The sequence below is a fragment of the Dactylosporangium sp. CA-092794 genome, from assembly GCF_050948465.1.
In the GTDB taxonomy this organism is placed as follows: domain Bacteria; phylum Actinomycetota; class Actinomycetes; order Mycobacteriales; family Micromonosporaceae; genus Dactylosporangium.
In genome coordinates, this window is record NZ_CP192044.1 from 4810366 (window position 1) to 4866804 (window position 56439).

Consider the following 56439-nt stretch of genomic DNA (forward strand, 5'->3'; position numbering starts at 1 on the left):
CGGTGACCGCGGCGCCGCCGGCCCGCGGCTGGGCCGAACCGCTGTGGCGGCGGGGACTGTCCGGCGCCGGCCAGGTGATCGGCCTGATCGACAGCCCGATCGACCTGGGCCACCGGTTCTTCGCCGGCGGCAAGGTGGTCGGCGTCCGCAACGCCACCGGGGCGCCGCCGCGCCCGCACGGCACGTTCGTCGCGGGCATCGCGGCCGGCGACGATCCGGCCGCGCCGGGCGCGCACCCCGACCGCGGCGTCGCCTGGGCCGCCCGGCTCACCTGCGGCAACATCGACGACCTCGATCAATTGGGGGTACTGGCCTATCTCGCCGCCGCCGCGGCCGACGGCGCGCGCGTGCACACCAACAGCTGGCACGACGAGCCGGAGCCGCAGTACAACCAGCTCGCCGCCGACCTCGACGCCTTCGCCTGGGCCAACGAGGACCACGTGATCCTCGGGTCGGCCGGCAACACCGGCGAGCGCATGGGGCCGCCCGGCACGGCGAAGAACGTCCTGTCCGTCGCGGCCGCGCGCGGGCCGGCGCCGGCCGGATTCGGCGACGGCGCCACCGGACCGGCCGCCGACGGGCGGCAGAAACCCGAGGTGATGGCGCCCGGCTGCGCGATCCGCTCGGCGGTGGCCGGCACGGCGGCGGGCGTCGAGCTCGACCGGGTCGTCTTCGGCGGACCGGGGCCGCGCTGCGCGAGCAGCTGGGCCACGCCCGCGGTGGCCGCCCTCGCCGCGCTGGTGCGGCAGTACTACGCCGGCGGCCACCATCCCGCCGGCGCGCTGGTGCCGTCCGGCGCCCTGGTGCGCGCCACGCTCATCGCCGGGTGCCTGCCCGACGGCGCCGGGGTGTACCCGGGCGACACCACCGGCTGGGGCGTCGTCCGCGTCGACGAGACGCTCGCCGGCCCGCCGCTGGTCCGCGACGTGCGCCACGCCGGCGGGCTCGCCACCGGGGAGAGCGCCGTCTTCGAGCTCGAGGTGGGCGGCGCGGACCGCCCGCTGACCGTGACGCTGGTCTGGACCGACCCGCCGGGGCTGGCCGGATCCGACGCGCCGGCGGTCAACACCCTCGACCTCGTCGTCACACCGCCCGGCGGCGGGCCGGCGCTGCGCGGCGACCCGTCCGGCACCGTCCGGCGCGTCGTGGTGCCGCGGCCGGCCGCCGGCCGGTGGACCGTCCGCGTCAGCGCGACCGCCGTGCACGTCGGAAACCCCGGCCAGGGGTACGCGCTCGCCGTCCTCGGCGACCTGGCCGCCAACCAGACGCAGCTGACCACGAAGGAGGAGCAGTCATGAAGCAGGTGAGCGGCGTGCGGGCCGTGGTCGAGGGAGACCTGCCCGCCGACGTCATGGAGCGGATCGCCGCGAGCGTGCGCCGGGCGGTCCTGCACGAACTGGCCGAGCTGGACCTCGCCCCGCGCCCGGCGCCCACGCCGGCGGCGAACAAGGACCTGCCCGACCTGGAGACCACCGACATCGGTCTGCCCACGGTCATCCCGTTTCCGCTGGGCATCTGGTTCAAGCCGGACGAGCCGCTGCTCGTCGCCGAGCCCGACGGTACCCCCGGAGCATGACAACCCCGCAGAGCCCGGCGCGCACCTGCCCGAGCAGCATGTGCGCGCCGGGAAATCTCCTGATCGGCGTCGTCCGGCCGGACGGGACGCTCGCCCCGGTCCGCCCGCCGCTCGAGCTCGACGCCGTGTTCGTGGACCGGGCCACGGCGGGCGAACGGCCGGCGGAGGCCCGCATGCGCTTCGCCGGCCCGTGCGTGACCTCGCAGTGCCGGCACTGGCGCGACCAGCGCTGCGGCGTGGCCGACCTGGCCGCCGACGCCGCCGCGGCAGGGGTACCGGCCGAGCTGCCGGCGTGCCCGATCCGCGCGACCTGCCGGTGGTGGGCGCAGCGGGGCGCCGCCGCCTGCCGGGTCTGCCAGACGATCGTCCATACCCGGTACCCCGACTCCAACGGCTGATCCGTCCGTTCGACCCTTCCGGTCCGGCGCGCCACCGGGGGACACTGCGGAGTAACCGTCCGTGGAGGATCGTGTGCCCGCATTGCCCCGGCCCGCGCTGCCCCCGGGGCCGCTGGCCGACCTGTTCGACGACCTGCACCGGCTGCACCACCAGGCGGGCTGGCCGAGCCTGCGGCGGATGGCGGCCGAGGTCGGCTGCAGCCACACGACGATCGCCGCCGCGTTCAGCGGCCCCCGGCCGCCCCGCTGGGGGCTGCTGGAGCTCATCGTCGAGGCGCTCGGCGGCGACCCGGAGCGGTTCCGGGAAGGCTGGCTGGCGGCCACCCAGGCCGACACCGACGAGGCCCCGGCGAGCGCGCCCGCCGCCGACAGCGCCTACGTCGCGCCGCGCGACCTGCCCGCCCCGCCGGCGCCGTTCGTCGGCCGGGCCGCGGAGTTCGCGGTGCTGGACGAGGCGCTGCGGGCGGCCCGCGCAGGCGAGGGCTCCAACGTGGCGCTCATCGCCGGGCCGGCCGGCGTCGGCAAGACCACCCTCGCGCTGGCCTGGAGCCACACCGTGGCCGACCGGCACCCCGACGGGCAGCTGCACCTCGACCTGCGCGGCTACGACGTGAGCCGCCCCCGCACGCCGTCGGCCGCCGCCGACGCGGTGCTGCGCCGGCTGGGTGTCGCCGCTTCGGCGGTACCCCGTGAGCTGAGTGAGAAATCGGCACTCCTGCGCTCCCAGCTGGCCGGCCGGCGGCTGCTCCTCGTGCTCGACAACGCCCACTCCGCGGACCAGGTGTGGCCGCTGCTGCCCGGCACCCCGTCGGCCTTCGTGGTGATCACCAGCCGGGACAGCATCCCGGGGCTCGTCGCCCGCACCGGCGCCCGCCGGATCCCGCTGGACCGCCTCGACGAGCCGACCGCGGCCGAGCTGCTCACCAGGCTGCTCGGCGAGCCGGCCCGGGCCGACCCGGCCGCCGTGCACGCGCTCGCCGCCCGCTGCGCGCGCCTGCCCCTCGCCCTGCGCGTCGCCGCCGAGGCGGTCACCCAGGACCGGCACCTGTCCCTGGCCGAGCAGGTGGCCCGCTTCGACCGCCGCCCGGCCCGGCTCGACCTGCTCGACGCGGGCGGCGACGAGCGCACCGCCGTGCGCAGCGTCTTCTCCTGGTCCCTGCGCCGGCTCAGCCCGGCCGCCCGGTCGCTGTTCGAGCGGCTCGGCCTGAGCCCCGCCCGGCAGCTCGACGACGAGGCCGCGGCCGCCCTGCTCGGGGCCGGCCCGGCGGCCGGCACCGCCGCGGTCGGCGAGCTGCTGCGCGCCCACCTGATCGAGCGGCAGGCCGACGGCTTCGGCCTGCACGACCTGCTCCGCGACTACGTGGTCGAGCTCGCCGCCCAGCGGCCCGAGGCCGAGCGCCGCCAGGCCCGCCTGCGGCTCTTCGAGCACTACGCCGCGGCCGGCCGGCTCGCCGCCGAGAAGCACCGCGTCGACCCGGACTCGGCCGAGGCCGCCTGGCTGCGCCGGCACACCGCCTCGCTGGTCGCGGTGACCCGCTCCGCCGCCGCGGACAGCCCGGCGCACTGCCTGGAGCTGGCCGCGCTGCTGCACCCCTACCTGGAAGGCTCCGGCCACTATGCCGAGGCGATCGCGGTACAGCGGGCCGCGATCGCGGTGGCCCGCCGGAGCGACGAGACCGGGGTCGTCGCCGTGGCCCTCTGCCGGCTCGCCGACGTCCTGCGCCGGGCCGGCGCCCTCGCCGACTCGCTGGCCGCGGCGAGCGAGGCCCTCGCGATCGCCGAGGGGCTCGGCGACCGGGCGGGCATCGCCGGCGCGTTGCAGGCGATGGCGGCGGTACACGTCCGGCAGGGCCACAACGAGCAGGGCAGCGCCGAGCTCGGCCGGGCCGCCGGCATCTTCCGCGAGCTCGGCGACCGCTCGGGCGAGGCCGCCGCCGCCAACCGCCGCGGCATCGCACTCATGCAGCTGGGCCGGCTCCCCGACGCGCTGGCCGAGCACGAGCGGGCGTACCACATCTATCGCGACCTCGACCAGCGGCTGCCGATGGGCCGGGCCGCCAACAACGTGGGGGTGCTGCGGGTCCGGCTCGGCCGCTACGACAGCGCGGCCGCGGTGCTCACCGAGGCCCTCGACCTGGCCCGGGCCACCGGCAACCGGGCCGGCGTCGGGGTGGCCCTGGCCAACCTCGGCGACCTCGCCGCCCGCCGGCAGCGCTGGTCCGACGCCGCCGACCGGTTCCGCGCCGCCGTCGATGCCTGCGAGCGGGTGCGGTACCTCGGCGGGCTGGCCGACTCCCGGCGCGGCCTCGGGCTGGCGCTGGCGCACCTCGGCTCGCCCGGCGAGGGCCTGGCGCTGCTCGACGAGGCGCTACGGCTCGGCCGGCGCATCGGCGACGCCGACATCGAGGCGGCGACCCTCATCGACATCGGGCAGCTGCGGCGGCTGGCCGGCGAGGACGGGTCGGCGAGCTACCGGGCCGCCCTCGCCAAGACCGACCTCACCGGGGACCTCTACCAGCGGGCCCGCGCCCTGGACGGGCAGGGGCACTGCGCCTGGGCGGCCGGGCGCGCGGACGAGGCCCGGACGCACTGGCGGGCGGCGCTGGAGCTGTTCGCCCGCCTCGAGGTGCCGGAGGCCGACGCGGTCCGCGCCGCCCTGGCGCTCGGCTAGGCGCTCCTGGCTGTCGCTTGGCCTAGGCCTCGGTTCCGTGCTGGATGGCGTTGAGCATCCCGCTCAGGCCGAAGTTGACGTCCCCGGCTCGCCCCGGATCATCCACATGCCCGGCCACACGCCCGGCAGCGTGGCCGTGCACGTCCCGGCGGTCGACGCCCTCTTCCTCGGCGACAGCATGACGACCCGCAACGTGCTGACCGGCGTGAAGGGCCCCAAGCCCGCGCCGTTCACGCTGGAACCGCGGCAGGCCCTGGGGTCGCTCGCCCGCATCGAAGGGGTGGACGCGACCTGGGTCCTGCCCGGCCACGGCCCGGCCTGGGACGGCGGCGTGCCCGAGGCGGTCCGGCTCATCCGGCAGGCCGCCGACCGCTAGATCCTCGGGTTTGAGAATCTGACGTGCGGGTCGTCGTTGCCAGATTCCGGCAATGACGGCTCAGCGTGGGGAAACAGGACGCGCGGCCGGGTTGAGGGGGCCGCCGGTGGCGGAGATCGCGGCGCGGACGAACGCGGCGACCTGGCGGGATGTGGATGCCCGGGGCCAGGCGATCACGAGGGTGGCTGGCTCGGCGTCCGGGACCGGGCGGCTGACCGTACCCGGTGGCAGACGGTCACGGACCGATTCCGGGAGCACCGCGACCATTCGGCCGAGCAGGATGAGCTGCAGCAGTTGGTCGGTGTCGGCGACGGGGTGGCCGGTCACGCCGGGGCGGGCCTCCGGCCAGCGGGGCTGGGGTTCGCCACGGAGGTCGGCCATCGACACCGTGGTGCGGGTGGCCAGGGGGTGGCCGTCCGGGAGCACCACGACCTGGCCCTCGGCGTGCAGGTCGTCGCTGTCCAGGCCGGTCAAGTCGTTCTGCGGCCGGTGCAGCAGGGCGAGGTCGGCGCGACCGTCGCGGACCATCGCGGCGCGTTCGCCGGCGCTGAAGGCGAGGTCGACCGGGACGGCGCCAGGGGTGGCGGCATAGCGGTCCAGGATGGGCCGCAACAGGTCGGCGTCGCCGCCGGGTTTGAGCGCCAGGACCAGGCGCGGGGTGGCTGCGGCCGCCCTTCGGGTCCGGCGTACCGCCGCGGCCACCGCGCCCAGCGCGCCGCGCCCCTCGGCCAGGAGCACCTCGCCGGCCGCCGTGAGGCGGACCTCGCGGCTGGTGCGTTCCAGCAGGGTGACGCCCATCCGGCGTTCGAGCAGGCGGATCGCCCTGGACAGCGGTGGCTGGGCGATGCCGAGCCGGTGGGCGGCCCGCCCGAAGTGCAGTTCCTCGGCGACCGCGACGAAGTAGCGCAGTTCCCGGGTCTCGACGTCCATACCATGAGGGTATCGATCGAGACCGGGTCGGTCCTGGTCGGTGGAGCCGGGCAGTGGTCGTCTGGACACATGAGTGATGATGCGACGATCGCGCTGGTGACCGGGGCGAACAAGGGGATCGGGCGGGCCGTCGCGGGCCGGTTCGCGGAACTCGGGATGACGGTGCTGGTCGGCGCCCGAGACCTGGAGAAGGGCGCCGAGGCGGCGGCCGAGCTACGCGCGGCGGGCGGTACGGCGTACCCGATCGGCCTCGATGTGACCGACCAACCCGGCGTGACGGCGGCGGCCGAGGAGATCAGCGGCCGGTTCGGCCGCCTGGACATTCTGGTCAACAACGCCGGCATCTCCGGCGAGCTCGGGGCGCAGTCGCCGGGCTCGGCGCGGCTCGACGGGGTGCGGGCGGTGTTCGAGACGAACCTGTTCGGTGTCGTCACCGTGACCGAGGCGATGCTGCCGCTGCTGCGCCGTTCGCCCGGGGCGCGGATCGTGAACGTCTCCAGCGGCACCTCGTCGATGACCTGGATGACCGATGCCACCCACTACCTGAGCCGGATGCCGGGTTCGGTGGGCTATCCGGTGTCGAAAGCCGCGCTGAACATGCTCACGGTGCAGTACGCGAAGGCGCTGGCACGCGACGGGATCCTGGTGAACGCGGTCGCGCCCGGCGCGTGCGACACGGATTTCGCCAAGGGCCTGCCGTTCCAGCTGACCCGGACCGCAGCCGACGGCGCCGCGATCGTGGTGCGGCTGGCCACGCTGGGGCGAGAGTGCCCGACGGGCGGCTTCTTCGACGACAACGGCAAGGTGCCCTGGTGAGGAGCTCGGCGGGGTAGCCCACGGCGTCTTGCGCCCCGTTGACGCCGTGGCGACACCACCGGCCCGCCGTCAGGCCGTCGCCACCCAGCCCGGCCAGGCGACCAGCACGTGGTGCGCGGCGACGTCGGCGCCGGTGGAGTCGGTGACGGTCGCCGCGAGCACCGCGGCGGTGGCGACGATCGCGGTCAGCAGCACGTTCCACGACGTGGCCAGGCTCGTGTCGGGCAGCGTCGAGGACAGCGCCTCGAACAGCGTGTCCGGCAGCGCGTCGGTCACCAGCATGGCGAACTCCGCCGGCGCCGCCAGCACCGCCAGCGCCTGGATCCGGCCCTGCAGCTCGGCGCTCTGGTCGGGCGAGAGGATCTCGGCGTCCGCCAGCGCCACCACCGCGCGCGTGGCCAGCCCGACCAGCGCGGCCGGCGGCGTCTCCCGCAGCGCCGGCACCTCCACCTGCCCCCACGCCGACACGAGGTCGCGGACCAGCGCCGCACGCTGAGTGTCGGTCAGGTCCTTGCTGTGGCTCGCGGCGATGTCCTTGCTGTGGCCCATGATGGCCTCCCGTCTGTTTCCGACCCGGACTGCCACCATTTTGGGGCTGCCGGGACCGGGGTTGACGAAACTGGCCAGCCGCTTCCGCCCGCGGTGGCCAGTTCCGTCCAGAGTCGTCAACGCCGCGCGCCGCCCCCGAACACTGTTGCCAGCGGCCGGCCGGTGGGGCCGGTGACGAAGAGGGGGACGAACCACCATGGCAGAGCAAGCACGAACCCGTGTCAGCACCGACGGCGTGTTCCTGTCCACGCCGGGCGTCTTCGACGGCACCGCCGACGGCCTGCGGCACGCCTTCAAGATGCAGTTCAGCCCGACCGCGTCGCAGCGGCGGGAGGACGGCGGCCCGAGCCGCACGACCGTCGGGACGGCCTTCGCCCTGGACCGCGTGCTGCTCGACTTCGGCGCCGTCCACCCGCCGGCGGTGGACTTCGCGCGGGCCGGGCGGGACTGCGAGCTGATCGCGGAGGCCATCCAGAAGCACCCCGAGGTGCTGACCCAGGCCCTGGAACTGGTCACCGGCGGCCACCCCGACGTCGAGCGCATCCGCGCCGCGTCCCGTTCGCTGCAGGGCATCGGCCTCACCGAGACCCAGGCCCTGGACAACGGCGGCGGCATCGTCGCGCTCGTGCTCCTCGCGGCCGCGGCCTTGCTGGTCGCCGGCTGCGACGCGTGCGTGACGGTCGTCGAGACCAGCCCGACGGTGCAGCCGCAGTTCCCGTCCAGCCCGGGCCCGATGGACGCCGGCGCCGACGGCTGACCACACCTCCGCACCGCCCCGGACCGAGTCGCGGCGGTCCGGGGCGCCTCCGCGGTTGCCGGTGAGCCGCGGGCGCCGGGTAATTCGCGTCACCTCGGTCACCTCTCGTTGAGGCGGTGGCAACGCGCGCGGGGCAGGATAGGGGCAGCCGTGCCTCCATTCCGCCGTGGAGTGTCGGTCCCGTAGCAGGGGCGGCGACGCCACGACGAGCGGAGGCACCACCGTGAGCACCACCGAGGTTCAGGCCGCGGCCCGGGAGGGTGCGGCCGGAGGACGGCGGCCGGCCGGGGCGGCGCTGTTCGCGCTGGCGATCGGCGGGTTCGGCATCGGCACCACCGAGTTCGCCACCATGGGCCTGCTGCCGCAGATGGCCGACGACCTGCGCGTCTCGATTCCCACCATGGGGCACGGCATCACCGCGTACGCGCTCGGCGTCGTCGTCGGCGCGCCGCTCATCGCCGCGCTGGCGGCCCGGGCGCCGCGGCGCGGGCTGCTGCTCGTGCTCATGGTCGCGTTCGTGGCCGGCAACGCGCTGACCGCCGCCGCGCCGGGGATCTGGACGCTGGTCGGGGCGCGGTTCCTGACCGGGCTGCCGCACGGGGCCTACTTCGGCATCGCCTCCGTGGTCGCGGCCGGGCTCGTCCCGCCGGACCGCAAGGGGCGGGCGGTGTCGCGGGTCATGGTCGGGCTGTCCGTGGCCAACATCGTCGGCGTGCCGCTGGTGACCCTCGCCGGGCAGCTGTTCGGCTGGCGCGCCTCCTACGCGCTCGTGGCCGGCATCGGCGTGGTGACCATCCTCGCCGTCCGGCAGTGGGTGCCGCCGGTGGCCGCCGCCGACGGGGCCAGCATCGCCCGGGAGCTGGGCGCGTTCCGGCGGGTGCACGTGTGGGTCGCATTGCTCACCGGCACCGTCGGATTCGGCGGCATGTTCGCCGTCTACAGCTACGTCGCGCCGACCCTCACCGACGTCGCCGGGCTACCGACCGGGGCGGTGCCGTGGGTCCTCGCCGCGTTCGGCCTGGGCATGACGATCGGCGCCCTGCTCGGCGGGCGGCTGGCCGACCGCTCGGCGCTCGGCACGCTCATCGGCGCGCTGGTCGCGATGACCGCGGTCCTGGCCCTCTACGCGCTCACCGCGTCCTCGCCGGTCGCCGCCGTGCTGCTCGTCTTCGCGGTCGGGCTGGTCTGCCAGGTGCTCGGCGCGGGGCTCACGATCCGGCTCATGGAGGCCTCACCGGACGCGCCCGCCCTCGCCGCGTCGTCGAACCACTCCGCGCTCAACCTGGCCAACGCGACCGGCGCGTGGCTGGGCGGCGTCGTGATCGCGGCCGGCTACGGCTACCTGGCCACGGCCTGGGTCGGCGCGGCGCTGTCCGTCGCCGGCCTGCTGTTCGTGGCCGGCTCGGTCCTGGCGCCTCGCCTCGCCCGCCCCCGCCCCCGCCCCTGACCCGGGCCACCGGCCGCGGCACCGCCAGCGCCGACCGGCCTGCGCTGGCGCCGGAGGCTCGCCCGCGTCCGCCCCTGACCGGGCCGCCGGCCGCGGCACCGACGGCCTCGGCGCCGGCCGGCCTGCACCCGCCCCGGCCCCGGACCTGGCCGCCGCTCGCCGGCGTCGCGGCCATGCGCTCAGCGCTCGCCGGCGTGCTGATGGTGCCGCACGAGGGGCAGGAAGAGCTCGTCGACGATCGACCGGATACGTGCGGGCTTCAGGGGCCGCAGGTCCATGAGCATGTCGTGGCGCACCAGGTCGAACGGCAAGTCGAGCACGGCCGCGGGGAGGCGCTCGAGGTCGATCTCGCCGCGGTCGTGGGCGCGTTGGTAGATGGTGCGGACACGCGGGAGCGGCCGGGCGTTCATGATCTTGTCGCGGGCCTGCGACGGGGTGAGGCCGGTGTCGGCCAGTAGCCCGGAGAAGGCGGCGGCCGCGGCGATGGCGAAGAAGCCGGCGAGGGCTTCGCTCACGACCGTCAGCTGGGCGAGCAGGTCGGTGCGCAGCGCGCCGGTGTCGGGGGTCGCGACCGGGTTGGCGTTGCGGTGGTGCTCGAACGCGGCGAGCACGAGCTGGTCCTTGTTGGCCCAGCGGCGGTAGAGCACGGCCTCGCTGGTGTGCGCGCGGGCGGCGATCGACTCCATCGTCAGGCGGGCGTATCCGGCCTCGACCAGCTCGTCCCACGCGGCGGCGAGCAGCGCGGACTCGAGCTGCTCGCCGTGCCGGCGGCGGCGGACGGGTTCGGACGCGTTGGTGACCACCGTCCCACCGTAGAAAGGCTTTCCTTTCTTGGCAACCGGCCCTACGCTGTTTAGAGAGGGATTCCTTTCTTGGAGTGGGGATGAGATGACCGAGACGACCACAACGACGCCGACGGTGCTGATCGCCGGCGCCGGCCCGACCGGGCTGACGCTGGCCTGCGAGCTCGCCCGCGGCGGCGTCTCCTTCCGCCTGATCGAGGCCGCCGCCGGCCCGCAGCCCGGCTCGCGCGGCAAGGGCGTCCAGCCGCGCACGCTCGAGGTGTTCGACGATCTCGGCATCGTCGACCGCGTGCTGGCGAACGGCTGGCTGGCGACGCCGCTGCGTGCCATCGCGCCCGACGGTCAGGTGACGCTGGGCGGCGCGGAGCCCGAGTCGCTGAGGAATCGGCCCGACATCCCGTATACGACGAGCCTGATCACGCCCGAATGGCGGACCGAGGAGGCGCTGCGGCTGCGGCTGGCGGAGCTCGGCGGCGCGGTCGAGTTCGGCACCGCGCTGGTCAGTTTCGAGCAGTCGGACGAGGGCGTGTCGGCGGTGCTCGTCAAGGGCGGCGCGGCCGAGACGGTCACCGCCCGCTGGCTGGTCGGCTGCGACGGCGGCCACAGCATCGTCCGCAAGCAGGCCGGGATCGCCTTCGAGGGCGAGACCCGCGAGGAGGTGCGGATGATCGTGGCCGACGCCGGGGTCGACGGCCTCGATCGCGACGCCTGGAGCATGTGGCGGCACCAGGAGGGCATGCTCAGCCTCTGCCCGCTGCCCTCGACCGACATCTTCCAATACGCGGCCTCCATCGCGCCGGGGCAGGACCCCGAGCTCAGCCTCGCCAACCTGCAGGCGATCCTCGAGCGGCGCACCGGCCGCGCCGACATCCGCCTCCACGAGCCGCAGTGGTCGTCGCTGTGGCGCGCCAACATCCGGCTCGCCGATCGCTACCGCGAGGGCCGCGTGTTCCTCGCCGGCGACGCGGCGCACATCCACTCGCCCGCCGGCGGCCAGGGGATGAACACCGGCATCCAGGACGCGCACAACCTCGGCTGGAAGCTCGCGGCGGTCGCGCGGGGCGCCGCGCCGGCGCTGCTCGACACCTACGAGGCCGAGCGGCGACCGGTCGCCGCCGATGTGCTCACGCTCTCCGACGCGCGCCTCAAGCAGGCGATCGAGCAGCGGGGCATCTCCACCCGCCGCGATGCGAGCACGCTGCAGCTCGGCGTGAACTATCGCGGCTCCGCCTTGGCGCGCGACGACCGCGACGAGACCGCCCCGCTCCGGGCCGGCGACCGCGCCCCCGATGCGACCCGGCTGGCGACGGTGGACGGCGAACGCCGGCTGTTCGACCTGACCCGCGGCGGGCGCTTCACGGTGCTGAGCTTCGGGGCCACGCCCGTGGTCGAAGCCGCTCCGGCCGGCCTCCGGACGCTGCATGTCGTCGGGCAACCGGCCGGCCCCGACGACATCGCCGACACCGCGGGCCACCTTGCCCGCGCCTACGGCGCGGCCGAGCGGACCCTCGTGCTGATCCGTCCCGACGGCTACGTCGGGCTCATCTCCGACGCCGGTGACGGCTCGGCGGTGTCGGACTATCTCGCCGCGATCGGCCCGAGCGGCAGGTGAGCCTCACAGGCCGCGGCACTGGCCGGCGGTGGGGCCGCCGACCGTGTTGGGCCGGCCGTTGTTGACCGGCGCCGGCGTGTTGCCCGAGCAGGTCAGCGGGCCGCTGACGGCGTTGCCGGCGAGCACCGGGGCCGTGGCGGTGTTCGTGCCGTTCAGCACGAGCGGGCCGCCGATGTGCACGCCCTCGACCGCCACCTCCGAGGTCGTGCCGGTGAGGTTCACCGGGCCGCTGACCGAGCCGCCGAGCAGTTCGATCAGGGCGGCGCCCGTCGCGCTCACCGGGCCCTGGATCGACGCGTCGGTGGCGATCAGCGATCCGCCCGGGCGGACGGTCACCGGGCCGGAGACCGTGGCGCCGGGGGCCAGGCAGGTGACGCCGCCGGTGACGGTCAGCGGGCTGCGGTAGGTGCCGGTCACCGTCGTGGTGCAGGTGTTGACGACCACCGTGAAGCGGGCGGTCGCGCTGCCGCCCGGGCGGGTGGCGGTGACCGTCGCGTGGTAGGTGCCGTTGCGCAGGTAGGTGTGCGCGGCGGTGGCGGCGTAGATGCCGTTGACGCTCTTGTTGGTGGCCGGGGTACCGCTCAGGGTCGCCGGTGTCGTGATGCCGTCGCCCCAGTCGACCGTCGCCGTGACCTGGTCGGGCGATGCGCCGGGGGCGGCGATCGAGGCGATCTCGCCGCCGACCGCGCGCTGGGGGCTGGCGATGTCCGGGGCCGACACGTCGACGCTCCACGGTACCTGCGGGGAGGCGTAGAAGTTCTGGCCCTGCAGCTGCCAGCGCAGGCCGTGGCCGGACAGGCGGCTGACGAAGGAGGCGAGGTTGCGGTCCGGCCCGGTCTTCGGCGACCAGCCGAGCTCGGCGGTGGCGGGCAGCCGCGGGAACACCTGGAAGTCGATGTCGTCGAGGGTGCGCAGGGTCTCCGACCACAGGGCGGCCTCGACGCCGAGGATGTTCGCGTCGGTCACCGCGGGCAGCGTGACGCCGCCGGTGGTGCGGGCCGGGATGTAGGTGGCGGGGTCGCTGGTGGTGCCGGACCAGTTGTAGAACTGCGACACGTCCAGCCGGCCGGCCCAGCTCATGCCGATCGGGCTGCCGACGAACTGCTGCATGTCGAGGTACGTGTGGTTGGCCGGCGACATCACGACCTTGAGGCCCTTCTGCACCGCCCGCCGGGCCGTGTCGCCGCCGGAGCCGGTCGGGCTGCCGTTGTTCCAGAACTGGGCGACGGCGGCCGGCGCGTCGGGGCGGTCGAGGTTGGCCTGGGAGATCTCCGCCCAGCCCAGCACGATCTTGCCCTGCGCCTTGACGATCTGCGCCTCCTGGTCGATGAAGCCGACGTACCGGTCGCTGGACAGGATCGACGCGGGCACCTCGTCGCCGCCGAGGTGGTAATACGGACCGGGGGTCAGGGCGCTGAGCTGGGCGATGATGTCGGTCATGATGGACCAGGTGTTGGCGCTCTCCGGGCACAGCGCGCTGTAGCCGACCGCGTTGGTGAGGTTCCACTGCGGGGGCGTGCGGTTCGTGCAGTTGACGTCGGGCAGCGCCGGGTTCGCCTGGGGCCCGGCGTAGGACATGACGATCGCGTTGTTGTGGCCGGGGGAGTCGACCTCCGGCACGACGGTCATGAAGTGCGCGGCGGCGTAGTTGACGACGTCGACGTACTCGGCCTGGGTCCAGAAGCCGCCCGGGTCGCTGTTGATGGAGAACTGCCCGCCGATGCCGGTCAGCTCGGGCCGGCCGTTGATCGCGATCCGGAAGCCCTGGTCGTCGCTGACGTGCAGGTGCAGCACGTTGATCTTGTAGGCGGAGGCCTGGTCGACCAGGCGCTTGACCACGTCCGGCGGCTGGAAGTGCCGGGCGATGTCGAGCATCACGCCGCGGTACGCGTAGCGGGGCGTGTCGGTGATCCGCACGCCGGGCACCGTCCACGGGCCGGGCCGCACGGTGCGGCTCTCGATCCAGGGCGGGAGCAGTTGGCGGAGGGTCTGCACGGCGTAGAACAGCCCGGCCGGCCGTGCGGCTTCCAGGTGTACCCCCGCACTCGAAACGTCGAGGCGGTAGCCCTCGTCGCCGAGGTCGGCGGCGCCGGTCAGGCCGAGCGCGATGTCGCCGGGCTGGGGCGTGCCGGCCGACACCGCGAGGGGGTAGCCGGTCGAGGGCCGCAGGATCGCCGCGAGCTGGTCGGCCACCGGCAGCGCCTCGGCGGCCGCCGGGTCCACCACGATCCGGGTGGCGGGCCCGACCGCGAACGTCTGCCCGGGCACCGCCTCCATCGCGGCCGGCAGCGGGACGACCTGCGGCGCCGACGCCGGCGAGGTCTCCGCCGTCGCGGCCGGGGCGGCCAGCGCGGCCGCCGGGAGCGCCAGTGCGACGATCAGCGCGGCCCGGCCCAGCCGGCCGCCGCTCCTGCCCAGCAAGCCGTCCGGCGTCCGCATGTCAGGGCCTCCCGCTCGGGCCGATCACGTCAGTGATGTTGGTCGAAATCGTAGGGCTAAGGGGAGCAATCGTAAAGACTCCTTACCGACCGGGCCCTTGGTTCTTGGCACCGCGGACCTGGCAGGGCCCGGCCGCCCGTTCAGGGCAGGCCGGGCCCGGTGTCTGACGGGAGCGACGGTCGTGCGTTGCACGGACCGGAGTCAATCAATATTCACCTGATTGGTGCGGCATCGTTGATCTTCGACGGCTTATGTTACGTCTGACCGAACCTGGCCGCAGGAGGGTGATTTGTCCGCGATCCGCCTTGGGGCGGTCGCCGGTGTGGCGCTCGCGATCGTCGCGGGAGGCACGCCGGCGGTCGCCGTCGCATCGACCGACCTGGTGAACGATCCCGCTCGATACGTTGACCCGTTCATCGGCACCGCGCACGACGGCAACACCTGGCCGGGGGCGGTGCGGCCGTTCGGCATGATCTCGTGGAGCCCGACGAGCACCCGCGGGGACCAGACCGGCACCGGCGCCGCGAACGGCTACCAGTACGACACCACCCGGGTCCGCGGCTTCAGCCTGACCCACCTCAACGGCGCCGGCTGCAACCCCGGCGCGGCCGGCGACGTGCCGATCATGCCCTTCGCCGGCACGGTGGACTCCTCGCCGACCGCCGACACCACCGACAGCAAGTACGCCGCCGGCTTCTCCCACGCGGCCGAGTCGGCGGTGCCGGGCCGCTACACGGTCACCCTGGACTCGGGCGTGCAGACCGACCTGGCGGTCACCACCCGGGCCGGCGTGGGGGAGTTCACGTTCCCGCCGGACGCCCCCGCCAACCTGCTGTTCCGGGTCTCCAACTCGCTCAACGGCAGCGAGGACGCCGAGATCACCATCGACCCGGCCGGGCGGAAGGTGACCGGCTCGGTGCTGACCGGCGCGTTCTGCGGCCGCCGGGCCAACGGCGGGGTCAACAACCGCAAGTCGTATTACCGCCTGTACTTCAGCGCCGAATTCGACCGCGGCTTCGCGGGCACCGGCACCTGGCAGAACGGCGCGCTCACGCCCGGCGGGACGCACGCGACCGGCGGCGAGGGCTACGCCACCGGCGCCGACCGGCTCGGCCGCGGCTCGGGCGGCTACGTCAGCTTCGCGCCCGGCGAGCGGGTGCGCATGCGGATCGGCATCTCCTACGTCAGCCTGGCCGGCGCCGAGCTGAACCGGGACACCGAGCTGCGCCGCACCGCCACCGTCGCCACCGTCGCCGCCGAGGGCTACCGGCAGTGGAACGACGAGCTGCGGGGCGTGAAGGTCGGCGGCGGGACCGAGGCGCAGCGCACCACCTTCTACACCGCGCTGTACCACTCCCTGCTGCAGCCGAACATCGTCAACGACGTCGACGGGCAGTACCTCGGCAGCGACCTGCGCGTCCACCGGCTGGCCCGCGGGCAGGGCGCGCAGTACGGCACCTTCTCCGGCTGGGACCAGTACCGCGCCCACATCCAGCTGCTGGCGCTGCTCAAGCCGCGCCTCGCCGGGGACTTCGCGCAGTCGCTGTACCAGTTCGCGCAGCAGAACAACGGCATCTGGGACCGCTGGCTGCACAACAACGGCGCCACCCACGTGATGACCGGCGACCCGGCCGCGCCGACGCTGTCCACGTTCGTGGCGATGGGCGCGACCAACTTCGACACCGCCGGCGCGTTCGCGTCGCTGCTGCGGCAGGCCACCGTGCAGAACCCGGACGCCGAGAACGACGGCGGCTGCCCCGGCCAGTGCACCGGCCAGCGCCCGGCGCTCGAGCAGTACCTCGCCTCACACTATGCCCCGAACGACGCCTGCCACTGCTGGGGCGGCGCCGCCGAGACCCTGGAGAACTCGCTCGCCGACTTCTCGCTCGCGATGTGGGCGCAGCGGCTCGGCCGCGACGCCGCTTCGCTGAGCGCGCGGGCCAACTGGTGGCGCAACACCTACAACTCCGCGGCTACCGCGACCGACGGCTACCAGCAGGCCCGCAACCGCGACGGCGGCTGGGCCGGGTCGTTCAGCCCGTCGACGGACTTCGGCTTCGCGCAGGGCTCCAGCGCGACGTACACGTGGATGGTCCCGCAGAACGTGGCCGGCCTCGCCGACGCGATGGGCGGCCCGGAGGCCGCCGTCCGCCGGCTCGACGGGTTCTTCCACGACGAGGCCGGCAACTGGGCGGTCAAGGGCGGCAGCGCGCTGCGCTACGACCCGGCGAACGAGCCCGGCCTGCACGCCCCGTGGCTCTACAACGCGCTCGGCCAGCCGTGGAAGACGCAGGCCACGGTGCGCGAGATCGTCGACACGGTCTACGGCACCGGCCCCTCCGGCCTGCCCGGCAACGACGACCTCGGCACCATGTCGGCCTGGTACGTCTTCGCCGCCATGGGCGTCTTCCCGCAGACCCCCGGCCGGGCCGAGCTGCTCGTCGCCGCCCCGCTGTTCCCGAAGGTGGTCCTCGACCGCGGCAACGGCGCCGAGCTGGTCATCAAGGCGCCGGCAACCTCCGACGCCAATCAGTTTGTCCAGGGGGTACGCCTGGATGACCGCCGCTACGACCGCTCCTGGCTGCCCGAGTCGTTCGTCCGCCGCGGCGGTACCGTGACCGTGGCGCTCGGCAGCACCCCGAACCAGCAGTGGGCGACCGCGGCCGGCCGGCGCCCCGTCGACCATGTCGGCGTCCCCGGCGCCTGCGACGGCTGGGACCTGCCCGCCCCGCGGCCCGGCACGCCCGGCCTGACCGGCGTCGGCTACTGGCCGCTGGACGAGGGCTCCGGCACCACCGCCGCCGACGAGGCCGGCGACAACGACGGCACCCTGGTCAACGCTCCACAGTGGACGGCGGGCCGGACCGGATCGGCGGTGCGGTTCAACGGCGCCGGCCAGTACATCGACACCGGACGGACCATCCTGGACACCGCCGGCAGCTACAGCGTCGCGGCCTGGGTACGGCTGGACAACGTCTCCGGCGCGTTCCAGACCGTGGTGAGCCAGGACGCCCCGGCCAGCAGCGCGTTCTTCCTGCAGTACTCGGGCAGCGACCGGCGCTTCGCGATGAGCTTCGCCGGGCTGCGCGCCCTCGCCCCGGCGACCCCGGTCGCCGGGCAGTGGTACCACCTGGCCGGCGTCCGGGACGCGTCGGCCGGGCGGCTCGCGCTCTACGTCGACGGGCAGCCGGTCCGCACGGTCGACGCCTGCTCCGGGACCGCCTCCACCGGCCCGCTGGTGATCGGCCGGGCCCGGTTCGGCGGCAACCCGGTCGACTACTGGGGCGGCGCGGTCGACCAGGTGCACGTCTACGACCGGCCGCTCGCCGCCGCCGAGGTCAAGGCGCTCTACGACTCCGGCACCTGACGCCCGGCGGTGCGGCGGTACCGGCTGGGCGACATCCCGGCGACGCGGGTGAACGCGTGGCTGAACGAGCTCTCCGACGCGTAGCCGAGCCGCTGGGCGAGGGCGGCGACCGTCGTGTCCGACTCGCGGAGGGCCCGCTCCGCGAGCCGGACCCGCCACTGCGCCAGGTACGCCAGCGGGGTCTGGCCCGAGACCGCGCGGAACCGGTGGGCGAAGTGGCTGCGCGACATGCCCGCCGCCGCGGCCAGGTCGGCCAGCCCCCACGCGCGGGCGGGCTCGGCGTGCATCAGCGACACCGCCGGGCGCAGCCGCGCGTCGGCGAGCAGCCGGAGCCACCCCGGCTGCAGCAGCGTCTCCTGCCGCAGCCCGATCCGCAGCACCTCGAGCAGCAGCAGCTGGGCGTGCTGGTCCCGGGCGAACCCGGCACCCGGCCGCGCGCCCGCCGTCTCCTCCATGATCCGCTTGAGCAGGCGCCGCAGCTCGGCCGCCTCGGCGCCGGCCGCACGCGCGTGGATCACGGCGGGCAGCGCCGACGTGAACAGCTCCGCCGCGGCCGGGTCGAGGGCCACGTGCCCGCCGATGATCGTGACGTCCGCGCCGCTGCCGAGCCGGCGCAGCGGCTCCCCGCCCGGCGCCGGGATCCGCGCCGCCTCGACCGCGCGCACCCCCGGCGCGCTGCACAGCACCACCGGCCCGGCCCGGTTCAGCACGACGACGTCGCCCGCGACCAGCCGCACCGGCGGGCGGCCGGCGACCACCAGCCAGCAGGACCCCCGCAGCACCGCGTCCAGCTTGACCTCGGCCTCCGGCTCCGACCGCAGCGCCCACTCGCCGCCGGCCCGCAGGCCGCCGGTGATCACGCAGCGCGCGTCGACCAGCGCCAGCAGCTCCGACAGCGGGTCCGTCCCCATCTTCGGACTTTAGCGCAAGGATCGGCCACGCTGGAGCATTCACAGTCTGCTCCACCGCCGACAGACTGGCGGTCATGGAACACGTGACCTTCAACAATGCGGGCATCGAGCTGGCGGCGAACCTCTACCTTCCCGCCGGCTTCGACGAGCACCGCAAGCACGCCGCGATCGTCTGCGTGCACCCGGGCAGCGGCGTGAAGGAGCAGACGGCCGGCATCTACGCGCGCCGGATGGCCGAGCACGGGTACGTGACCCTGGCCTTCGACGCGTCGCACCAGGGCGCGAGCGGCGGCGAGCCGAGGTTCGCGGAGGAGCCGTCCGCCCGAGTGGAGGACATCCGGTGCGCGGTCGACTTCCTCATGACGCTGGGGTACGTCGACGAGGAGCGCATCGGCGTGCTCGGCGTCTGCGCCGGCGGCGGGTACGCGGTCAACGCCGCCATGACCGAACACCGGATCAAGGCGGTCGGCGCCGTGGTCCCGATCAACATCGGCCGCGCCCACCGCGCGTCCGGCGACGCGATCGAGCAGCTGGCCGCGGTGGGTCGGCAGCGCACGCAAGAGGCCCGCGGCGCCGAACCGCTGATCACCCCCTGGATCCCCGACACCCCGACGGCCGCGGCCGAAGCCGGCGTCACCGACCTGGACGTGCTGGAGGCGGTCGACTACTACCGAACCGCGCGCGGCTTCCACGAGCGATCGGTCAACCGCCTGCGCTTCACCAGCAACGCGGCGATGCTCGCCTTCGACGCCTTCCACCTGGTCGAGGAATTACTGACGCAGCCGCTGCAGGTCGTGGTCGGCAACCGCATCGGCAGCTTCGGCTCCTACCGGGACGGCCAGGACCTGTACCACCGGGCCCCCGGCAAGAAGGACCTGCTCGTCGTGGACGGCGCCAGCCACTACGACCTGTACGACCGCCCCGAGCACGTCGACCAGGCCGTCACCCGCCTGGCGTCCTTCTACGCCGAACACCTGTAGCGCCCGCCGCCCCGCCGCCCACCGGTCGCCGGGCTCGCGGCTTGCACCCCACGCATTTCGACGACCGGTTCGGCCCGGCGCAACCTCAGCACGCTCGGACCGCTGCCGGTTCGGACCGCTCGGACCAGCGTCGGCTCGGACCAGGGTCGGCTCGGACCAGGGTCGGCTCGGACCAGGGTCGGCTCGGACCAGGGTCGGCTCGGACCAGGGTCGGCTCGGACCAGGGTCGGCTCGGACCAGGGTCGGCTCGGACCAGGGTCGGCTCGGACCAGGGTCGGCTCGGACCAGGGTCGGCTCGGACCAGGGTCGGCTCGGACCAGGGTCGGCTCGGACCAGGGTCGGCTCGGACCAGGGTCGGCTCGGACCAGGGTCGGCTCGGACCAGGGTCGGCTCGGACCAGGGTCGGCTCGGACCAGGGTCGGCTCGGACCGCTGCCGGCTCGGACCGCTGCCGGCTCGGACCGCTCGGACCAGCAGCCCGCCGCCGACGGTGGTGCCGAACGCGATGATGACCCGCACCGGCGCGCCGGGCGGCGTCCGTCCAACCGCGGCTCCGTGCGCGGCGGGTCACATCCGCTGACGTGGTGTTTGCGGCCAGCGCCTGATTGTGTTCCTCGATGCTCAGGCGGCCGCGGGGCCGACGCGGGCTCGGCATCGGCGGGGCACAGCGGTGATCGGCGCCAACCCCTCGGGCCCGCGCAGCGGACCGGTGCAGCGGACCGGTGCGGATGTCGCACCCGTCGGGCGCAACCTGCGATCTGCGCGGGCCGGGGCGGCCATATGTCTCCGTGATCATGCTGCTCGCGGTGGCCGCACACCGGGTTTGCCATGATCCCGGAGACTTCTGGTACACAGGGGTACATCAGCACTCCGTGATCATGAAAAACCGTTGGTGTCGGTGCCAGTTGCGCATGATCACGGAGACTTCCGGTCGCTGCGCCGTGCTGCGCGGGGTGCAGCCCCCACGGGCGGGACGTGATCGCCGACCGCGACTGCCGCAGGGCGTTGGGACGCGCAGGCCGCGCGCCAGGTGGTCGCCTGGCGGGCATGGCGGCCGGCGGTGCCGGTTCTCGGGTGGCGCTCGCCGGCGCCGGGGCGCGGGCGGAGCACGGCGGCTGCGGGCCGGCCGCCCCGGACCGCACGCGGCGCATCACGGCCGTATCGGTGCCGATCCGTGGCGGACACGCGAAGTCTCGGGTCCTATCCTGGGCCGCGCCTAGCCTAGGCCGCGGTGTGCCGGGCCGCGGTGGGGTCGGGGTTGCGGTGTGCCGGGCCGCGGTGGGGTCGGGGTTGCGGTGTGCCGGGTCGGGGCGGGGGTGTGCCGGGCCGCGGTGGGGCCTGGGTCGGGGTGGGGCCTGGGCCGCGGTGGGGTCGGGGCGGGGGTGGGGTGGGGTGGTCATCGGCCGGTGGCGTAGCCCTGGCCGCCGCGGGGGTTGGCGGCGGCGGACAGTTCGCCGGTGGTCGGGTCGCGGCTGACGGATGAGAGGCGGCCCAGGGTCCAGTCGCCGGCGCGGGTGACGACGTGGCCGCGCGCGGCGAGGGCGCGGATGACGTCGTCGCCGAGGCGGTCCTCGACGACGATGCCGCCCGGCGTGCCGGTGCGGGGCCAGAAGCTGCTCGGGAAGCTGGTGGTGTGGAAGGCGGGCGCCTCGATGGAGCGCTGGGGGCTCAGGCCGGCGGCGAGGGCGTTGACGAGATACCCGACCTGCCACTGCTCCTGCTGGTCGCCGCCGGGAGTGCCGAGTGCGCTGACCACCGCGCCGTCGCGAACCAGCAGGGTCGGGGTGAGGGTGGTGCGTGGGCGCCGGCCGGGGCGCAGCGCCGACGGGCTGCGCGGGTCGAGCCAGGTCATCTGGAGTCGGGTGCCGAGCGCGAAGCCGAGGCCGGGGATGGCGGGCGAGGACTGCAGCCAGCCGCCGGACGGCGTCGCCGAGATCGCGTTGCCCCAGCGGTCCATGACGTCGAGGTGGCAGGTGTCGCCCCGGGTCACGCCGGCCGGCGAGACGGTCGGCTCGCCGACGCTCCCGCCCCGGGCCACCGGGACCCGCGCCGTCCACAGCGCCGGCAGCTCGGGCGCTGCCCGGCCCGGCAGCCGCCCGGGCCGCAGCTCGTGGGACGCCGCCGGGCCGATCAGCGCCCGCCGCTGCCGTGCGTAGCCGGCGGAGAGCAGGTGGCGCAGGTCGGCCGGCGGGAGGTCCTCGCCGTAATACGCCTCCCGGTCGGCCATCGCCAGCTTGAGCGCCTCGACCACGTGGTGCACGCCGAGGTCGGTGGTCAGGTCGAGCTCGGCGTCGGTGAGGCCGTCGAGGATGGCGAGCGTCTGCAGCAGCGCCGGGCCCTGCGACCACGGGCCGGCCTTGAGCACCCCCGTGCCGCGGAACGACCCGGCGACCGGCTCCTCGTAGCCGGCCGCGAACGCCGCCATGTCGTCGGCGGTCAGCACCCCGCGGTGCACGGTGCCGGTCGAGTGCTGGTGCGGGGTGGAGCGGACGAACGCGTCGATGTCCCGGGCCACGAACCCGCGGCTCCACGCCGACCGGGCCCGGTCGATGCGCTCGGCGCGGCTCCCGGCGCCGGAGGCCTCCCGCGCGAGCCTGGTCAGCGTTTCGGAATACGCCGGGTTGCGCACCACCTGCCCGGCCCGCGGCGGCACGCCGTCGCTCAGCCACAGCTCGGCCGAGGTCGGCCACCCGTCGCGGAACAGCGGCGCCACCGCGGCGATCGTCTCCGCGGCGCCGGCACCGATGCGGTGACCGGCGGTGGCGTAGTGCACGGCATACTCGAGCACCGCCGGCAGCTCCCAGGTGCCGTGGTCGCGCAGGAGCAGCAGCCACGCCTCCACCGCCCCCGGCACGGCCGCCGCGAGGGCCCCGGCGCCGGGCACGAGGTCGAGGCCCTCCGCGGTGAAGTGCTCGATCGTCGCCCCGCGCGGGGCCGGCCCCTGCCCGGACAGCACCCGCGGCGGCGCCCCGGCCGGCGCGATCAGCGCGACCAGGTCGCCGCCCGGCCCGTTGAGGTGCGGCTCGACCACGTGGAGCACGAAGGCCGCGGCGACGGCGGCGTCGAACGCGTTGCCGCCGCGCTCGAGCACCGACTGCCCGGTGGCCGACGCCAGCCAGTGCGTCGAGGCGCACATGCCGAACGAGCCCGTCAGGTCGGGCCGGGCCTGGAAGGCGTCATCGGGGTTGCTCGCCACGGCCTGGTCTCCTTTCGCCGAAGCCGATCCTATGCGCCGGCGGGCCGGCTGCCGGCGGAGGCGAGGACCCGCTCGTTGCGGGCCCGGATCGCCTCCCAGGTGGCCGGCACGATGAGGTCGGCCCCGCCGTGGACGCTGTGCTGAGCGAAGTCCACATACGGCCGCTGGCGCTCCTCGTATCGCTCGAACGCCGCGAGGTGGTCGCCGCCGCTGCGGTCGAGCTCCTCGGCGAGGATGTGGGTGCCGGTGAACGCGAGCGACGTGCCCCGCCCGGACAGGCCGGAGGCGGCGTGCGCGGCGTCGCCGACGAGCACGACCCGGCCCCGGTGCCAGGACGGCATGCGGATCTGGCTGGCCGAGTCGAAATACAGCTCCGGGTCGGCGCGGGCGGCGGCGAGCAGGTCGGGAATCCGCCACTCGGTGTGCCCGGCGAACGCCTCGGCGAGGATGTCCTTCTGGGCGTCGAGGTCGTGGTGGTCGTAGTCGATCGGGTCGGACCGGAACATGAAGATGGCGAGCGTCGTGTCGTTGTAGCGGACGATGCCCGCCAGGTGGCCCGGGTAGTTGTAGATGGGGTTGACCCGGTCGGCGCGGGGCTCCTCGCCGGGCATGTCGGCGATGGCGGCGTAGTAGCCGAGGTGGTGGTTGAAGTCCCGCTCGGGGCCGAAGACGAGCCGCCGGACCGCGGAGTGCAGGCCGTCGGCCCCGATCACCAAGTCGTAGCGCTCGGCGCGGCCGGACACGAACCGCACGCCGACGCCGACGCCGACGCCGACGCCGTCGCCGTCGTCGGCGATCGCGTCGACGGAGTCCTGGAACAGCACCCGCGCGTCGGCCGGCAGCGCGTCGGCGAGGATCCGCGCGAGGTCCTCCCGCGCGATCTCGAGGTCGTCGGCCGAGTCGCCGGCCTCCTCCACCGGCACCCGCACGACGACATTGCCGTCGCCGTCGATGAACTGGCTCTGCTCGGTCATGTCCACCCGCCGGTCGCGGATGCGCTCCAGCAGCCCCATCCGCTCGGCGATGCCGAGGGCGTCGCCGCGGATGTCGATCGGCGAGCCGTTGACCCGGAAGTGCGTGGAGCGCTCGACGATCGTCACGCGGTGGCCTCGGGTCCCGAGGTTGACCGCGGCCGACAGCCCGGCCATGCCGGCGCCCGAAACGAGAATGTCCATGGTGCGGGTTGCTCCTACTTGCTCGGATGCGCGAGCACGAACTCGCGGATCAGCCTGGACAGCGGTGCCTTGCCCTCGATCGCGGATAGGTCTCCATCTGGCTCCTTCTGTGCGACTCGGGCACGATGAAGAGCATCTGGCGTCTTCGTAAGATACGCTTTGTCTCTTCGGTACGAGACTCTACAGCCGAACTTTAGGATACACAATGCCTCTTATAGACCGGCCGGCTCAGCATCGCCGCCGCGGCGCCGAGCTGGAGTCGGCGCTGCTGGACGCCGCCTGGAGCGAGCTGCTGGACAGCGGCTACGACGGCTTCACCATCGACGCGGTCGCGGTCCGCGCCGGCACCAGTCGCGCCGTGCTGTACCGGCGCTGGCCGGCCAAGCAGGATCTGGTCCGGGCGGCCCTGGCCCACCACGGGGCCAACAACTGGCCGCCACCGCCGCAGACCGGCAGCCTCCGCGGCGACCTGATCGCCCTGCTGGTGCAGACCAACGAGACCCGGATCGGCATCGCGACCTTCGTGATGCTGCAGCTCGCCGCGTACTACAAGGAGACCGGCACCACCATCGCCGACCTGCGGGACGTGATGCCGGGCAACCACGAGTCGGTGGTCGAGCAGATCATGCGCCGGGCCGTCGACCGCGGCGAGATCGACCCGGCCAAGCTGACCCCGCGCATCGCGCGACTGCCGTTCGACCTTTACCGGTACGAGCTGATGACGACGCTGGAGCCGGTGCCGCGCGCCACCATCGAGGAGATCGTCGACACCGCCTTCCTGCCGCTGGTCACGCCCGCCCCGACACCTCCATGACGCCGACCGCCCGCCGCAGCGACTCCCGCACCGTGTCCCACGCGGCGCCGGAGAAGCTCACCCGCGCGGTGAGCAGGGGACCGTCCGGCCGGTCGGCGTCGAAGTCCATCGCATGGACGGTGGTCTGGCGGTGGTACAGGATGGCGAAGACTCGTAGCAGGGTCAGTGAATCGACCCGTGGGCTCAATCTGATCATCACCGTGTGCATGGGGCGCCTTCCGTGCGGTGTGGCGGAAAGAGAAAACCCCCCCGGCCCGGTAGGGCGACGAGGGGTGGGCGCGACGCTGGGGTGTCAGCTGTCGCGCCGGCTGATAATCGTGCTCGGCAAGCAGATCATGGCGCCTTGATCGTGCGAGCCGTCCCGCTTCGTGGCAAGACCGTCCCAGGAAGTGGTCATTGCCGGCATTGCGCGAGCCGCGCGCGCAGGTCGGCGGTGAGCTCGGGGTCGGCGCCGTCGTCCAGGGCCAGAGCGGCGGCGAAGTCGGCGGCCGCCTCGGGCCAGTGGGCCAGCTCCTGGTGGGCGTGGCCGCGGTTGTACCGGGCGATCACGCCGTCCGCCACCGCGATCGCGCGATCCAGGTCGGCGATCGCGGCCGCCACGGCGCCGCGCTCGTAGCGGATCGCGGCCCGATTGATCAGGGCCTCGGTCAGGTCCGGGCGCGCCTCGACGGCCCGGGTGAGCAGCGCCTCGGCCTCCTCCGCGGCGCCCCGCCCGGCCCGGGCCAGGCCCAGCGCGCACAGCAGCTCCGGGTCGTCCGGGCGCACGGAAAGCCCGGCCCGGGCGTCGGCCTCCGCGCCGTCCGGGTCGCCCGACTCGTACCGCAGGCCGGACCGGTTGAGCAGTGCATCGGCGTGGCCGGGATCCTGAGCCAGCACGCGGTCCAGGTCGGCCCGCGCGCCCGCGAGGTCGCCGAGCGAGCGGGCGGTCAGCGCCCGGTTGTAGTACGCCTCGGCGAGGTGCGGCCCGAGCCGGATCGCGGTGCCGTAGTCCGCGACGGCCGCGGCCGGGCGGCCAGCCGCGCGATGCAGGGCGCCCCGGTCGACGTAGTACTCGGCGTTGTCCGGATCCTCGGCGATCACCGCGTCGAGGTCGGCCAGCGCGGCGCCGGCCCGCCCGGCCGCCAGGTGCAGCTGGGCGCGGTTGTGCAGCAGCCGGGCCCGATCCTGGCGCCGCTCGCCGGGGGCGAGGTCCCGCTCCAGCCGGGCGAGGCCCTCCTCGACGGTACGCAGCGCGGCCGCCCGATCGCCGGTCCGGTGGTCCACCAGCGCGGCGATCTGGCCGTAGAAGACGGTGAGGACGGTACGCCGGCGCGGCTCCTCGATCCGCCCGGCCAGCGCCAGCGCCTCCTCGACCCACGGCCGCGCCGCCGCCGGGTCGCCGGGCAGGTGCCGGGCGTGGAGCGTGGCGATCGACGCCGCCGCCGACATCCGGATCTTCGGGTCCGGGGTGGCGTTCCAGGCTTGGCGGTACCGTTCGAGCGCCTCCGCCGGCCGGCCGAGGGCGGTCTCGCAGGTGCCCAGGCCGGTGGTGAACGCCCACCGGTTCGCCGCGCCGGCCGCCGGGCTCACCAGGCGCAGCCCGCGCTCGGCGAGGCGCTGCCCGTGGGTGTAGAAGCCGGCCGCGACGCAGTGGTCGAGCGCGGCGAAGAGTGCGGCGACGCCGGCGGTTTCCGGCGCGGTGCCGCGCTCCCGGTGGTACGGGATGGCGCCCAGCCGCCACGACCACTCACCGGTGGCCTCCAGCTCGTCCGCCCGCCGGTCGTGCCACTCGGGCTCGGCGGTTTCCATCTCCGCACCGGGCCCGGTCTCCACCACCAGGCCGGGCGGGCCGGCACGGCGCAGGGCGTCCAGGAACTCGAGCGTGGTCGCATCGGCCTGGTCGACGTTGCCGAACTGCACGACGACCGGCGCCGGCAGCCCGGCCGCCCACCCGGCGACGAACCCGGCCAGCCCGAACGCGAGGGCCCGGGTGCGCTTGGCCGGATGGAACCTGATCCGCACGTCGCCGGCGCGCACCGCCGCCGGCGCGCCGCGCAGGTCGGGCACCGCGCCGCGCAGGTCGGGCACGGCGCTGCACAGCTCCACCTCGTGCGCCTCGATGAGCGCCCGCCGAGCCGTGGGCAGCTCGGCGACGATCCGGCGGAGGAAGCCGCCCACGCCGCCGTAGGGTCCCTGCGACCAGGCGTGACAGTCGAAGGTGCCGTACACCGCCGGCTCGGCCGTCGCGGCACCTTCACCGTGCCCGGCTACCAGCACCACTCGATCCAGAGCCGGCGCGACTCGGCCTCCAGCCGCACCGGTTCCTCCTTGCGCACAACCACCTTCTTCACCGTACACCTCCCATCTACATCGATGGATGGACGTTATCCCAGCGGCGCGCCCCCGGTCCAGCAGCCATGCCTTGGACTCGGTGGCCACGATGCGCTCGTCGTGCACGCCCGCCGCCTCCTCCGACGCGAGCCAGACGATCGGCGGATGTATGTCTCCGTGATCATGAGGACCGCGGTGGGCGTTCCGCGCGCTTTTCATGATCCCGGAGACTTGTGGTATGCGGGTGTACATCAGTGCTCCGTGATCATGAAAAACCGTTGGTGTCGGTGCCGGTTGTGCATGATCGCGGAGACTTCTGGTCGCTGCGGCGTGCAGCGCCCGGGATGTGGGACGTGATCGCCGGTCGTGCCCACCCCGGGGTTTGGACGCGCAGGCCGGGCGCCACGTGGTCGTCGGCGGCTTGGGGCCAGGCGGCGCGGCCCTGGGGTCCTGGGTGCTGTCGCCTGTTGCGCCTTTGGCGCTGTGCCTGGGGGCCCGTCCCAGGCAACCTGTGGCTGCTGCGCGGGCAGTTCGGTGCGGTGGGGGTGGGCTAGAGGGGTGGGGTGTCGCCGTGGAGGATTTCTATGGAGATGGTGTGGTCGTCCCAGGCTACGGCGGCGCGGGTTAGTAGGCGGGTGCCGGGCCAGAGGATTTCGGCCTGGCCCACTACTACCTGGGGGAGGGCCAGGTGGCTGGGGTGGGGGAGGAGGCTCTTGACGTTGCCGGCGGTGATGTTCATCAGCTCGCCCGTGGCGTCCTGGATGTCGTCGGGTTTGACGCCGCCGGCCTCCAGGTCGAGCATCGCGGTGGCGATTGCGGCGGCAGCGGCCAGGCCGCTGCGGAGTACTACGTGGCCTAGCCAGGCGCCGGCGATGCAGACGCTCGCGGTGATCTCGGCGTCGGTGGGCGGCTGGTCGGCGGCTTCGGTGATGGTCGGGCCGGCGCCGAGATAGGCCGTCCAGACCTGCCAGATGATGCCGTGCAGCTGGGCGGCGGTGATCTGCTCCGTGGCGCCGTTCGGGTCGTTCATCGGGGTCCCGTCGCTCGTGGAGGAAGAGGAACCAGATCGCGGGGTTTGCACTGATACAGAGGATATGTCCGGGTGGGCGGGCGCGCGGGCGAATCAGGTCAGCGCGTCCAGGGTGCCCATGATCTGCATCACCCTCCGGGTGATGTCGTTCGCGTTCACCACGCGCAGGGCGACGTGCCGGGCCGCGGCCGCGGTGTGGGCGTCGATCAGGGCGGCGACGCCGGTCGAGTCGCAGAACCGTACGCCGGCCAGGTCGAGCAGCAGGTGGCCGGGGCGGCGGGTGAGCGCCCGGCCGACGTGCCGTTCCGGCAGCGGTACGGTGGCGATGTCCAGCTCCCCGGCCAGCGCCAGCCGCACCCCGCCGCCCTCGGGCCGGTGGACGATCATCACGCCGGGGCCGCCGGGCTTGGGCGGGCGGACGAGGGCCGGTCGACGATCGTCACGCCAGGGCCTCGCGGGCGGTGCCCGCCGATGGGCGCGGGCCGGCGGGGGCGGGTGGCAGCTCGACCCACATGCGCTTGCCGCCCTGGTGGTCCTCGACGCCCCACCGCGTGGTCAGCGCCTCGATGATCGTCATCCCGGCGCCGCCGGTGCCGTTGGGACCGGGCCCGTGCGGTACCACTGAAGCACCGTCGACGACCGACACCGTGACCGCCGGGTCGTGCCACCGCACGGACAGCTCGATCGCGCCGCCGCCGTGCAGGCAGGCGTTGGTGACGAGCTCGCTCACCACCACTTCGGCGGCGTCGAGCCAGGCGGGGTCGTCCAGGCCCCAGCTGAGCAACACGCCGGTGACCGCGCGCCGGGCGGCGGCCGGTGCGTGGGTCCACAGCGGGAGGTCGAGTCTTGCCGTCAGTTCACTCATCGCGCGTCTCGATACCCAAACCCGGCGACTACCATTCAGCGGGAGTTCAGCTGCGAGCGGGAAGAGGGACATGACCGGCAACTCGGATGATCTCGTCGGTCGCCTCAACCGGGCCGGCGTCGGCGACGTGCTGATCGACGCGGCGCACCGCGCGGCCTATGCCACCGACGCCTCGCTGTACCGGGTCGTTCCCCTGGCCGTCGTCCGGCCGCGCGACGACGACGAGGTCGCGGCCACGCTGGAGGTCTGCCGGGCGCTGGGCGTGCCGATCACCGCGCGCGGGGCCGGCACCTCGATCGCCGGCAACGCCATCGGGCGCGGCGTCGTGCTCGACTTCAGCCGGCACATGGACCGGGTTCTCGACGTCGACGCCGCGAGCCGCACCGCCCGGGTGCAGGCCGGCACCGTCCACGCCACGCTGCAGGCCGCCGCCCGGCCGCACGCCCTGCGGTTCGGGCCCGACCCGTCGAGCCACACCCGCTGCACGATCGGCGGCATGATCGGCAACAACGCGTGCGGGTCGCGCGCCCTGGGGTACGGCCGGACCTCCGACAACGTCATCGGCCTGTCCGCCTTCACGATCGACGGCGAGCGGCTCGTCACCGGGCGGGACGAGAAGGGCCGCCCGACCGCCGAGGGCGCCAAGGCGATCGCGGCGAGCCTCGAGGGCATCGTGCGGGCCAACCTGGCGGTCGCCCGCACCGAGTTCGCCACCTTCCCGCGCCAGGTGTCCGGGTACGCGGTCGAGCACCTGCTGCCCGAGCGCGGCTTCGACCTCACCGGGCTCCTCGTCGGCAGCGAGGGCACCCTCGCCGTGGTCACCGAGGCGACGGTCCGGCTGGTCGCCGACCCCGAGCACCGGCTGCTGGTCGTGCTCGGGTATCCGGACTTCGGCACGGCCGGCGACGCGGTGCCCACGGTCCTCGGGTTCGGCCCGACCGCCTGCGAGGGGATCGACTCGCGGATCATCGAGGTCGTCACCGGCCGGCGCGGCCCCGACGCCGTACCACCGCTGCCGGACGGCCGGTCCTGGCTGTTCGTCGAGATCGCCGGCGACGACCTCGGCGAGGCCCGCGAGCGCGCCCGGCTCCTCGTGGCGGCATCCGGCGCGCTGGACACGCTGGTGGTCGAGGACCCGGCGGTCGCCGCCCCGCTGTGGCGCATCCGCGAGGACGGCGCCGGGCTGGCCGGGCGCGCCCCGTCCGGGCGGCCCGCGCACGCCGGCTGGGAGGACGCCGCCGTGCCGCCCGCACGCATCGGCGACTACCTGCGCGACTTCGACGCCCTGGTCGACCAGCACGGGCTGTCCGCCATGCCGTACGGCCACCTCGGCGACGGCTGCGTGCACGTGCGGCTCGACTTCCCGCTCGACAGGCCGGGCGGCCCGGGGAAGTTCCGCGCGTTCCTGCAGGACGCGGCCGACCTGGTCGTCCGCTACGGCGGCTCGCTGTCCGGTGAGCACGGCGACGGCCGGGCCCGCAGCGAGCTGCTGCCGAAGATGTACTCCGCCCAGGCCATCGACCTGTTCCGTGCGATCAAGGGCGCCTTCGACGCCGACGGCCTGCTCAACCCCGGCGTGCTGGTCGACCCCGACCCGCTCGACGCCGACGTCCGGGTCGCGCAGGCCCGCCCGGTCCACACGAAGCTGGCGCTGGCCTACCACGCCGACGGCGGCGACTTCAACCAGGCCGTGCACCGCTGCACCGGCGTGGGCAAGTGCCGCGCCGACACGACGGCCCTCGGCGGCGTGATGTGCCCGTCGTTCCTGGCCACCCGCGCCGAGAAGGACTCCACCCGGGGCCGGGCCCGCGTCCTGCAGGAGATGCTCGACGGCGACCTCGCCCCCGACTGGCGCGCCCCCGCCATCCACGACGCGCTCGACCTGTGCCTGTCCTGCAAGGGCTGCGCCTCCGACTGCCCGACCGGCATCGACATGGCCGCCTACAAGGCCGAGGTGCTCCACCAGAGCTACCGCGGCCGGCTGCGCCCCCGCGCGCACTACTCCCTGGGCCGGCTGCCCCGCTGGTCCCGCCTGGCGTCGCGCGTGCCGAGGCTCGCCAACCGGCTCATGGCCACCCCCGGCCTGCGTACCCTCGCCCTGTTCCTGGCCGGCGTCGACCGCCGCCGCGCCATCCCCGCCTTCGCCACCAAGACGTTCCGCCAGTGGTTCCGCACCACGGCCGGCCGGCGCACCGCGACCGGCAAGCCGGTCCTGCTGTTCGTCGACAGCTTCACCGACCACTTCGCCCCGCAGATCGCCCGGGACGCCGTCGAGGTGCTCACCGCCGCCGGCTACGCGCCGCAGATCACCGGCGCCGAGGCCTGCTGCGGTCTGACCTGGATCAGCACCGGCCAGCTCGACGCCGCCCGCCGGATCCTCGGCCGCACCGTCGACCACCTGCACGAGGCGGCCGGCCGCGGCACCCCGATCGTCGGCCTCGAGCCGTCCTGCACCGGCGTGCTGCGCAGCGACCTGCTCGAGCTCGTCGACACCGACGAGGCCCGCGCGGTGAGCAAGGCCACCGTCACCGTCGCCGAGCTGCTCGCCAGTACCCCCGACTGGACACCCCCGTCCCTGGAGGGCGTCACGGTCGTCGCCCAGCCGCACTGCCACCACCACGCCGTGATGGGCTGGGACGCCGACGCCCGCCTGCTCAAGCGCGCCGGCGCCACCGTGCGCCGCCTCGGCGGCTGCTGCGGCCTGGCCGGCAACTTCGGCGTCGAGCGGGGGCACTACGAGGTGTCGGTCCAGGTGGCCGAGCAGCAGTTGCTGCCCGCGCTGGCCGCCAAGGCCCCCGACGACGTCTTCCTCGCCGACGGCTTCTCCTGCCGCACCCAGGCCGACGACCTCGCCGGCGTGCCGGGCCAGCACCTGGTCCAGCTGCTAGCCTCCGCCCTGCGGCGTTAATTCATCGATGACTCGGGTCCGCGTCACCTGAAGACCGTTGCTGCCGCCAGCGCCTGGTCTGGGTCGGTTCTTGCCAAGCCCAACCGAGCCAGACTGGGCGAACCGGGCCGGGGCCTGCCCTGAACGGGCGCCCCGCCCCTGCCAGGCCCGCGGCGCCAAGTTCAAGCCGAAAGGTCCAGACACTCCGTGTCCGGACTTTTCGGATTTATCACCCGGCAGGCGAAAAGTCCGATATGAGCCGGCTACGGCGGCCTTTTCTCTCCGCGATCATGCACGTCACCGCGGTCGAACCACCGGTTTTCCATGATCCCGGAGACATACGGTACACGGGTGTACATTTTGACTCCGCGATCATGAAAAACCCTTGGTGCCGGAGCCGAGTGCAGCATGATCACGGAGACTTCCGGTCGCCTAGCGGATGTCGGCGCGACAAATCGGGAGGCAACCCGGCCCGCACCGGCAAAGCGCCCCGCAGCAGGACCGGCACGGCGAAGCTCGGCACCGGTGACGCCCGGCCCGGTCAGCGGCGCGCGAATGCGGCCCGCTGCCGCACACCCCGACCGACGTGCCCGGCTCCGCCAACCGGCCTGATCGGGCTCTGCCGCCGGCCTGATCGGGCTCGCCGAGCGGATCGTCCTCGCCGGCGGCCGCCTCGAACACGGCCGCTCCCCGGACGGCTTCCGCCTCGTGGCGTGGCTAGGCCGCGCCGATGACCCGCCGCTCCGGCTCGCTGGGCCCGCGGGCGCGCGGGACGTGCTGGACCGGCTCACCGACCGCGAGCGCGAGGTAGCCGCCGCCGTCGGCCGCGGCCGGTCCGACGCTGAGATCGCCGCCGGCCTGCGGATGAGCGTGCCGGCAGGGCACGCGTCTCGCGGCTGCTCGCCGAGCTGAGCCTGAACAACCGTGTCCAGATCGCCCTGCTGGTCCACGACGCGGCCGACCAGTGCGGCGACGACGTGTGTGCTGCCTCCGCCGGCCGGGGCACCGGCCGGCGGCGATGGGGTGGGTCAGCCGCCGGCGAGCGAGGCGCCGAGTGAGGCGAAGAAGTCGCCGAAGCCGTTGGCGACATCCAGGAGGCTGCCGCCGATGGAGCTCACGATGTTTGCCGCAGATTGCGGGCGGTACGCGACGAAGAACACCAGGAACGCCAGGCCACCCCATCTGAGGATCTTCTTGACCATGGTCGCCTTTCCTCCGCATCCGGACGCCGGGCATTCAGCGTAGCCGTTGAATGACGCTCCGTGAAGCTGCTCGATGCGTCGTGCAAAGACGATCACAACACACTGAGCGGCATTCACCGTGGTTCACTCAGTTCGGCAACGCTACCGGACGACCGCGGGGGCGCCGATGCCACCCGGCTGTGACCCGGCCGCCGCTAGCGTAGCCAGGCCTGCCCCGGAAGTAGCCGGGCCTGCCTACGAAGTAGCCGGCCTGCCGCCCTGGTCGCCATTGATACATTCGGGCCATGGGCCACGTGCGGGCGGCGTTCTTCCTCGACTTCGACAACGTTTTCTCCGGGCTGTTCAAGCTCGATCCCGACGTCGCCGTCGAGTTCGCCACCGATCCGGGCGCCTGGCTGCGCCGGCTGTCCACGACGCTCACCGGCGAGACCCCGCGGCGCTGGCTGATCCTGCGCTGCTACCTCAATCCGGCCGGCTGGGTGAACCATCGCGACGCCGCCGGTGACCAGAACCGGCTCTACTTCTCGCGGTTCCGGCCGTCCTTCGTGCGCGCGGGCTTCGAGGTGATCGACTGCCCGCGGTACAACGCCACCAAGAACGGCGCCGACATCCGCATCGTCGTGGACGCGGTCGACGCGCTGGCCGAGCCGACCGCCTACGAGGAGTTCGTCATCGCCTCGGGCGACTCGGACATGACCCCGCTGCTGCAGCGCCTGCGCCGGGCCGACCGGCGCACGATGATCGTCTCCCCGGCCGACGCGGCGGAGGCGTTCACCGCCATCGCCGACAAGCTGCTGGACAGCCAGCAGCTGCTGGCGCTGGTGCAGGGCGAGCCGGTCGACCTCGACGACGAGGAACTGCCGGAGGAGTACGAGGAACTGCCCAACGGCGAGGCGTACGAGCGGTTCCGCTCCATCGTCACCGCCGAGTACACCGCCGCGGAGGCCCCGCTGAACATGGCGGCCCTGGCCTACCGGCTGCGCGGCGAGCTCGGGCCGGTGGTCGGGGCCAGCAACTGGTTCGGGTTCGGCAGCTTCGCCCGCGCCCTGGAGACCCTGCAACTGCCCGGCCTGCACATGTCCCAGCACCTGCTGTGGGACGACGGCCGGCACGCCGCCCCCGACCCGGCCGCGCCGGGCGCCCAGCGCACGGCCCTGCCCGAGCCGGTCGAGCGCCTCGCCGACCAGCTGAGCCTGCCCCGGCTGCCGCAGGGCTGGTGGCCGGCGATCTACGAGACGCTGTCGGAGTACGCCCGCGGCTTTCGCTTCAACCTCACCCAGTGCACCAGCTGGTCCCGCGACCGGCTGCGCGACGCCGGCGTGCCGGTCAGCCGGGGCGCGGTGGCGTTCGTGGTGCGCGGCACGTCGTTCGGCGGGTATCCGCTGCACCGCCAGCCGCCGCCGACCCCGCAGGAGATCGCCGCGGCGTTCGTCGGCAACGTGCTCAGCCGCGTCGAGGCGGCGCAGATCCCGCTCACCGACGACGAGGCGGCCGCGGTGCGCGCCTGGCTGGGCGGCGGCCTGCCCGCGGAGCAGCACGCGTCCGCCGCCTGACACGCCCCGAGCCGCGGCGCATCGCACGTCCATGCGATGCGCGGAGGCGGGGCGGTGCGATCTGCTTGATCTCGCAACGACCCGTACCCACCAGTGAGGGAGCTTGACGATGCCGACCCGGGTCAACCGGCAGACCGTCGACCTGTCGTCCTATCCAGACCTCGTCGTGATCTACCTCGGGATGCGCGTGAACCGGCTCTTCGGCCTGCGCACGCTGCTGGGCTTCGGCCCCCGGATCGCCAAGTCCGCGGCCGACATGCCCGACGGGCTGCTGCTGCACGAGCCGGTGTACTACTCGCTGTTCCCGATGAACATCGGCATGCGCCAGTACTGGCGCGACATGCCGTCGCTGCTGGCGTACTCCCGCTCCGAACCGCACCGCCAGTGGTGGCTGAACTTCCTGCGCGACAGCGGTGGCACCGGCTTCTGGCACGAGACGTACCTCATGCAGGGCGGCATGGAAGCCGTCTACGACGACATCCCCAAGGCGCTGGGCTTCGCCAAGTTCGCGCCGCTGCGGGCGGCCCGCGGCACCATGTTCGGCTCCGCGGCGCGGGCCGGCCGGCACGACGACTCCGCCCCGGTGCTCACCGAGGAGGAGCTCTACGCCCCGGAGACGGCGGCGTCATGAGGCTCAGCCACGTCGCCCCGGTGAACGTGCCGGTCGAGGCGATCCCGGCCTCGCCCGGGACATCGAGCGCGAGCACGCCGCCGGCGCCTCGGGCAGGGTCGCGGCCCGGTGCGGCGACGAAGCCCGGGCAGGGGCGTGGGCGCTAGCTCGCGTCCTTGCCGGCGGCGCCGGCCTCGGCGACCAGGCGGGCCAGCTCGATCCGGGACCGGATGCCGAGCTTGGCGAAGGCGTGGCGCAGGTGCGAGCTCACCGTGTGCGGCGAGAGGAACAGCTCGTCGGCGACCTGCCGGTTGGTCCGGCCCCGGGCCACCAGGCGGACCACCTTCGTCTCGGACTCGGTGAGCCCGCCCCAGCCGGCCGGCGCCCGGGCCGGCGGGCGCCGGCGCTCGCCGTGCCCGCGCAGCAGCCGGCGGACCCGGGCGGCGTCGCGGTCGGCCCCGGCCGCGGTCCACCGCTCGAGCGCCGCGTCGAGCAGGGCCAGGCCGGCGGGCCGATCGGCGCCGGCGACCGACGCGCCGGCGTCCTCGGCGACCCGCGCGCGCAGCAGCACCCGCTGGTCGCCGGCGTAGAGCTCGACCGCCCGCAGCAACTGGGCCGGGTCCGCGCGCAGCGTGCCCCGGGCGTGGCACAGGGCCGCCTCGACGACCGGCTCGTCGTCGTGGCGGCGGTGCTCGGCCTCCAGCCGGGCCACCGCCGCCTCCGCCCGGTCCCGGCGCCCGGCGGCCAGCAGCAGCCGCACCAGCGTGGCGACGTCGGCGTGCTCGGCGAACGTGGTCACCTCGACGCAGCCGCCGAAGAGCCCGTCCACCGTCTCGTCGGCCATGGCCTCGGCGAGGCCGGCGCCGTTCGCCTCGTCCAGCCGGGCCCGCAGCCACAGCCCCAGGCGGCGCCGGTTGGGGGCGGCCTCGGCGCTCATCCGGGCCGCGCCGTAGCGGGCGGTCCGCGTCGCGGCCGGGTCGGCGGTGTGGAGGGCGACCTCGCCGAGGATGAACGTGGCGACGTCGTTGAGGTAGCCGCCGACGCCCAGCTCCTCGGACATCGCCAGCACCGCCTCCGCCTCGGCCCGGGCGTCGGCGAGCCGGCCGGCGTGCAGGTGGACCCGGCCGCGCACGGTCGCCCACACCCGGGCGTTGGCCAGCTGCCCCTCGGCCCGGGCCACGCGCGAGCCGGCGTCGGCCAGCCGCCACGCGTCGTCGATGCGGCCGATCGCGTTGAGCATCAGGGCCTTCCACGCGTCGGCGAGGGCCATCGAGCGGGTGGCGAGGGCCTCGTTGCGGTGCCGGATCGAGCTGTCGATGGTGCGCAGGCCGGCGTCCCAGCGGCAGCGCTGGAAGACGGTCACCGCCTTCGGGATCAGCACCGCCGAGGTCGACAGCGGGTGGCGGCCGTCCTGGGCCTCGGCCGCCGCGGCGTCGGCGGCGGCGCGGGCCGCCTCCTGATGCCCGTCGATGATGTGGGCGATGGCCAGGCCGGTGTGCAGGCGGGCGCGGAGGTCGGCGGGCAGGTCGGCCAGCTGCAGCCCGCGTCGGCACAGCGCGGCGGAGACGCCCGGGTCGTACTGCAGCGAGGTCGTGGCGAGCCGGTCGCGGATCTCGGCCTCGTCGACCGGCCCGAGCGCGGCGTCGCGGCAGCGGTCGAACAGCGCCGAGGCCTCCGAGGAGAGGCCGGCGTGGCTGAGGTACGTCACGGTCTCCACCAGCAGCGCGCCGCGCCCGGGATCGTCGGGGCGGGTCAGCCCGAACGCGTGCCGGCTCAGCCGCGCCGCGGCCGAGGGCGAGGTGCGGCCGATCTCCGCGGCGGCGCGGCGCAGCAGCTCGACCCCCTCCCGGTCGCCCGGCGCGGCGGTCTGCAGCACCAGCGCGGCGACCTCGGCCGCCGGCGCCCCCTCGGCCAGGCTCGCGTCGACGGCCTGCTTGCGCAGCGCCCGGCGCAGCGGCCCGGGCAGGCTCTCGTCGATCGCCTCCCGGACCAGGTCGTGGCGGAAGGCGAAGCGCTCCCCGGTCTCCACGATGAGGTCCGCGTCGAGGGCCTCGCGCAGCGGGCCCAGCAGCCCCGACGCCCGGCGGTCCATCATCCGGGCGATCTGCTCGACGGTGAACGTGCGGCCGAGGATCGCGGCCAGCTCCACCGCCAGCCGCGCCTCGTCGGAGAGCCGGTCGACCTGCCGGCGGATCGACTCGCGGAACCGCAGCGGGGTGCGCTCGCCGCGCAGCGTCGCCCGCCCGTCGCGCACGCTCACCGCGTCCTCGTCGAGCAGCCCGTGCAGCAGCTCCCGCAGCAGCAGCGGGCGGCCGTGGGCGCCGGCCAGCAGCTCGCCCAGGCGCCCGTCCGGCGCGCCGCCGAGCACGTCGCGGGCGACCTCCTCGACCGCCCGCGGGTCGAGCGGCTCGAGCCGCACCACGTCGGCGCCGAGCCCGCGCAGCTCGTCGACGACCGCGCGCACCGGCGCCGGCGCGCCGGAGCGCAGGGCGAGCAGCCACAGCACCGCGTCGGCGGCCAGCCGCCGGGCCAGCGCGCCGACCGCCCGCACGCTGGCCGTGTCGGCCCACTGCAGGTCGTCGAGGACGACGATCACCGGCGCCTCGAGGGTGGCCTGTTCGAGGCCCTCGCTGAGCTCCTGCAGCAGCCAGAACTCGCTCTCGCCGCGCTCGGCCAGCCGGCGCAGCGCGGCGACGTCGACCGGCGGGCGGTCGGTGGCGGTGAGGGCTTCCAGGAGTACCGACATGGTGACCTCGAGCCACGCGACCTGCCCGGCCGCCGAGAACACGCGCAGGCCCCGCCCGCACCCGAGGGCCGCCGCCTCGGCGAGCAGGCTCGACTTGCCGCTGCCGGCCACGCCCTCCACCACCACGACCCCGCCGTGCCCGTCCGCCAGGGCGTCCAGCCGCCCGACGAGCACGGCCCGCTCGGCGTCGCGGCCGCGCAGCGGGTGGACCGGCGACTCCCGTTCGCGGCGACCGGTCATCGGTGACCCTCCCGGCGCATGATGGTGATCTCCGCCCTCAGGCCGCGTGCGTCGCGCGCACGGCGTCCTGGCTGAACCGGATCATCGCGGCCCGGGGCAGGAAGCGGTAGCCGGCGCTGCTGAGGCGGTTGGCCAGGCCGGAGACCGCGGTCGGGGCGTGCCCGTCGAGGGCGTTGAGCGCGGTGCGGGCCACCTCGGCGGGCGTCTGCCGGCCGCGGGTCAGGAACTCCTTGCCGGTGTTGGTGAAGAACGCCGTCTCGGTGGCGCCCGGGCACAGCGTGAGCACGCGCACGCCGGTGCCGCGCGTCTCGCCCCACAGCGCCTCGGTGAACGAGAGCACGAAGGCCTTTGACGCGGCGTACACCGCCATGCTGGGAACCGGCTGGAATGCCGCGGTCGAGGCCACGTTGACCACGCCGCCGCAGCCGCGCTCGAGCATCCCGGGCAGCAGCCGGCCCGTCAGGTCGACCAGGGAGGTGATGTTGAGCTGGATCAGCCGGGCCACGGCCGCCGGGTCCTGCTCGGCGAACGCCCCGTGCGAGCCGATGCCCGCGTTGTTGACGAGCAGGTCGACCGGCCGACCGGCCGCGCGTAGCGCGTCGACGACCTCGCGCCCGGCGTCGGCCTCGGCCAGGTCGGCCGGGATCACGGTGACCTCGCGGCCGGGGTGCGCGGCCAGGATCTCCCGGCGCAGCCGCTCGAGCGCGTCGGCCCGCCGGGCCACCAGCACCAGGTGTGCCCCGCGCTCGGCGAGCTGCCGGGCCAGCTCCTCGCCGATGCCTCCGCTCGCCCCGGTGACCAGGGCCGTCTTGTTGATGAGTTCCATCGCCGCCTCCTTGGCTAACATGTGTAAGGCAACCGTAGCACCGAAGACTAACAACTGTTAGTCCTGACTTGACGTGACCGGCGGCACACCCGGGAAGGCGGCACACGATGAAGAACCGGCAGCGCGAGACGAACGCCCGCGGCCAGGGCGGCCGGCTGCGCGAGGAGATCCTGCAGGCCGCGGCCGGCCTGCTGGAGCGCTCCTCCCGCGATGCCGTCACGCTGCGCGCCATCGCCCGCGCCGCGGGCATCGCCGCGCCGTCGATCTACCCGCACTTCGCCGACCGGGACGCGATCCTCGACGCGGTCGTGTCCCGCGCCTTCGAGACGCTCGGGGAGCACTGCGCCGTGGCCGCCGCCGGCGCGGAGAACGGGGCGGCCCGGGTGCGCGCGGTCGCGCACGCCTACGCGGCGTTCGCCCGGGAGCGCCCGGGGGAGTACCGGCTGCTGTTCGACCGCTATCCGGGCAACATCAACCCGGCGACCCCCGAGTACGGGTCCGGCCGCCGCGCGTTCCAGTTCCTGGTCGACGCGATCGCCGAGGCGGCCGCCGACGGCACCGGCGCGAGTGCCGACCCGATGCTGGACGCCCAGGCGCTGTGGGCCGCGCTGCACGGCATCCACCTGCTGGTCCCGGCGATGCCGGGCTTCCCGTGGCGGCCGATCGACGAGGTCGTGGACCACACGATCACCGCCCTGGCCGCCCTGCGGTGAGGTTTCCGTGTGTCCGGGCCGACAGTCGCGCCTCACACGCTCGCGCGCGAGCCGCGGCCTCGCCGAACGGGATGCGCCGCAGGTCGCGGCGGTGCGGGGCAACCGGCCCCGTCGGGCGGCGCCCGCCCGCCGGGCCGCCGCCGGGCCCGCGCGGGCGCCTGCACGGCCGGCGCCGCGGAACCCGTCGTTAGGCTTCGATCCCCAGCAGCGGGTACGAATCCAGCAACCGGGAGGCACCATGAGCATCACCACGACCGGACCCGCAACATCGCAGTACTCGTTCGACAACGCCGCCCGCGAGGGCGACGAGCAGCTGCGGCTCCTCGCCGGCATCCTCGACGAGCACTCGACCGGCGTGCTCGCCCGCACCGGCGTCACCGCCGGCTGGCGCTGCCTGGACATCGGCCCCGGCGCCGGCACGGTCACCCACTGGCTGGCCGGCCGGGTCGGCCCCGGCGGCCACGTCACCAGCCTGGACCTCGACCCGCAGCACATCCCCGCGGCGGGCAACGTCACGGTCCAGCAGGGCGACGTGCGCACCACCGAGCTGCCCGCCGACCACTTCGACCTCATCCACGCCCGCCTGCTCCTGCTGCACCTGACCGACCGCGACGAGGTGATCCGCCGGCTGGTCGCCACCCTGAAGCCGGGCGGCCTGCTGGTGACGTCGGACTGGGACACCACCCGGCACGACGTGCTGCTGCACGCCCCGAACGAGGCCGCCACCGCCGCGTTCGGCGTCTTCCAGGAGGCGCTGCTGGGCATCCTGGAGAGCAACGGCGCGGACCTCGGCTGGGCCCACCGCGCCCCGCTGTCCCTGCGCGCCGCCGGCCTGGTCGACATCGAGACCGAGGTGCACAACCGCTTGTGGCCCGGCGGTACGGCCGCCAACCTGCTGCACGTCAGCAACTCCTACCAGCTGCGCGACGCGCTGGTCGCCCGCGGCGTCACGCCGGAGCAGCTGGACCTGGTCCGCGCGGCCATGCTCGACCCGGAGACGATGGTGTACTGCTACCTGACCTACACCAGCATCGGCCGCCGGCCTTCCCGCTGACCCCCACGGCGGCCACCGGCGCGGCACCAGCGATCATCGACGCCGACCCCGATCCGCGCGGCGGGGCCGGACATATGTCTCCGTGATCATGCTGCCCGCGGTGGCCGCACACCGGGTTTGCCATGATCCCGGAGACTTCCGGTCCCTGCACCGCGCCCCGCGGTGCGGCGCCCGACGGGTGGGACGTGATCGCCGACAACAGCTGAGCGTGGCTGCTGCGGCTGATCCTTACACTCGCCACCATGGCGACGTCACCCGCTGCCGTTCGAGACCTCGGCATTGAGCTGAACGGGCTCGGGTGGGTCAGCGACTTCATGGTGGCAGGGTCGTTGGCCACCGGCGACTACATACCCCGGATCAGCGACCTCGATCTCGTCGCGCTGGTTGACGGGCCCGTTGACGCCGGTCGGCAGGCCGCGCTCGCCGCGATCCATCGTCGCCTCGACGGCGGCAGCGGCGCGGGCTTCAATGTCGGCTGCGTATACGTCGACGCCGCGATGATCTCCCAGATCGAGATGCGGCATCCGACGTGGACTCACGGCCAACTCGTTCACCGCATCCTTTCCGGGATCACCAGAGCAGAGCTGGTGCGACACGGATACGCAGTCCTTGGGCGCTCGCCGCGCGACGTCTTCCCCCAAGTCTCGGCCGACGACATACGCGCGGCGGCCCGCGCCGAACTCACCGGTTACTGGGCCTGGGCCGCTCGGCGTCCATGGCTATGGCTGGACCCCACCATCGCCGAACTGAGCCTTTCGTCTATGGCCCGAGGCCGCCACGCACTCAGGAACGGCGAACTGCTCACCAAGACGCAAGCCATCAAGCAGGCGCACGCCCCGACCTGGCTGATCGACCGGCTCGGCGCCCGACGGCGAGGCGAATCCATCTCCTTACCGCGGATGCGGACCGCCTTTGTCGCCTGGCGCGACGCCCGCCGAACGGTCACTCAGGCGAAGCGCACCCGCCGAGACTGACACCGGGGGGCAGCCCTCTGAGACGGCTGGGCGCGCTCGGCCAGCGGCGGTGCCGCGGATGAACGTCGATACCGCGTCGGGCAGCGCGGCGCTCAGGTTGCCGTGGTGGTACGGGCTAGATTGGCGGCGTGAGCGAATCCCACGCCATCGAAATTCCTGATCTCGCCGGCAGAACCGCGATCGTCACCGGTGCCAGCGGCGGCCTCGGGCGCGAGACCGCGCGAGCGCTCGCCGCCGCCGGGGCCCGGGTCGTGCTCGCGGTGCGCCACGTCGACAAAGGGCGAGCCGTCGCCGCGGAACTGCCCGGACGGACGGAGGTTCGCGCGCTCGATCTCGCCGACCTCGCTTCCGTCCGGCGCTTCGCCGACGACTGGCAGGGCGAAATCTCCTTGCTGGTCAACAATGCCGCCGCTATCTACCCGCCTGAGCTGACCCGCACCAAGGACGGGTTCGAGGCGCAGTTCGGCGTCAACCACCTCGGTCACTTCGCCCTGACGCAGCTCCTGCGTGAGCACCTCACCGGCCGCGTCGTCTCGATCTCCTCCGCCTTCCAGGCCGCCCGCCTCGACCTCGACGATCCGAACTGGGAACGCAGGCGCTACAACGCTTCCCGCGCCTACAACGAGTCGAAGCTCGCCGTGCTGTTGTTCACCTTCGAACTGCAGCGACGGCTCACGGCGGCGGGCTCGGCGGTCCTCGCCACCGCCGCGCACCCCGGGTGGTCGGCGACCGGCGCGCTGTCGGACGCGCGCGGCTTCATGCACACGATCATGCGACTGAGCACTCCTCTGGTCGCGACGTCGGCGGAGGCCGGCGCGCGGCCGACCCTGTACGCAGCTACGGGCGACATCCCCGGCGGCACCTACGTGGGGCCCGGCGTCCTGCAGATGTATGGCGCGCCCAAACCGGTGCAGCCCTCGAAAGCGGCCCGCGACCCCGAGCAGGCGCGCCGTCTCTGGGAGGTCTCCGAGCAGCTCACCAAGGTGTCGGTGCGCGGCTGAGGTCTCGTGCGCGAGGATGCGTCCGGTGTCGCCGACCGGACCGGTGCGGAGCCGCGGAGGACGGCGGGTTGCCGACAGGGCCGTGCGAACGCCCTCAAATGATGGGATCCGGGATCGGGAAAGCTGGTTCTCTGGGCGCTATGACGTTTTTCACCGGTAGCCCGGCGAACCCGGGTGAGCAGGCGTTCCTCGAGCTGCAAGTGGCGGTCGACACCGTCGGGTCGTTTCAGTCGGCGACGCAGCATGCCGACAGCAAGGCCGGCATGCTCATCGCCGTCTATGCCGGGCTGGCGGCGTTCGTCAGTACCCGGGCCGGTGCGGACCTGCCGGGACTGATCCGGGCCGGGCACTGGGACTGGCGGCTGGTCGCGGCGGTCGGCGTGCTCGTCGTGTTCTCGGCGGCGACGGTCGCCACCGGTGTGGCGCTGCTGCGGGCGGTGCGGCCCCGGCTCACGCCGCCGCCGGAGGAGAACCGGTTCGCGTTTCCGACCGTCGCCGACCGGTTCGCCCGCGGGGTGGTGCTGCCGCGGGCCGGGGCGGACGAGATGTGTGCCGAGGCGTGGAGCATGGCCGGGGCGATGGCGGTGATCGCCCTCGCCAAGCACAACGACGTCCGCCGGGCCGTGCACGGGATGACGGCGATGCTGGTCACCGCGGTGCTGGCGATGTGGACCCTTTCCTAACAACTAGGCGATCGAGAAGGCGGCGCGGAGCAGGTCCGCGGGGCGGGAGCTGCGGCCGACCAGCAGGTCGAAGCGGCCCGGCTCGACCACGCGGCGGGCGTCGGCGGCGACCAGGGTGCAGGCCGCGGCCGGGAGGGTCAGCTCGACCTCGGTGCGCTCGCCGGCGGCGACGGTCACCTGCCGGAACGCCTTCAGCTCCCGCTCGGCCCAGGTGACGCTGGTGACCAGGTCGCTGACGTACACCTGAATCGTCTCGATCGACGGCCGGCTGCCGGTGTTGGTGAGCGTGACCCGGGCGCGGATCGTGCCGTCGGCCGGCACCTCCGGATTGTCGATGCGCAGGTCCGAGTACCGCACCGCGGAGTACGACAGGCCCTCGCCGAAGGCGAACAGCGGCTCCTGGGTCAGGTCGGCGTAGCGGTTGCCGTGCTGGCCGCGGATCTGGTTGTAGTACACCGGCAGCTGGCCGGCGTGCCGGGCGAAGGAGATCGGCAGGCGGCCGCTCGGCTCGATCAGGCCCAGCAGCAGCTCGGCCACGGCCCGGCCGCCCTGCATGCCGGGGTTGAACGCGGCGACGATCGCGGCGGCGCGCTCCGCCGAGGCGGGCAGGGTCGAGGGCTTGCCCTGGACCAGGACCACGACGACCGGCTTGCCGGTGGCGACCAGCGCGTCGAGCAGCGCCGCCTGGCCGCCCTGCAGGTCCAGCGTCGCCGTGGACTTGCCCTCGCCGGTCAGGGCCACGTTGTCGCCGAGGACCGCGACCACCACGTCGCTGGCCTCGGCCAGGGCGACCGCCTCGGCGATCCCGGCCGGGTCCGCCCCGGCGGCGCGGAACAGCGGCGGGCGCGGCTGGCCGTCGGGGAAGTGGGCGCCGGCCGGGTCGGGCTGCAGGCTGCCGATCTGCGCGCCCCGGGCGTAGCCGACCTCCCAGCCCTGCGGGGCAAGGGCGCGCAGGCCGTCGAGGACCGTGCTGACCGTCTCCCGCGGGTGGCCGTCGGGCATCCAGTCGACCTGACCGGAGGCGCCGGCCCAGTCGCCGAGCTGGGCGTGCGGGTCGTCGGCGTTGGGGCCGACGACCGCGATGCGCCGCACCGAGGCCGGCAGCGGCAGCGTGCCGTCGTTGCGCAGCAGCACCAGCGAGCGGCGGGCGACCTGCAGGTTGAGCTCGGTGTGGGCGGCGCTGCCGATGACCGCGGCCTGGCGCTGCGGGTCGGCGCCGCGCGGGTTCTCGAACAGGCCGAGCTCGAACTTGAGGCGGAGAATGCGACGTACCGCCGCATCGATCTTCGCCTCGGCGAGGCGGCCCTCGGCGACGGCCCGCTGCGCGGCGGCGAAGAACTGCGGGGTGGTCATGATCAGGTCGTTGCCGGCCTCGACGGCGACGACCGCGGCCTCCACGTCGTCGGCGCAGACGTGCTGCTCCCACACCATCCGCCCGACGTTGTCCCAGTCGGTGACGAGCGTGCCGGGGAAGCCCCACTCCTGCTTGAGCACGCCGTCGAGCAGCCAGCGGTTGGCGGTCACCGGCACGCCGTCGATGGCCTGGTAGCCGAGCATGAAGGTGGCGCAGCCGGCCTGCACGGCGCGCTCGAACGGCGGCAGGAACCAGGAGCGCAGCTTGCGCGGGGTCAGGTCCGCCTCGCTCGCGTCGCGCCCGCCCTGCGTCTCGGAGTAGCCGGCGAAGTGCTTGGCGGTGGCCAGCACCGCGGTCGTGTCGTGCAAACCGCCGCCCTGGTACCCCCGGATCATCGCCGCCCCGAGCTCCCCGATGAGGTAAGGGTCCTCGCCGAACGTCTCGTCGACCCGGCCCCACCGCAGGTCGCGGGCCACGCACAGCACCGGCGAGAAGGTCCAGTGGATGCCGGTGGTGGAGATCTCGATCGCGGCCGCCCGGGCGGCCCGCTCGATCAGCTCCGGGTCCCAGGTGCAGGCCATGCCGAGCTGGCTGGGGAACACCGTGGCGCCCGGCCAGAACGCGTGGCCGTGGATGCAGTCGTCGGCCATGAGCAGCGGGATGCGCAGCCGGGTCGTCTCCACCATGGCCATCGCCTCGCGGATGCGGGCCGGGGAGGCGTGCAGCAGCGAGCCGGCCGCCTTGCCCAGCACCGCGTCGGCGAGGTCGAGCCGGGCGTCCAGCTGCAGCATCTGGCCGGCCTTCTCGGCGAGGGTCATCCGCCCGACCAGGTCTTCGACGCGCTCCCCGACCGGCAGTGCCGCGTCCTGATACGGGAGTCTCTCGGTCACAGTCGTCACGGTCGTCGCCCTCGCGTCGGAAACTTTTTCGTCGTGTTTCGGTTGATTACGACGGTATGGGTACCGTACGTTTGCTGTCAACGCGATGAAACTGTTTCAGGAGAGCGCATGCCCGAGCGCGTGACCCTCGAGGACGTGGCGCAGGCCGCCGGCGTGTCGAAGGCGACCGCGTCGAAGGTGCTCAACGGCCGGCCCAACGTCGACCCGCGCACCCGCCGCCGGGTCGAGGAGACGATCAGCGCCCTCGGCTACGTGCCCAGCACCGGCCCCCGCGAGCCGCAGGCCGACGCCGTCGTCGAGGTCGTCTTCGACTCCATGGTGAGCATGTACTCCCTGCAGGTCCTCAACGGCATCCTGACGGCGGCCCGCGGCCTGGGCGTCGAGGTCTCCGTCGACGTGCTCGACCGCGGCGGCGGCACCGCCACGCCGCTCAGCGACGCCTGGCTCGGCCGGGCCGCCGCCCGCCACCGCCTCGGCGTCATCGTCGTCTCCCTCGCCCTCACCGCCGGCCAGGTGCGCACCGTCGAGGAGCTCGGCCTGGCGCTGGTCTCGGTCGACCTGACCGGCCCGCTCGGCGCCGGCCTGGCCAGCGTCGCCTCCACCAACTTCGCCGGCGGCACCCAGGCCACCGAGCACCTCGTGGCGCTGGGCCACCGGCGGATCGGCTTCGCCGGGCTGCCGGCCGACATCGCCGCGTCGCGGGAGCGCCTGCACGGGTACCGCAACGCCTTGGAGATGGCGGGCATCGAGGCCGACCCGGCGCTCGTCGTGCACGGCGGCTTCACCCCCGACGCGGGCTGCCGGATGGCCCTGGATCTGCTGTGCCTGCCCGACCCGCCGACCGCGATCTTCGCCGCCTGCGACGGCGCCGCGTTCGGCGTCTTCGAGGCCGCCCGCCGGCTGGGCCGCCGGGTGCCGCAGGAGCTGTCGATCGTCGGCTTCGACGACGTCGAGCCGGCCCAGTGGTCCTCGCCGCCGCTGACCACCGTCCACCAGCCGATCGCCGACATGGGCCGGGTCGCGATGCGCACCTTGCACACCCTGGCCCGCGGCGAGACCCCGGACTCCTTGCACGTCCAGCTCGCGACGCGGCTGGTCGTGCGCTCCTCGACCGCCCCGCCCCCGTAGCGGCGTTCACATCCTCCGATCACGCGGTGATCACCCACCGTTCACCCGCCGGCGATTGGTTGCGGGCATGCACCTGAACCACGTCGCCCGCAAGCGGGCATTATTCATCGGCAGCACGACGGTCGTCGTTCTCTTAGCCTCCGGCACCGCCTGGGCCGACCCCTTCGGATGGTGGGCCGGTCAGCCGCACCCGTTCGCGGTGAACGACGACCGCGGCGGCGCGTCGGGCAACGTCCTGTCCAACGACCGCGGCGCGACCGCGGTCGTGCGCCACGGCGGCCTCGACACCCCGGCCGCGGGCAGCCTGACGGTCGGCGCCGACGGCTCCTACAGCTTCACCCCGGCGGCCAAGGGCAGCCACGGCACGGTGCACTTCACCTACACCGCCACCGACGCCGTCACGCTCTACAAGGGCGCCGTGCCAGGCGGGGACAAGATCCCGTCGCTCGGCGGCCTGGAGGGAGCGGACGGTACCACCGCGCTGATCTCCGGCGGCGGCTACGGCTCGTCGTTCGTGGGCGTGCCGGGCAGGCCGGGCTGGTTCTACGGCGTCACCGACCGCGGCCCCAACGCCGACGACCTCGGCCCGGCCGGCGTGAAGGTCTTCACCCAGCCGACCTTCAACCCGCAGATCGGCGTCTTCCAGCTGACCGGCGGCAAGGCCGTGCTGCAGCGCACGATCGGGCTGCGCGCGCCCGACGGCACGCCGTACAACGGCCTGCCGAACCCGGTGACCAAGAACGCCGCGAGCGCCGAGAAGACCGAGGACCTCTACGGCACCTCCATCGACCCGGCCAAGCCCTACACCGTGCCCGGCACCACGCCGGCCGTGACGCTCGACCCCCGCTACGGCTACGACTCCGAGGGCCTGGCCGCCCTGCCCGACGGCACGTTCTGGGTCTCCGACGAGTACGGCCCGTTCATCACGCACTTCGACCGCAACGGCAAGGAGATCGAGCGGCTCTCGCCGTGGGGCGCCGAGTCCGGCCACAACGTCGACACCGCTCACCCGCTGCCGGTCGAGCTCACGCTGCGCACCAAGAACAAGGGCATGGAGGGCCTCACCGTCACGCCCGACGGCAGGACGCTCGTCGGCATCATGCAGTCCGCGCTCACGGTGCCCGACTACGGCCTCGACGCGAAGGGCAAGACGGTCAAGCCGGCCAACGTCGCCCCGGTGCGGATCGTGACCGTCGACCTGCGCACGAAGGCCATCCACGAGTACCTCTACCTGCTCACCAACCCGGGCACCACGGCCGGCGCGGTCAGCGAGATCACCGCGCTGTCCGACACGAAGTTCCTCGTCGACGAGCGCGACGGCAACCAGGGCGAGCCCGGCCAGGCCACGGCCAAGAACGTCTACGAGATCGACCTGACCGGCGCCACCGACGTCAAGGGCACCACCGTCGGGGCGAAGTCGATCGACGCCTACGTCGGCGACGCCCCGACCGCCAAGGCCCAGCAGCTGCTCGCCCAGGCCGGCATCACGCCGGTGGGCAAGGCGCCGTACCTCGAGATCGGCACCACACTCAACCAGCTCGACCCGTCGGGCGCGTTCTTCAGCCACGACAAGATCGAAGGCGTCACGGTCGCCGACGGCGGCAAGACGCTGTACCTCGCCAACGACAGCGACTTCGGCATGGACCACCTGCTGGGCCAGGACGAGGCCGCGTGCGAGGCCTCGGGCCTGTCCGACACCACCGCGTGCGCGCCGGTGAAGTCGGCGACCTCGGGCAAGTTCCTGGTGCACCAGAAGACCCTGGACGCCAGCGGCGTGGTCGACGACGGCGAGCTGCTCAAGGTCGACCTGTCGAAGCTGCCGGCGGTCCTCGGCACGGCGACGGTCACCATCAGGTACTGACGAACACGGGCGTGACGGTCGCGGCCACGTGGGCCGCGCCGTCGCGCACCCGCACCGGGACCGGGCCGCCGAAGGCGTCCACCGCCGCCGCGGCCGCCCGGTCCCACGGCAGGGCCACGTCCACCGCCGCCCGGTCCTCGCCGTCGAAGGTGTCGCCGGGCGCCCACACCACCCACAGCGGCCCGCGCTCCGGCCGCCGCACGAGGAACCCCGGCCCGCGCCGCTCGACCGCGGTCGCCCCGGCCAGCTCGCGGGCGAGGAGCGCGAACGTCTCGGCGGCCGGGTGCCGTCGGGTCAGCCCGCCGCCGGCGTCGAAGCCCATCAGCGGCAGCCGGCCGAAGAGCAGATCCATCATCTGGTACTTATCGTGGTATCCGGCCACCTCGGGCGCCAGGTTCCAGTAGGCGAGGCGGGTCACCCCGCCGCTCAGCGCCAGCACGGTGCGCACCACCAGCTGGCGGCAGGCGATCCGGTCGCGCTTGGCGGCCAGCCCGGCGGGGCAGCCGTCCATGAACATCTGCAGCCGCGGCGGCAGCTGGTCGATGCGCGCGTAGAGGGCGGCCATCGCCCGCCGCTCGGGCGTGTCCTGCCCGGCCAGCTCAACCAGGTCGGCGGCGTCGCCGGACGGCTCCGCGAGCGCGCCCATGAGCTCGGGGAACTCGAACAGGGTCGGCCCGGAGTGCTCTCCGGCCAGCACCGGCCGCTCGTAGCCGTGCGCGCGCATCATCGCCCGGGCCTGCTCGACGTAGTCCGGGACCAGCTCGGGCGGCCCGTAGAGGTGCACGTCGAACACGTCGAAGGCGTCCCGGCCGGCGTCGAGCACGTGGTCGAAGAACGCCCGCGGCTCGCTGCCCGGCGGGCTGCTGAGCACGTCGTACCCGCATCCGCCGAGCACCACGAGCGCGCCCGGGTCGGCGGCCCGGACCGCGGCGTGCAGGGCGCGCAGCTGCGCGACGTATTCCGCGGCGGTCCCGGCCCACAGCAGGCCGGTGTTGCTGGGCTCGTTGTCGCACTGGAGGTACCGCACGCGTCCCCGGCAGTGCTCGGCCAGCCGCCCGGCGAACCGCGCGTAGTCGGCCACGTCGCGGGCCGGCGAGGGCGGCAGGAAGGTGGTGGCCTGCCGGGTCGCCCACGGCGAGCTGGAGCAGACGGTCAGCCACAGCTCGGTGTCGCCGCCGACCTGGTCCAGCAGCGCGTCGGCGGCGTCCCAGACGAACCGGCCGGGCTCCGGCTCGATCTGCGACCAGTAGAGGTAGGCCCGGACCAGCCCGGCCCCGAGTGCCCGGGCCTGCGGCACGAACTCGCCGGGCGGCCCGAAGAGCCCGTAGCTGATCCCGCGCACCACGCCCAGCCGGAAAGTTTCGCTCATATACTTAGGTGTACCACGTATAGTTGGCTGATGCCGCCGAGTTCGCCACCCGTCTGGGCCCTGCCGGCCCCGCCGGCCCGCCAGCGCCGCCTCGGCCGCGAGGAGGTCGTGGCCGCCGCGATCGCCCTGGCCGACGAGGGCGGCCCGGCGGCGCTGACCATGAAGGCGGTCGCCGCCCGGCTGGGGCCCTACACGCCGATGGCCCTGTATCGGTACGTCCACGGCAAGGACGGCCTGGTCGACCTCATGCTCGACGCGGCGGTCGCCGAGGTCCCGGTGCCGGCCGCGCCCGGTGCCGGCTGGCGTGACGACCTGCGCGCGATCGCCGCCGCCACCCGGGCGATGACCAAGCGCCATCCGTGGTACGCCGAGCTGGTCCACACCCGCCCGCCGGCCGGCCCGCACGCGATGCACCGCCTTGAGATCATGCTGCGCGTGCTGACCACCCGCGGCATTCCGGTCGCCCGGGCGCTCACCTTCGCCGCGCTGCTGGACCGGCACATCATCGGCAGCGGCCTGCAGGAGGCCCAGGAGGCCCGCTTCGAGCGGCTCGCCGAGCCCGGCGCCTTCGCCACGATCCGCGACCTGGCCGCCGCCGACGGCGCCCTCCCGCTGCTGACGAGCTGGCTTTCCGCTCCCGCCCCCGGCCCGCCGGACGAGCAGTTCGACCTGGGCCTGGACATGCTGCTCGACGGGATCGCCGCCCGGCTGCCCTGATCACCCTCGAGTGTTGTGTCCCTTTCGCCCGTTGTACGGGCATCCTTGATGGGTCCGCCCGTGCGCACGAGGAGGGGCAATGATGCACGCGAACGTCGGAGACCGCCTGATCGTCGAGGGCACCCACGTGGGCGACGTCCGCCGCGAGGGCGTGATCACCCAGGTCCGCCGCGACGACCACACGCCGCCGTACACGGTCCGCTGGCACGACGGCCACGAGGGTCTGGTCTTCCCCGGCCCGGACGCCCGGATCATCCCGGCCGGCTCGTCGGACTCCCCGCACTGACCCGCCGGCGTATCGCCGCTCGGACCGGCCGCCGTCGCGCCGAGCGGTCAGCCTCTCCTGCACCCACCCCGCGATCGGGGTCACCTGGCTGCGGGTCAAGCGCGGTTACCGGATCTCGTAGGTGCCGTCGAGGCGGGCGCGGGCGATGACGTGGCCGGCCATGGCGTGCAGCGCGTCGGCGAGGGTGAACTTTGCGGGCAGGTCGGGCCGGGAGTCCAGGGCGAAGAGCTGGAAGACGTAGGAGTGCGGTCCGTGCGAGCGCACGGGCATCGGGCCGGCCCAGCCGCGGCGGCCGAGGGGGCCTTTGCCGTGTTTGAGCCCGCGGATCGGGCTGGGGTCGGTGAGGCCGTTCTCGGGGATGCCGCGCAGCGATGGGTCGATGCCGAGCGTGAGCGCATGGGTGGCGGGTTTCCCGAGGGGTACGTCGGGATCCTGGACGATGAGCACGAGCTCCGCGGTGCCGGCCGGCGGCGTTGTCCAGGCGAGGGCGGGTGAGATGTTCGGCCCGAAGAGCCGGCCGCGGTGCCGCTCGGGGATGGGGGCGCCGTGGTCGAAGGCCGGGCTGGTGAGGGTGAAGGTCTCGGGTGCTTGCAGGTCGGGGCGCGCCCAGACGAGCGTGTGGTGTCCGGCGCGCCGGTTGCGCAGTGCGCGGCCGAGGGGGTTTGCGGGCATGGTCGTGGTTCCTTCGCTCTATGCCTGGCGGGTGGGGAGGCCGGGGTTGCGGAGCCTGCGGTCGAAGACCGAGAGGGCCACGGCGACGATGCTGAGGCCGATCATGATCAGGGCGATGAGGTGGACGCCGCGGTCGCTGACGCGGTCGTGGAAGACGATGCCGGTGATGGCGGAGGAGGCGATGGAGCCGACGGAGCCGAAGGTGCGGAACAGGCCGGACGCGACGCCGAGCTGCTCGGGCGGGGCCTGGGTGTAGAGGGCGATCTGGTTGCCGCTGGCCGCGGTGCCGAGTGCGACGCCGAAGACCAGGGTGGTCAGCACGATCCAGGCGATGTTGGTGTCCGAGGCCAGGAACAGCACGCCGGCGGAGCCGAGCAGGCCGGCCAGGGCGGCGACGATGACGGGGCCGCGGACCAGGTTGCGCCTGGAGATCGGTGCGACGACAACGCCGGAGATCACGCTCATCGGCAGCAGGAGCAGGCCGGCGCCGAGGGCGGACGTCCCGCGTCCCGCCTCCAGCCACTGGGTGATGCCGTACAGCACGACGTACACGCACAGCGCGACCAGGGCGTACCGGACGTAGGTGCGGGTCAGCGCGCCGTTGCGGGCGAGCAGCCGCATGTCGACGAACGGGTGCGCGGCGCGTAGCTCCCAGAGGATCAGGGCGGCGAACAGGATCACGGCCGCCGCGAGGATGATCCAGTTCGGTTCGGGGAGCGAGAACAGGAACGCCAGCAGTGCGGTCATCGCCAGGGCGAAGCCGATGATCCCGGTCAGGTCGATGCGGGCGATGACCTCGCGGGCGGTTCTCGGTGCCTGCTGTGCGGGGTCGCGGGAGATCCAGATCAGCGCCGCGGCCAGGGCGATGAGTGCCACGGGCACGTTGACGAGGAACACCCACCGCCATCCGGCCGCCTGGACCAGCACGCCGCCGATGGGCAGGCCGAGGGAGGCGGTGGCGATGCCGGCGATCTGCAGACCGCCGAGCACGCCGCCGGGCGGCTTCTCCATCCCGGCCGCCGCGGCCCGGCGCTGGATGAGCATCATCGCCGACGGGTAGGCGCAGGAGGTGCCCAGGCCGATCAGGACCCGGGCGATCAGCAGCATGAGGAGGCTCCGCGCCGCCCCGCCGAGGACGCCGCCGAGCAGCACCAGGACGATCCCGGCGAGGAAGACGCGGCGGGCGCCGAAGACCTCCGCCACCTTCCCGGCCGTGGGCTGGGCGATCGCGCTGGCCAGATACAGCGCGGTCACCAGGGACGCGGTCTGGCCCACCGAGACGTGCAGACCGGCCGCGATCGGCACGAGCGCGGTAGCGATCATGGAGCTGTTGATCGGGTTCAGCGCGGACCCGATGAACAGCGGGGTGGTGAACCGCCAGGAGAAGGGTTTGGTCCCCACGCTCGCCTGGCCGGTCGCGAGCGTTGATGCCATGGGGTACTCCTTAGGTATACTAAGGACTTGCCTTTAGGTATACTAAGTACCCGTGGAGACGGATGCAACCGGTGCGGACCCCGGCACTGGGCTCGGCGGTCAAGTGCGATCAGCGGTGGGGCGGCTCTACCGCCGGTTCCGCAGCGAACGCCCGGAGGGCGGCCTCGGAGACACGGCGCTCGACGTCCTCGTCCGGCTGCACAAGTACGGCCCGCAGACGCTGACACAGCTCAGCGACCACGACCACGTCGCCCCCGCGTCGATGAGTCAGAGCGTGAACCGGCTCACCTCGGCCGGCTACGCGATCCGCACTCCCGATCCGCACGACCGCCGGAAGGTGCTGTTCAGCACCACACCCGAAGGCGCCGCGCTCGCCCTCGCCACCCGCACCCAGCGCAACGCCTGGCTGGACGCCCACCTCGACGCGCTCAGCCCCGAGGATCAGGACGCGATCGCCCGCGCCTGTGTGCTGCTGAGCAAGATCGCTGACTCGTAGGCGGGGATCGCTCAGAGGTTCGTGACGACCGCGACGGGATCCGTGCCGGTGTAGGGATAGTTCACGGCGTAGGGCCGTAGTGAGGCGGTCCAGGCGTCCTTCTCGCCCCACCACCACGTGCGGATCAGCAGCAGGCGCGCGTCCGGACCGTTGCTGCGGGCCCGGGCGACGGCCCGGTCGACCGCGTTCTGGATCGCGGGGGCGCTGTGCGCCCCGACCACGACGACGTTCTCGTCCCCGATGATCGGCGACCAGCCCGTGTCCGCCGCCGACGGCTGCCACGCCATGGGCTTGTCGTCGTGGTAGAAGGCATAGCCGTGGATGGCCGAGACGGAGACGATGACCACGTCGCCCGGAGCGCGGTGAGCGTCGACCCAGCGCACCTGGCTGCGAACGTCGGTCAGCGCGATCGGCGACGAATCCGGCACCCGCGAGTCGAGCCCGTCAAAGCGATACCACGCCCGGTTGTCCACCGCGAACGCACCCAGCGCGACCAACGCCAGCGCGGCCGAGCAGGCGATCCGCCAGACCGGCCGGGACCCGCGCGGGACGAACCTCGCGAGGTAGGTCGCGGCACCCAGCACGCCGATCCCGGCCAATGCGGCGCCGGCCGCGAAGAGGAAATACGAGGTGCGCTGGTCCAGCAACGGATACGTCCGCGCCACCCCGAGCGCGACCAGCAGCGCCGGGATTCCCACGAACGCCGCCATTGTCGCCACGCGCCGCTTCACGAGGAGCGCGGCGACGCCGAGGACGGCGAAAACCGGGATGGCCAGGTGGCGAAAGCCGGCCGACGGCCCCAGCGGGCGCAGGTGGGAGCCGAGGTAGCCGGGCAGCTGGGACGGTGACGGATAGAAGTCGTCCCAGTAGTGGCGCAGGGTCTCGTTGCGGTTGGGCTCGACCAGGACGAGGAACAGGATCAGCAGGGCGAGACCGCTCGCCGCGCCGGCCACCGTCGCCTCGATGAACCGGCGCCGATCACGGCGCGCGGCGGCGCCGACCATGAGGCCCGCGAACGTCGCCACCGCGACGATCAACGTGGCCTGACTCACCAGGAACGCGACCGGGGCAAGGGCGGCGACGGCCGCCACCCGCCGCCGGGACCAACTCCGCTCGAGCCAGGCCGTCGCCGCGAGCAACGCCAGCGTCACCGCCGCATCCGCGGTGTACTGCTTGAGGTCGTGCCGAAGCTGCTGGGCGGGCAGCAGCACCACCGCACCGGCGCACGCCGCGCCGGCCAGCATCGATTCGACCCGGGTGCGCCACGGCAGGAGCCGGCCCAGGGCATACGCCGCGACCACGGCGATCAGCGCGAACGCCAGCGGCACCAGGCGGAAGCTGCCGGGGTCCGCAACCAGGCGCAGCAGCAGCGACCAGCCGAGCGGCGTCGACGACGTGATCTGCGGCAGGTCGCTGAGCGGCACCCGGGTGGACAGCGCCACCCAGGCCTCGTCCTGCCAATACGGTGCGGTCATCCACATCGACAGATCATTGACCGCGAAGAATGCGCCGAACACCGCACCGAGCCACGCGATGTCAGGCAGGTAGCTGCGAAGCCGGCCACGAACCGCCACCACCGGCGCGCCGGTAACGGATTGATCCGCCCCGACAAGCTGGTCGACCATCTGCTCTCCTGGGGTGAAGGAGAGCAGACGCTACCACGGGCCCAGGCCGTTGCGTGGCCCCGTCGCGCGCGGGCGCGGGCGGCATCGGCCGATGACGAGCGCGTCGAAGTCAGGCGGCCTGGACGGTGATGCGGGCCAGGCGGTCCTTCGTGGGCCAGCGCACGTCCCAGGCCCAGCCGAGGCGCTCGAAGAGCCAGATCGTTCTGGCCGAGATGTCGATCTGGCCGCGGAGCACGCCGTGGCGGGCGCAGGTCGGGTCGGCGTGGTGCAGGTTGTGCCAGGACTCGCCCATGCTCAGGACGGCCAGCGGCCAGAAGTTCGCGGAGCGGTCGCGGGCGGCGAACGGGCGGTCGCCGATCATGTGGCAGACCGAGTTCACCGACCAGGTCACGTGATGCAGGGCGGTGACCCGGACCAGGCCGGCCCAGAAGAACGCGGTCAGCGCGCCCTGCCAGGACCAGCTGATCAGGCCGCCGAGCAGGGCCGGTGCGGCCAGCGTCACGATCGTGAGCGGGCCGAACAGGCGGTGCACGACGCGGATGTCGCGGTCGGCGAGCAGGTCGGGGGCGAAGCGCTCCTGGTTGGACAGGTCCCGCTCCAGGATCCAGCCCAGGTGGGCGTGCCAGAAGCCGCGCACCAGGGCCACCGGCGACGTGCCGAACAGCCACGGCGAATGCGGGTCGCCCTCCTTGTCGGAGAACGCGTGGTGGCGGCGGTGATCGGCGACCCAGTGCAGGATCGGGCCCTGCACCGCCATGCTGCCCACCACGGCGAGCCCGATGCGCAGCGCGCGCTTGGCCTTGAAGGCGCCGTGTGTGAAGTACCGATGGAAACCGACCGTCGCCCCGAGACACGTCACGACGTAGAAGACCGCCGCCAGGATGATGTCGAGCCAGGCCAGCCCCCAGCCCCAGGCGATCGGGACGGCGGCCAGCAGCGCCAGGAACGGAATGATGACGAACGCGTAGACCGCGACGTGCGCCGGAATGGGGCGCCTGCGGCCAAGGAGGGGCTTCACCGCCGTGGTCATGTGCGGACCGTAGACGACGGTCATGGCTGGCACCCCGCGAGAAGGATGCCAGCCCACG

The 56439-nt window shown here is 74.0% G+C and carries 47 protein-coding genes and 1 pseudogene (1 of these 48 only partly in view); 27 read left to right on the forward strand and 21 right to left on the reverse strand.

Annotation, left to right across the window (positions count from 1 at the left end; translation table 11 throughout):
• The 5 genes from ACQPXD_RS20750 to ACQPXD_RS20770 all read left to right on the forward strand — a co-directional run.
• Nucleotides 1-1298, forward strand: the 3' portion of a protein-coding gene (locus ACQPXD_RS20750; protein ID WP_432840894.1) for a S8 family serine peptidase. The gene continues 583 nt to the left of window position 1, outside the view; 1298 of the gene's 1881 nt are visible here — the last part of the coding sequence; its start codon lies off the left edge, out of view; the stop codon is at nt 1296-1298.
• A complete protein-coding gene (locus ACQPXD_RS20755; protein ID WP_432840896.1) occupies nt 1295-1576 on the forward strand; it encodes a hypothetical protein in 282 nt (93 codons plus the stop codon). Before ACQPXD_RS20750 ends, ACQPXD_RS20755 begins: the two co-directional genes overlap by 4 nt.
• Entirely contained in the window at nt 1573-1974 is a 402-nt protein-coding gene (locus ACQPXD_RS20760; RefSeq protein WP_432840898.1) for a hypothetical protein, read from the forward strand. The genes ACQPXD_RS20755 and ACQPXD_RS20760 overlap by 4 nt, the downstream gene beginning before the upstream one ends.
• A 73-nt stretch (nt 1975-2047) precedes the next feature.
• Complete coding sequence (locus ACQPXD_RS20765; protein ID WP_432840899.1) at nt 2048-4645, forward strand: ATP-binding protein; 2598 nt, start codon at nt 2048-2050, stop codon at nt 4643-4645.
• A 37-nt stretch (nt 4646-4682) separates the two neighbouring features.
• Entirely contained in the window at nt 4683-5021 is a 339-nt protein-coding gene (locus tag ACQPXD_RS20770; RefSeq protein WP_432840901.1) for an MBL fold metallo-hydrolase, read from the forward strand.
• 60 nt (nt 5022-5081) lie between these two features.
• Here the strand turns inward: ACQPXD_RS20770 and ACQPXD_RS20775 are convergent, their stop codons facing one another.
• Nucleotides 5082-5951, reverse strand: coding sequence for a LysR family transcriptional regulator (locus tag ACQPXD_RS20775; RefSeq protein WP_432840903.1), 870 nt, complete (start codon nt 5949-5951; stop codon nt 5082-5084).
• A 69-nt stretch (nt 5952-6020) separates the two neighbouring features.
• On the opposite strand from ACQPXD_RS20775, the gene ACQPXD_RS20780 reads away from it, so the two are divergent.
• On the forward strand, nt 6021-6767 hold the full coding sequence (locus ACQPXD_RS20780) for an SDR family NAD(P)-dependent oxidoreductase (protein WP_432840905.1): 747 nt from the start codon (nt 6021-6023) through the stop codon (nt 6765-6767).
• Between the two features lie 69 nt (nt 6768-6836).
• Here the strand turns inward: ACQPXD_RS20780 and ACQPXD_RS20785 are convergent, their stop codons facing one another.
• On the reverse strand, nt 6837-7316 hold the full coding sequence (locus ACQPXD_RS20785) for a hypothetical protein (RefSeq protein ID WP_432840907.1): 480 nt from the start codon (nt 7314-7316) through the stop codon (nt 6837-6839).
• A 196-nt stretch (nt 7317-7512) separates the two neighbouring features.
• On the opposite strand from ACQPXD_RS20785, the gene ACQPXD_RS20790 reads away from it, so the two are divergent.
• On the forward strand, nt 7513-8073 hold the full coding sequence (locus ACQPXD_RS20790) for a hypothetical protein (RefSeq protein ID WP_432840909.1): 561 nt from the start codon (nt 7513-7515) through the stop codon (nt 8071-8073).
• Between the two features lie 223 nt (nt 8074-8296).
• Nucleotides 8297-9520, forward strand: a complete 1224-nt coding sequence (locus tag ACQPXD_RS20795; protein WP_432840911.1) for an MFS transporter — start codon at nt 8297-8299, stop codon at nt 9518-9520.
• Between the two features lie 179 nt (nt 9521-9699).
• Here ACQPXD_RS20795 and ACQPXD_RS20800 read toward each other — a convergent pair whose 3' ends face one another.
• Nucleotides 9700-10323 (reverse strand): TetR/AcrR family transcriptional regulator, encoded by a 624-nt coding sequence (locus ACQPXD_RS20800; protein WP_432840913.1) that lies wholly within the window; start codon nt 10321-10323, stop codon nt 9700-9702.
• An 85-nt stretch (nt 10324-10408) separates the two neighbouring features.
• Between ACQPXD_RS20800 and ACQPXD_RS20805 the strand changes: the two genes are divergently transcribed.
• Nucleotides 10409-11935, forward strand: a complete 1527-nt coding sequence (locus ACQPXD_RS20805; protein WP_432840915.1) for an FAD-dependent oxidoreductase — start codon at nt 10409-10411, stop codon at nt 11933-11935.
• 3 nt (nt 11936-11938) lie between these two features.
• On the opposite strand, the gene ACQPXD_RS20810 is transcribed toward ACQPXD_RS20805, so the two are convergent.
• Nucleotides 11939-14374 (reverse strand): family 20 glycosylhydrolase, encoded by a 2436-nt coding sequence (locus ACQPXD_RS20810; RefSeq protein ID WP_432840917.1) that lies wholly within the window; start codon nt 14372-14374, stop codon nt 11939-11941.
• A gap of 289 nt (nt 14375-14663) precedes the next feature.
• On the opposite strand from ACQPXD_RS20810, the gene ACQPXD_RS20815 reads away from it, so the two are divergent.
• On the forward strand, nt 14664-17741 hold the full coding sequence (locus ACQPXD_RS20815; RefSeq protein WP_432840919.1) for a GH92 family glycosyl hydrolase: 3078 nt from the start codon (nt 14664-14666) through the stop codon (nt 17739-17741).
• Here the strand turns inward: ACQPXD_RS20815 and ACQPXD_RS20820 are convergent.
• Nucleotides 17723-18652 carry an AraC family transcriptional regulator gene (locus ACQPXD_RS20820; RefSeq protein WP_432840921.1) on the reverse strand — a complete coding sequence of 310 codons (930 nt, stop codon included), beginning with the start codon at nt 18650-18652 and terminating at the stop codon, nt 17723-17725. The two genes, ACQPXD_RS20815 and ACQPXD_RS20820, sit on opposite strands and share 19 nt — an antisense overlap.
• 74 nt (nt 18653-18726) lie before the next feature.
• Between ACQPXD_RS20820 and ACQPXD_RS20825 the strand changes: the two genes are divergently transcribed.
• Entirely contained in the window at nt 18727-19632 is a 906-nt protein-coding gene (locus ACQPXD_RS20825) for an alpha/beta hydrolase (RefSeq protein ID WP_432840923.1), read from the forward strand.
• Nucleotides 19633-21027: 1395 nt separating this feature from the next.
• Here the strand turns inward: ACQPXD_RS20825 and ACQPXD_RS20830 are convergent.
• Complete coding sequence (locus ACQPXD_RS20830) at nt 21028-22827, reverse strand: gamma-glutamyltransferase family protein (protein WP_432840925.1); 1800 nt, start codon at nt 22825-22827, stop codon at nt 21028-21030.
• A gap of 29 nt (nt 22828-22856) precedes the next feature.
• Nucleotides 22857-24002: an FAD-dependent monooxygenase gene (locus tag ACQPXD_RS20835; RefSeq protein ID WP_432840927.1), complete on the reverse strand. Its 1146-nt coding sequence runs from the start codon at nt 24000-24002 to the stop codon at nt 22857-22859.
• Nucleotides 24003-24207: 205 nt separating this feature from the next.
• On the opposite strand from ACQPXD_RS20835, the gene ACQPXD_RS20840 reads away from it, so the two are divergent.
• On the forward strand, nt 24208-24816 hold the full coding sequence (locus tag ACQPXD_RS20840) for a TetR/AcrR family transcriptional regulator (protein ID WP_432840929.1): 609 nt from the start codon (nt 24208-24210) through the stop codon (nt 24814-24816).
• Here ACQPXD_RS20840 and ACQPXD_RS20845 read toward each other — a convergent pair.
• The 5 genes from ACQPXD_RS20845 to ACQPXD_RS20865 all read right to left on the reverse strand — a co-directional run bounded on the left by ACQPXD_RS20845 (nt 24791) and on the right by ACQPXD_RS20865 (nt 29021).
• Nucleotides 24791-25012 carry a hypothetical protein gene (locus tag ACQPXD_RS20845; RefSeq protein WP_432840931.1) on the reverse strand — a complete coding sequence of 74 codons (222 nt, stop codon included), beginning with the start codon at nt 25010-25012 and terminating at the stop codon, nt 24791-24793. The two genes, ACQPXD_RS20840 and ACQPXD_RS20845, sit on opposite strands and share 26 nt — an antisense overlap.
• 197 nt (nt 25013-25209) lie before the next feature.
• Entirely contained in the window at nt 25210-27072 is a 1863-nt protein-coding gene (locus ACQPXD_RS20850; RefSeq protein ID WP_432840933.1) for a tetratricopeptide repeat protein, read from the reverse strand.
• A gap of 604 nt (nt 27073-27676) precedes the next feature.
• Nucleotides 27677-28156: a chemotaxis protein CheX gene (locus tag ACQPXD_RS20855; RefSeq protein WP_432840935.1), complete on the reverse strand. Its 480-nt coding sequence runs from the start codon at nt 28154-28156 to the stop codon at nt 27677-27679.
• Between the two features lie 93 nt (nt 28157-28249).
• Complete coding sequence (locus ACQPXD_RS20860; RefSeq protein ID WP_432843912.1) at nt 28250-28543, reverse strand: STAS domain-containing protein; 294 nt, start codon at nt 28541-28543, stop codon at nt 28250-28252.
• 52 nt (nt 28544-28595) lie between these two features.
• Nucleotides 28596-29021 carry an ATP-binding protein gene (locus ACQPXD_RS20865; protein ID WP_432840937.1) on the reverse strand — a complete coding sequence of 142 codons (426 nt, stop codon included), beginning with the start codon at nt 29019-29021 and terminating at the stop codon, nt 28596-28598.
• 70 nt (nt 29022-29091) lie between these two features.
• On the opposite strand from ACQPXD_RS20865, the gene ACQPXD_RS20870 reads away from it, so the two are divergent.
• Complete coding sequence (locus ACQPXD_RS20870) at nt 29092-31929, forward strand: FAD-binding and (Fe-S)-binding domain-containing protein (RefSeq protein WP_432840939.1); 2838 nt, start codon at nt 29092-29094, stop codon at nt 31927-31929.
• A gap of 765 nt (nt 31930-32694) precedes the next feature.
• Nucleotides 32695-32864, forward strand: a pseudogene (locus ACQPXD_RS20875) (DNA-binding response regulator); the annotation flags it as partial.
• A gap of 72 nt (nt 32865-32936) precedes the next feature.
• Here the strand turns inward: ACQPXD_RS20875 and ACQPXD_RS20880 are convergent.
• A complete protein-coding gene (locus ACQPXD_RS20880; protein WP_432840941.1) occupies nt 32937-33110 on the reverse strand; it encodes a hypothetical protein in 174 nt (57 codons plus the stop codon).
• Nucleotides 33111-33170: 60 nt separating this feature from the next.
• Here ACQPXD_RS20880 and ACQPXD_RS20885 point away from each other — a divergent pair, with 60 nt between their 5' ends.
• The 3 genes from ACQPXD_RS20885 to ACQPXD_RS20895 all read left to right on the forward strand — a co-directional run bounded on the left by ACQPXD_RS20885 (nt 33171) and on the right by ACQPXD_RS20895 (nt 35294).
• Nucleotides 33171-33293, forward strand: a complete 123-nt coding sequence (locus ACQPXD_RS20885; protein ID WP_432840943.1) for a hypothetical protein — start codon at nt 33171-33173, stop codon at nt 33291-33293.
• 101 nt (nt 33294-33394) lie between these two features.
• Nucleotides 33395-34663: an NYN domain-containing protein gene (locus ACQPXD_RS20890; RefSeq protein WP_432840945.1), complete on the forward strand. Its 1269-nt coding sequence runs from the start codon at nt 33395-33397 to the stop codon at nt 34661-34663.
• 109 nt (nt 34664-34772) lie between these two features.
• Nucleotides 34773-35294, forward strand: a complete 522-nt coding sequence (locus ACQPXD_RS20895) for a monooxygenase family protein (RefSeq protein ID WP_432840947.1) — start codon at nt 34773-34775, stop codon at nt 35292-35294.
• Nucleotides 35295-35436: 142 nt separating this feature from the next.
• On the opposite strand, the gene ACQPXD_RS20900 is transcribed toward ACQPXD_RS20895, so the two are convergent.
• A complete protein-coding gene (locus ACQPXD_RS20900; protein WP_432840949.1) occupies nt 35437-38259 on the reverse strand; it encodes an AAA family ATPase in 2823 nt (940 codons plus the stop codon).
• A gap of 37 nt (nt 38260-38296) precedes the next feature.
• A complete protein-coding gene (locus ACQPXD_RS20905) occupies nt 38297-39085 on the reverse strand; it encodes an SDR family NAD(P)-dependent oxidoreductase (protein WP_432840951.1) in 789 nt (262 codons plus the stop codon).
• 107 nt (nt 39086-39192) lie between these two features.
• Here ACQPXD_RS20905 and ACQPXD_RS20910 point away from each other — a divergent pair, with 107 nt between their 5' ends.
• The 5 genes from ACQPXD_RS20910 to ACQPXD_RS20930 all read left to right on the forward strand — a co-directional run bounded on the left by ACQPXD_RS20910 (nt 39193) and on the right by ACQPXD_RS20930 (nt 43510).
• Complete coding sequence (locus tag ACQPXD_RS20910; protein ID WP_432840953.1) at nt 39193-39798, forward strand: TetR/AcrR family transcriptional regulator; 606 nt, start codon at nt 39193-39195, stop codon at nt 39796-39798.
• 238 nt (nt 39799-40036) lie between these two features.
• A complete protein-coding gene (locus ACQPXD_RS20915) occupies nt 40037-40852 on the forward strand; it encodes a class I SAM-dependent methyltransferase (protein WP_432840955.1) in 816 nt (271 codons plus the stop codon).
• Between the two features lie 242 nt (nt 40853-41094).
• Entirely contained in the window at nt 41095-41826 is a 732-nt protein-coding gene (locus ACQPXD_RS20920) for a hypothetical protein (protein ID WP_432840957.1), read from the forward strand.
• A gap of 128 nt (nt 41827-41954) precedes the next feature.
• Nucleotides 41955-42827: an oxidoreductase gene (locus tag ACQPXD_RS20925; protein ID WP_432840959.1), complete on the forward strand. Its 873-nt coding sequence runs from the start codon at nt 41955-41957 to the stop codon at nt 42825-42827.
• 140 nt (nt 42828-42967) lie between these two features.
• Entirely contained in the window at nt 42968-43510 is a 543-nt protein-coding gene (locus ACQPXD_RS20930) for a hypothetical protein (protein ID WP_432840961.1), read from the forward strand.
• A gap of 3 nt (nt 43511-43513) precedes the next feature.
• Here the strand turns inward: ACQPXD_RS20930 and ACQPXD_RS20935 are convergent, their stop codons facing one another.
• Nucleotides 43514-45754: a glycoside hydrolase family 3 N-terminal domain-containing protein gene (locus ACQPXD_RS20935; RefSeq protein ID WP_432840963.1), complete on the reverse strand. Its 2241-nt coding sequence runs from the start codon at nt 45752-45754 to the stop codon at nt 43514-43516.
• Between the two features lie 117 nt (nt 45755-45871).
• On the opposite strand from ACQPXD_RS20935, the gene ACQPXD_RS20940 reads away from it, so the two are divergent.
• Both ACQPXD_RS20940 and ACQPXD_RS20945 read left to right on the forward strand, forming a co-directional pair.
• On the forward strand, nt 45872-46891 hold the full coding sequence (locus tag ACQPXD_RS20940) for a LacI family DNA-binding transcriptional regulator (RefSeq protein ID WP_432840965.1): 1020 nt from the start codon (nt 45872-45874) through the stop codon (nt 46889-46891).
• 67 nt (nt 46892-46958) lie between these two features.
• The gene (locus tag ACQPXD_RS20945; protein WP_432840967.1) at nt 46959-48752 is read left to right on the forward strand and encodes an esterase-like activity of phytase family protein; all 1794 of its coding nucleotides are present in this window, start codon (nt 46959-46961) and stop codon (nt 48750-48752) included.
• Here ACQPXD_RS20945 and ACQPXD_RS20950 read toward each other — a convergent pair.
• On the reverse strand, nt 48742-50121 hold the full coding sequence (locus ACQPXD_RS20950; RefSeq protein WP_432840969.1) for a hypothetical protein: 1380 nt from the start codon (nt 50119-50121) through the stop codon (nt 48742-48744). The two genes, ACQPXD_RS20945 and ACQPXD_RS20950, sit on opposite strands and share 11 nt — an antisense overlap.
• Before the next feature lie 30 nt (nt 50122-50151).
• Here ACQPXD_RS20950 and ACQPXD_RS20955 point away from each other — a divergent pair, with 30 nt between their 5' ends.
• Together ACQPXD_RS20955 and ACQPXD_RS20960 are read left to right on the forward strand one after the other, a co-directional pair.
• Nucleotides 50152-50838 carry a TetR/AcrR family transcriptional regulator C-terminal domain-containing protein gene (locus ACQPXD_RS20955; RefSeq protein WP_432840971.1) on the forward strand — a complete coding sequence of 229 codons (687 nt, stop codon included), beginning with the start codon at nt 50152-50154 and terminating at the stop codon, nt 50836-50838.
• Between the two features lie 79 nt (nt 50839-50917).
• On the forward strand, nt 50918-51124 hold the full coding sequence (locus ACQPXD_RS20960; RefSeq protein ID WP_432840973.1) for a DUF1918 domain-containing protein: 207 nt from the start codon (nt 50918-50920) through the stop codon (nt 51122-51124).
• Nucleotides 51125-51229: 105 nt separating this feature from the next.
• On the opposite strand, the gene ACQPXD_RS20965 is transcribed toward ACQPXD_RS20960, so the two are convergent.
• Entirely contained in the window at nt 51230-51796 is a 567-nt protein-coding gene (locus ACQPXD_RS20965; RefSeq protein ID WP_432840975.1) for a YbhB/YbcL family Raf kinase inhibitor-like protein, read from the reverse strand.
• Nucleotides 51797-51814: 18 nt separating this feature from the next.
• On the reverse strand, nt 51815-53230 hold the full coding sequence (locus ACQPXD_RS20970; protein WP_432840977.1) for an MFS transporter: 1416 nt from the start codon (nt 53228-53230) through the stop codon (nt 51815-51817).
• A 103-nt stretch (nt 53231-53333) separates the two neighbouring features.
• Between ACQPXD_RS20970 and ACQPXD_RS20975 the strand changes: the two genes are divergently transcribed.
• Nucleotides 53334-53726 carry a MarR family winged helix-turn-helix transcriptional regulator gene (locus ACQPXD_RS20975; protein ID WP_432840979.1) on the forward strand — a complete coding sequence of 131 codons (393 nt, stop codon included), beginning with the start codon at nt 53334-53336 and terminating at the stop codon, nt 53724-53726.
• 11 nt (nt 53727-53737) lie between these two features.
• Here ACQPXD_RS20975 and ACQPXD_RS20980 read toward each other — a convergent pair whose 3' ends face one another.
• Both ACQPXD_RS20980 and ACQPXD_RS20985 read right to left on the reverse strand, forming a co-directional pair.
• Nucleotides 53738-55351 (reverse strand): hypothetical protein, encoded by a 1614-nt coding sequence (locus ACQPXD_RS20980; RefSeq protein ID WP_432840981.1) that lies wholly within the window; start codon nt 55349-55351, stop codon nt 53738-53740.
• Between the two features lie 109 nt (nt 55352-55460).
• Nucleotides 55461-56405 (reverse strand): acyl-CoA desaturase, encoded by a 945-nt coding sequence (locus ACQPXD_RS20985; protein WP_432840983.1) that lies wholly within the window; start codon nt 56403-56405, stop codon nt 55461-55463.
• Between the last annotated feature and the right edge of the window lie 34 nt (nt 56406-56439).

What these genes read in the sequence shown, in the direction of transcription:
- ACQPXD_RS20855 (WP_432840935.1), bottom strand. Translation starts at nt 28,156, where the DNA reads ATGAACGACCCGAACGGCGCCACGGAGCAGATCACCGCCGCCCAGCTG.
- ACQPXD_RS20950 (WP_432840969.1), bottom strand. Translation starts at nt 50,121, where the DNA reads ATGAGCGAAACTTTCCGGCTGGGCGTGGTGCGCGGGATCAGCTACGGG.
- ACQPXD_RS20980 (WP_432840981.1), bottom strand. Translation starts at nt 55,351, where the DNA reads ATGGTCGACCAGCTTGTCGGGGCGGATCAATCCGTTACCGGCGCGCCG.
- ACQPXD_RS20820 (WP_432840921.1), bottom strand. Translation starts at nt 18,652, where the DNA reads ATGGGGACGGACCCGCTGTCGGAGCTGCTGGCGCTGGTCGACGCGCGC.
- ACQPXD_RS20880 (WP_432840941.1), bottom strand. Translation starts at nt 33,110, where the DNA reads ATGGTCAAGAAGATCCTCAGATGGGGTGGCCTGGCGTTCCTGGTGTTC.
- ACQPXD_RS20860 (WP_432843912.1), bottom strand. Translation starts at nt 28,543, where the DNA reads ATGATCGTCCACCGGCCCGAGGGCGGCGGGGTGCGGCTGGCGCTGGCC.
- ACQPXD_RS20755 (WP_432840896.1), top strand. Translation starts at nt 1,295, where the DNA reads ATGAAGCAGGTGAGCGGCGTGCGGGCCGTGGTCGAGGGAGACCTGCCC.
- ACQPXD_RS20865 (WP_432840937.1), bottom strand. Translation starts at nt 29,021, where the DNA reads ATGAGTGAACTGACGGCAAGACTCGACCTCCCGCTGTGGACCCACGCA.
- ACQPXD_RS20960 (WP_432840973.1), top strand. Translation starts at nt 50,918, where the DNA reads ATGATGCACGCGAACGTCGGAGACCGCCTGATCGTCGAGGGCACCCAC.
- ACQPXD_RS20890 (WP_432840945.1), top strand. Translation starts at nt 33,395, where the DNA reads ATGGGCCACGTGCGGGCGGCGTTCTTCCTCGACTTCGACAACGTTTTC.
- ACQPXD_RS20760 (WP_432840898.1), top strand. Translation starts at nt 1,573, where the DNA reads ATGACAACCCCGCAGAGCCCGGCGCGCACCTGCCCGAGCAGCATGTGC.
- ACQPXD_RS20905 (WP_432840951.1), bottom strand. Translation starts at nt 39,085, where the DNA reads ATGGAACTCATCAACAAGACGGCCCTGGTCACCGGGGCGAGCGGAGGC.
- ACQPXD_RS20970 (WP_432840977.1), bottom strand. Translation starts at nt 53,230, where the DNA reads ATGGCATCAACGCTCGCGACCGGCCAGGCGAGCGTGGGGACCAAACCC.
- ACQPXD_RS20845 (WP_432840931.1), bottom strand. Translation starts at nt 25,012, where the DNA reads ATGATCAGATTGAGCCCACGGGTCGATTCACTGACCCTGCTACGAGTC.
- ACQPXD_RS20955 (WP_432840971.1), top strand. Translation starts at nt 50,152, where the DNA reads ATGCCGCCGAGTTCGCCACCCGTCTGGGCCCTGCCGGCCCCGCCGGCC.
- ACQPXD_RS20835 (WP_432840927.1), bottom strand. Translation starts at nt 24,002, where the DNA reads ATGGACATTCTCGTTTCGGGCGCCGGCATGGCCGGGCTGTCGGCCGCG.
- ACQPXD_RS20870 (WP_432840939.1), top strand. Translation starts at nt 29,092, where the DNA reads ATGACCGGCAACTCGGATGATCTCGTCGGTCGCCTCAACCGGGCCGGC.
- ACQPXD_RS20805 (WP_432840915.1), top strand. Translation starts at nt 10,409, where the DNA reads ATGACCGAGACGACCACAACGACGCCGACGGTGCTGATCGCCGGCGCC.
- ACQPXD_RS20985 (WP_432840983.1), bottom strand. Translation starts at nt 56,405, where the DNA reads ATGACCGTCGTCTACGGTCCGCACATGACCACGGCGGTGAAGCCCCTC.
- ACQPXD_RS20965 (WP_432840975.1), bottom strand. Translation starts at nt 51,796, where the DNA reads ATGCCCGCAAACCCCCTCGGCCGCGCACTGCGCAACCGGCGCGCCGGA.
- ACQPXD_RS20775 (WP_432840903.1), bottom strand. Translation starts at nt 5,951, where the DNA reads ATGGACGTCGAGACCCGGGAACTGCGCTACTTCGTCGCGGTCGCCGAG.
- ACQPXD_RS20900 (WP_432840949.1), bottom strand. Translation starts at nt 38,259, where the DNA reads ATGACCGGTCGCCGCGAACGGGAGTCGCCGGTCCACCCGCTGCGCGGC.
- ACQPXD_RS20780 (WP_432840905.1), top strand. Translation starts at nt 6,021, where the DNA reads ATGAGTGATGATGCGACGATCGCGCTGGTGACCGGGGCGAACAAGGGG.
- ACQPXD_RS20825 (WP_432840923.1), top strand. Translation starts at nt 18,727, where the DNA reads ATGGAACACGTGACCTTCAACAATGCGGGCATCGAGCTGGCGGCGAAC.
- ACQPXD_RS20915 (WP_432840955.1), top strand. Translation starts at nt 40,037, where the DNA reads ATGAGCATCACCACGACCGGACCCGCAACATCGCAGTACTCGTTCGAC.
- ACQPXD_RS20910 (WP_432840953.1), top strand. Translation starts at nt 39,193, where the DNA reads ATGAAGAACCGGCAGCGCGAGACGAACGCCCGCGGCCAGGGCGGCCGG.
- ACQPXD_RS20790 (WP_432840909.1), top strand. Translation starts at nt 7,513, where the DNA reads ATGGCAGAGCAAGCACGAACCCGTGTCAGCACCGACGGCGTGTTCCTG.
- ACQPXD_RS20930 (WP_432840961.1), top strand. Translation starts at nt 42,968, where the DNA reads ATGACGTTTTTCACCGGTAGCCCGGCGAACCCGGGTGAGCAGGCGTTC.
- ACQPXD_RS20940 (WP_432840965.1), top strand. Translation starts at nt 45,872, where the DNA reads ATGCCCGAGCGCGTGACCCTCGAGGACGTGGCGCAGGCCGCCGGCGTG.
- ACQPXD_RS20945 (WP_432840967.1), top strand. Translation starts at nt 46,959, where the DNA reads ATGCACCTGAACCACGTCGCCCGCAAGCGGGCATTATTCATCGGCAGC.
- ACQPXD_RS20840 (WP_432840929.1), top strand. Translation starts at nt 24,208, where the DNA reads ATGCCTCTTATAGACCGGCCGGCTCAGCATCGCCGCCGCGGCGCCGAG.
- ACQPXD_RS20785 (WP_432840907.1), bottom strand. Translation starts at nt 7,316, where the DNA reads ATGGGCCACAGCAAGGACATCGCCGCGAGCCACAGCAAGGACCTGACC.
- ACQPXD_RS20810 (WP_432840917.1), bottom strand. Translation starts at nt 14,374, where the DNA reads ATGCGGACGCCGGACGGCTTGCTGGGCAGGAGCGGCGGCCGGCTGGGC.
- ACQPXD_RS20920 (WP_432840957.1), top strand. Translation starts at nt 41,095, where the DNA reads ATGGCGACGTCACCCGCTGCCGTTCGAGACCTCGGCATTGAGCTGAAC.
- ACQPXD_RS20895 (WP_432840947.1), top strand. Translation starts at nt 34,773, where the DNA reads ATGCCGACCCGGGTCAACCGGCAGACCGTCGACCTGTCGTCCTATCCA.